This window comes from Eilatimonas milleporae (assembly GCF_003688555.1).
GTDB classification, from domain to species: Bacteria; Pseudomonadota; Alphaproteobacteria; order Sphingomonadales; family Kordiimonadaceae; genus Eilatimonas; species Eilatimonas milleporae.
In genome coordinates, this window is sequence record NZ_REFR01000012.1 from 57,672 (window position 1) to 115,342 (window position 57,671).

The 57,671-nt window shown below is 56.2% G+C and carries 45 protein-coding genes and 3 pseudogenes (2 of these 48 cut by a window edge); 26 read left to right on the top strand and 22 right to left on the bottom strand.

Annotated features, from left to right (window positions below; all coding sequences use genetic code 11):
- On the bottom strand, nucleotides 1–1,187 hold the 5' portion of the coding sequence (locus tag BXY39_RS11600; protein WP_121939061.1) for an NADH-quinone oxidoreductase subunit L. 427 nt of this gene lie to the left of the window's left edge; the window shows 1,187 of its 1,614 coding nt (coding positions 1–1,187); its start codon is at nucleotides 1,185–1,187; its stop codon lies off the left edge, out of view.
- A 100-nt stretch (nucleotides 1,188–1,287) separates the two neighbouring features.
- Here BXY39_RS11600 and BXY39_RS11605 point away from each other — a divergent pair, with 100 nt between their 5' ends.
- Both BXY39_RS11605 and BXY39_RS11610 read left to right on the top strand, forming a co-directional pair.
- Nucleotides 1,288–2,205 (top strand): LysR family transcriptional regulator, encoded by a 918-nt coding sequence (locus BXY39_RS11605; RefSeq protein WP_121939062.1) that lies wholly within the window; start codon nucleotides 1,288–1,290, stop codon nucleotides 2,203–2,205.
- A 137-nt stretch (nucleotides 2,206–2,342) separates the two neighbouring features.
- Nucleotides 2,343–3,929 carry an FAD-binding domain-containing protein gene (locus tag BXY39_RS11610; protein WP_211332217.1) on the top strand — a complete coding sequence of 529 codons (1,587 nt, stop codon included), beginning with the start codon at nucleotides 2,343–2,345 and terminating at the stop codon, nucleotides 3,927–3,929.
- 68 nt (nucleotides 3,930–3,997) lie between these two features.
- Here BXY39_RS11610 and BXY39_RS11615 read toward each other — a convergent pair whose 3' ends face one another.
- Entirely contained in the window at nucleotides 3,998–4,369 is a 372-nt protein-coding gene (locus BXY39_RS11615; protein WP_170163796.1) for a nuclear transport factor 2 family protein, read from the bottom strand.
- 130 nt (nucleotides 4,370–4,499) lie between these two features.
- Here BXY39_RS11615 and BXY39_RS11620 point away from each other — a divergent pair, with 130 nt between their 5' ends.
- A complete protein-coding gene (locus BXY39_RS11620; protein WP_245999169.1) occupies nucleotides 4,500–4,670 on the top strand; it encodes a DUF2256 domain-containing protein in 171 nt (56 codons plus the stop codon).
- A gap of 185 nt (nucleotides 4,671–4,855) precedes the next feature.
- On the top strand, nucleotides 4,856–5,956 hold the full coding sequence (gene pyrC, locus BXY39_RS11625; protein ID WP_245999102.1) for a dihydroorotase: 1,101 nt from the start codon (nucleotides 4,856–4,858) through the stop codon (nucleotides 5,954–5,956).
- A gap of 25 nt (nucleotides 5,957–5,981) precedes the next feature.
- Here the strand turns inward: pyrC and BXY39_RS11630 are convergent, their stop codons facing one another.
- Nucleotides 5,982–7,508 carry a cryptochrome/photolyase family protein gene (locus BXY39_RS11630; RefSeq protein WP_121939065.1) on the bottom strand — a complete coding sequence of 509 codons (1,527 nt, stop codon included), beginning with the start codon at nucleotides 7,506–7,508 and terminating at the stop codon, nucleotides 5,982–5,984.
- A gap of 189 nt (nucleotides 7,509–7,697) precedes the next feature.
- Here BXY39_RS11630 and BXY39_RS11635 point away from each other — a divergent pair, with 189 nt between their 5' ends.
- The 5 genes from BXY39_RS11635 (at nucleotide 7,698) to BXY39_RS19175 (ending at nucleotide 15,353) form a co-directional block, all read left to right on the top strand.
- Nucleotides 7,698–8,069: a hypothetical protein gene (locus BXY39_RS11635; protein WP_121939066.1), complete on the top strand. Its 372-nt coding sequence runs from the start codon at nucleotides 7,698–7,700 to the stop codon at nucleotides 8,067–8,069.
- 138 nt (nucleotides 8,070–8,207) lie between these two features.
- Nucleotides 8,208–10,346 carry a TonB-dependent receptor family protein gene (locus BXY39_RS11640; protein ID WP_211332218.1) on the top strand — a complete coding sequence of 713 codons (2,139 nt, stop codon included), beginning with the start codon at nucleotides 8,208–8,210 and terminating at the stop codon, nucleotides 10,344–10,346.
- 12 nt (nucleotides 10,347–10,358) lie between these two features.
- On the top strand, nucleotides 10,359–11,906 hold the full coding sequence (locus BXY39_RS11645) for a PepSY-associated TM helix domain-containing protein (RefSeq protein WP_121939068.1): 1,548 nt from the start codon (nucleotides 10,359–10,361) through the stop codon (nucleotides 11,904–11,906).
- 140 nt (nucleotides 11,907–12,046) lie between these two features.
- Nucleotides 12,047–13,837 carry a monovalent cation:proton antiporter-2 (CPA2) family protein gene (locus tag BXY39_RS11650; protein WP_170163797.1) on the top strand — a complete coding sequence of 597 codons (1,791 nt, stop codon included), beginning with the start codon at nucleotides 12,047–12,049 and terminating at the stop codon, nucleotides 13,835–13,837.
- A gap of 676 nt (nucleotides 13,838–14,513) precedes the next feature.
- On the top strand, nucleotides 14,514–15,353 hold the full coding sequence (locus BXY39_RS19175; protein WP_147453556.1) for a GIY-YIG nuclease family protein: 840 nt from the start codon (nucleotides 14,514–14,516) through the stop codon (nucleotides 15,351–15,353).
- A gap of 376 nt (nucleotides 15,354–15,729) precedes the next feature.
- Here the strand turns inward: BXY39_RS19175 and BXY39_RS11660 are convergent.
- A pseudogene (locus BXY39_RS11660) lies at nucleotides 15,730–16,774 on the bottom strand (IS481 family transposase).
- Nucleotides 16,775–16,837: 63 nt separating this feature from the next.
- Between BXY39_RS11660 and BXY39_RS11665 the strand changes: the two are divergent.
- From BXY39_RS11665 to BXY39_RS11680, 4 genes are all read left to right on the top strand, one after another.
- Nucleotides 16,838–17,740 carry a DMT family transporter gene (locus BXY39_RS11665; protein WP_121939070.1) on the top strand — a complete coding sequence of 301 codons (903 nt, stop codon included), beginning with the start codon at nucleotides 16,838–16,840 and terminating at the stop codon, nucleotides 17,738–17,740.
- A 121-nt stretch (nucleotides 17,741–17,861) separates the two neighbouring features.
- Nucleotides 17,862–18,731, top strand: a complete 870-nt coding sequence (locus tag BXY39_RS11670) for a TraB/GumN family protein (RefSeq protein ID WP_170163798.1) — start codon at nucleotides 17,862–17,864, stop codon at nucleotides 18,729–18,731.
- Nucleotides 18,732–18,983: 252 nt separating this feature from the next.
- Entirely contained in the window at nucleotides 18,984–19,394 is a 411-nt protein-coding gene (locus BXY39_RS11675) for a response regulator (protein WP_121939072.1), read from the top strand.
- Nucleotides 19,395–19,522: 128 nt separating this feature from the next.
- The gene (locus tag BXY39_RS11680; RefSeq protein ID WP_121939073.1) at nucleotides 19,523–22,057 is read left to right on the top strand and encodes a response regulator; all 2,535 of its coding nucleotides are present in this window, start codon (nucleotides 19,523–19,525) and stop codon (nucleotides 22,055–22,057) included.
- A gap of 54 nt (nucleotides 22,058–22,111) precedes the next feature.
- On the opposite strand, the gene BXY39_RS11685 is transcribed toward BXY39_RS11680, so the two are convergent.
- Nucleotides 22,112–23,152, bottom strand: a complete 1,041-nt coding sequence (locus BXY39_RS11685) for a T3SS effector HopA1 family protein (RefSeq protein ID WP_147453557.1) — start codon at nucleotides 23,150–23,152, stop codon at nucleotides 22,112–22,114.
- A 12-nt stretch (nucleotides 23,153–23,164) separates the two neighbouring features.
- Complete coding sequence (locus BXY39_RS11690) at nucleotides 23,165–24,100, bottom strand: phosphotransferase family protein (protein ID WP_170163799.1); 936 nt, start codon at nucleotides 24,098–24,100, stop codon at nucleotides 23,165–23,167.
- Between the two features lie 268 nt (nucleotides 24,101–24,368).
- Between BXY39_RS11690 and BXY39_RS11695 the strand changes: the two genes are divergently transcribed.
- Both BXY39_RS11695 and BXY39_RS11700 read left to right on the top strand, forming a co-directional pair.
- Nucleotides 24,369–27,818: a sensor histidine kinase gene (locus BXY39_RS11695; protein WP_170163800.1), complete on the top strand. Its 3,450-nt coding sequence runs from the start codon at nucleotides 24,369–24,371 to the stop codon at nucleotides 27,816–27,818.
- Between the two features lie 184 nt (nucleotides 27,819–28,002).
- Nucleotides 28,003–29,142, top strand: a complete 1,140-nt coding sequence (locus BXY39_RS11700) for a S8 family peptidase (RefSeq protein WP_121939077.1) — start codon at nucleotides 28,003–28,005, stop codon at nucleotides 29,140–29,142.
- A gap of 87 nt (nucleotides 29,143–29,229) precedes the next feature.
- Here BXY39_RS11700 and BXY39_RS11705 read toward each other — a convergent pair whose 3' ends face one another.
- The 8 genes from BXY39_RS11705 to BXY39_RS11740 all read right to left on the bottom strand — a co-directional run bounded on the left by BXY39_RS11705 (nucleotide 29,230) and on the right by BXY39_RS11740 (nucleotide 39,154).
- A complete protein-coding gene (locus tag BXY39_RS11705; protein ID WP_121939078.1) occupies nucleotides 29,230–29,511 on the bottom strand; it encodes a hypothetical protein in 282 nt (93 codons plus the stop codon).
- 95 nt (nucleotides 29,512–29,606) lie between these two features.
- Entirely contained in the window at nucleotides 29,607–31,562 is a 1,956-nt protein-coding gene (locus tag BXY39_RS11710) for a RiPP maturation radical SAM C-methyltransferase (RefSeq protein ID WP_121939079.1), read from the bottom strand.
- 214 nt (nucleotides 31,563–31,776) lie between these two features.
- On the bottom strand, nucleotides 31,777–32,646 hold the full coding sequence (locus BXY39_RS11715) for a beta-keto acid cleavage family enzyme (protein WP_121939080.1): 870 nt from the start codon (nucleotides 32,644–32,646) through the stop codon (nucleotides 31,777–31,779).
- Between the two features lie 24 nt (nucleotides 32,647–32,670).
- Entirely contained in the window at nucleotides 32,671–34,641 is a 1,971-nt protein-coding gene (locus tag BXY39_RS11720; RefSeq protein ID WP_121939081.1) for an acetyl/propionyl/methylcrotonyl-CoA carboxylase subunit alpha, read from the bottom strand.
- Nucleotides 34,638–35,441 carry an enoyl-CoA hydratase/isomerase family protein gene (locus BXY39_RS11725; RefSeq protein WP_121939082.1) on the bottom strand — a complete coding sequence of 268 codons (804 nt, stop codon included), beginning with the start codon at nucleotides 35,439–35,441 and terminating at the stop codon, nucleotides 34,638–34,640. Before BXY39_RS11725 ends, BXY39_RS11720 begins: the two co-directional genes overlap by 4 nt.
- Nucleotides 35,442–35,445: 4 nt before the next feature.
- The gene (locus tag BXY39_RS11730; RefSeq protein ID WP_121939083.1) at nucleotides 35,446–36,588 is read right to left on the bottom strand and encodes an acyl-CoA dehydrogenase family protein; all 1,143 of its coding nucleotides are present in this window, start codon (nucleotides 36,586–36,588) and stop codon (nucleotides 35,446–35,448) included.
- Between the two features lie 43 nt (nucleotides 36,589–36,631).
- Entirely contained in the window at nucleotides 36,632–38,245 is a 1,614-nt protein-coding gene (locus BXY39_RS11735; protein ID WP_121939084.1) for an acyl-CoA carboxylase subunit beta, read from the bottom strand.
- Nucleotides 38,246–38,248: 3 nt separating this feature from the next.
- Nucleotides 38,249–39,154 carry an SDR family oxidoreductase gene (locus BXY39_RS11740; protein ID WP_121939085.1) on the bottom strand — a complete coding sequence of 302 codons (906 nt, stop codon included), beginning with the start codon at nucleotides 39,152–39,154 and terminating at the stop codon, nucleotides 38,249–38,251.
- A 99-nt stretch (nucleotides 39,155–39,253) separates the two neighbouring features.
- Here BXY39_RS11740 and BXY39_RS11745 point away from each other — a divergent pair, with 99 nt between their 5' ends.
- From BXY39_RS11745 to BXY39_RS11770, 6 genes are all read left to right on the top strand, one after another.
- On the top strand, nucleotides 39,254–39,886 hold the full coding sequence (locus BXY39_RS11745; protein ID WP_121939086.1) for a TetR/AcrR family transcriptional regulator: 633 nt from the start codon (nucleotides 39,254–39,256) through the stop codon (nucleotides 39,884–39,886).
- A 100-nt stretch (nucleotides 39,887–39,986) separates the two neighbouring features.
- The gene (locus BXY39_RS11750) at nucleotides 39,987–40,595 is read left to right on the top strand and encodes a trimeric intracellular cation channel family protein (protein ID WP_211332220.1); all 609 of its coding nucleotides are present in this window, start codon (nucleotides 39,987–39,989) and stop codon (nucleotides 40,593–40,595) included.
- 143 nt (nucleotides 40,596–40,738) lie between these two features.
- Complete coding sequence (locus tag BXY39_RS11755; RefSeq protein WP_170163801.1) at nucleotides 40,739–41,248, top strand: PAS domain-containing protein; 510 nt, start codon at nucleotides 40,739–40,741, stop codon at nucleotides 41,246–41,248.
- An 11-nt stretch (nucleotides 41,249–41,259) separates the two neighbouring features.
- Nucleotides 41,260–41,964, top strand: coding sequence for a hypothetical protein (locus tag BXY39_RS11760; RefSeq protein ID WP_147453559.1), 705 nt, complete (start codon nucleotides 41,260–41,262; stop codon nucleotides 41,962–41,964).
- A gap of 129 nt (nucleotides 41,965–42,093) precedes the next feature.
- On the top strand, nucleotides 42,094–43,968 hold the full coding sequence (locus tag BXY39_RS11765) for a PHA/PHB synthase family protein (protein WP_170163802.1): 1,875 nt from the start codon (nucleotides 42,094–42,096) through the stop codon (nucleotides 43,966–43,968).
- Between the two features lie 101 nt (nucleotides 43,969–44,069).
- Nucleotides 44,070–44,552 carry a hypothetical protein gene (locus tag BXY39_RS11770; protein WP_281270013.1) on the top strand — a complete coding sequence of 161 codons (483 nt, stop codon included), beginning with the start codon at nucleotides 44,070–44,072 and terminating at the stop codon, nucleotides 44,550–44,552.
- Here the strand turns inward: BXY39_RS11770 and BXY39_RS11775 are convergent.
- The 4 genes from BXY39_RS11775 to wrbA all read right to left on the bottom strand — a co-directional run bounded on the left by BXY39_RS11775 (nucleotide 44,497) and on the right by wrbA (nucleotide 47,659).
- Nucleotides 44,497–45,405 (bottom strand): DMT family transporter, encoded by a 909-nt coding sequence (locus tag BXY39_RS11775; protein ID WP_342779456.1) that lies wholly within the window; start codon nucleotides 45,403–45,405, stop codon nucleotides 44,497–44,499. The two genes, BXY39_RS11770 and BXY39_RS11775, sit on opposite strands and share 56 nt — an antisense overlap.
- The gene (locus tag BXY39_RS11780; protein WP_121939093.1) at nucleotides 45,402–46,232 is read right to left on the bottom strand and encodes an alpha/beta fold hydrolase; all 831 of its coding nucleotides are present in this window, start codon (nucleotides 46,230–46,232) and stop codon (nucleotides 45,402–45,404) included. The genes BXY39_RS11775 and BXY39_RS11780 overlap by 4 nt, the downstream gene beginning before the upstream one ends.
- The gene (locus BXY39_RS11785) at nucleotides 46,232–46,837 is read right to left on the bottom strand and encodes a VOC family protein (RefSeq protein WP_121939094.1); all 606 of its coding nucleotides are present in this window, start codon (nucleotides 46,835–46,837) and stop codon (nucleotides 46,232–46,234) included. The genes BXY39_RS11780 and BXY39_RS11785 overlap by 1 nt, the downstream gene beginning before the upstream one ends.
- A 168-nt stretch (nucleotides 46,838–47,005) precedes the next feature.
- The gene (gene wrbA, locus BXY39_RS11790; protein ID WP_121939095.1) at nucleotides 47,006–47,659 is read right to left on the bottom strand and encodes an NAD(P)H:quinone oxidoreductase; all 654 of its coding nucleotides are present in this window, start codon (nucleotides 47,657–47,659) and stop codon (nucleotides 47,006–47,008) included.
- Nucleotides 47,660–47,993: 334 nt separating this feature from the next.
- On the opposite strand from wrbA, the gene BXY39_RS11795 reads away from it, so the two are divergent.
- Nucleotides 47,994–48,818: an IclR family transcriptional regulator domain-containing protein gene (locus tag BXY39_RS11795; RefSeq protein ID WP_121939096.1), complete on the top strand. Its 825-nt coding sequence runs from the start codon at nucleotides 47,994–47,996 to the stop codon at nucleotides 48,816–48,818.
- 93 nt (nucleotides 48,819–48,911) lie between these two features.
- Here the strand turns inward: BXY39_RS11795 and BXY39_RS11800 are convergent, their stop codons facing one another.
- Complete coding sequence (locus tag BXY39_RS11800) at nucleotides 48,912–49,703, bottom strand: citryl-CoA lyase (protein ID WP_121939097.1); 792 nt, start codon at nucleotides 49,701–49,703, stop codon at nucleotides 48,912–48,914.
- A 276-nt stretch (nucleotides 49,704–49,979) separates the two neighbouring features.
- Between BXY39_RS11800 and BXY39_RS11805 the strand changes: the two genes are divergently transcribed.
- The 4 genes and pseudogenes from BXY39_RS11805 to BXY39_RS11825 all read left to right on the top strand — a co-directional run bounded on the left by BXY39_RS11805 (nucleotide 49,980) and on the right by BXY39_RS11825 (nucleotide 55,334).
- Nucleotides 49,980–51,107, top strand: a complete 1,128-nt coding sequence (locus BXY39_RS11805) for a CaiB/BaiF CoA transferase family protein (protein ID WP_121939098.1) — start codon at nucleotides 49,980–49,982, stop codon at nucleotides 51,105–51,107.
- Nucleotides 51,108–51,196: 89 nt separating this feature from the next.
- A pseudogene (locus tag BXY39_RS20040) lies at nucleotides 51,197–51,848 on the top strand (transposase).
- A gap of 452 nt (nucleotides 51,849–52,300) precedes the next feature.
- Nucleotides 52,301–54,487 carry a TonB-dependent receptor gene (locus BXY39_RS11820; RefSeq protein ID WP_245999106.1) on the top strand — a complete coding sequence of 729 codons (2,187 nt, stop codon included), beginning with the start codon at nucleotides 52,301–52,303 and terminating at the stop codon, nucleotides 54,485–54,487.
- Nucleotides 54,488–54,586: 99 nt separating this feature from the next.
- Nucleotides 54,587–55,334: pseudogene (locus tag BXY39_RS11825) on the top strand (IS5 family transposase).
- Nucleotides 55,335–55,377: 43 nt separating this feature from the next.
- On the opposite strand, the gene fabI reads toward BXY39_RS11825, so the two are convergent.
- The 3 genes in view from fabI to BXY39_RS11840 are tightly spaced (each overlapping or abutting the next) and all read right to left on the bottom strand, a layout consistent with a single transcriptional unit that may run on beyond the window.
- Complete coding sequence (gene fabI, locus BXY39_RS11830; RefSeq protein ID WP_121939100.1) at nucleotides 55,378–56,148, bottom strand: enoyl-ACP reductase FabI; 771 nt, start codon at nucleotides 56,146–56,148, stop codon at nucleotides 55,378–55,380.
- A complete protein-coding gene (locus BXY39_RS11835; RefSeq protein WP_121939101.1) occupies nucleotides 56,145–57,173 on the bottom strand; it encodes an acetate/propionate family kinase in 1,029 nt (342 codons plus the stop codon). The genes fabI and BXY39_RS11835 overlap by 4 nt, the downstream gene beginning before the upstream one ends.
- Nucleotides 57,170–57,671 carry the 3' portion of a bifunctional enoyl-CoA hydratase/phosphate acetyltransferase gene (locus BXY39_RS11840; protein WP_121939102.1) on the bottom strand. It continues 911 nt past the right edge of the window, so 502 of the gene's 1,413 nt are visible here — the last part of the coding sequence; the start codon falls outside the window, past its right edge; its stop codon occupies nucleotides 57,170–57,172. Before BXY39_RS11840 ends, BXY39_RS11835 begins: the two co-directional genes overlap by 4 nt.

Genomic DNA, 57,671 nt, shown 5'->3' on the forward strand with positions numbered 1-57,671 from the left:
GTCAGCGCGACACCAAAAACCGTGGCGGTCACCCACGCCAGTCCTAGGGCCCCCGCCAGGATAAGGCTTTGACGTATGGGGTGCGGGGTTCCGGCGCGGTCCGGCACCCATGCCGCCCGCGCCAGATCAATCACACTGCCGGAAGAAAGAAATGCGTGCGCCTTGTAAAGCGAATGGGCGACAATGTGCAGTGCCGCCGCGGAAAAGGCCCCCAGGCCGCATTGCAGCATCATGAAGCCCATCTGCGCAATGGTCGACCAGGCCAGAGAGACCTTGACGCTGGTTTGCGTCAGCATCACGACCGAGCCGAACAGGGCTGTAAATCCGCCGACGATAGCCAGAAGCTCCAGCGCTCCGACAGACAGGGCCATCAGTTCGCCAAACCGCAGAATCAGGAAACCGCCCGCATTGATAATCCCCGCGTGCAGCAGGGCAGAAACCGGTGTCGGTGTTTCCATCACTTCCGTGAGCCATCCATGAAAGGGAAACTGTGCCGATTTCAGCAGTGCGGCGATCGCCAGCAGGGCCGCGATCCAGTGTATTTCGGACATGGTGTTGCCCGCTGACTTCATATCCCGCGCGGCGGCGAACATCGTCTCGAATTCCAGTCCGCCAAACACGCTGAACATCAGGCCCGCCGCGCCCAGCAGGCATGCATCACCAAGACGACTGGCTATGAATTTCTTGGCCGCCGCCAGCCGGGCAGCGGGCCGTGTTTTGTAAAAGACGAGAAGCTGATGCAGGGACAGGCTGGTGGCCACCCAGGCAAGTATGAACAGAGCCATATTGCCGGACAGGATCAATGTGAGAACACTGGCAAGCGTCAGGCACAGCCATTTCATGAAACGGCCCTGATCCGCGTCACCGTCCAGATAATTGCGGCTATAGGCAATGACAATCAGACCGACAAAGGCGACCAGCAGCCCCATAACGGCGGACAAGGCATCATAATAAAGGCTGATGGGTAAGGCATCCGATAATCCGGCCCCGGCAATCACAGGGCCGCCCCCCATGCCCATCAGCAAAATCGCGCTGCCGGCGGCAATGGTGAAAGCCCCTGTCCCGGCGGCCATTGCTATGCGGATCATCAGGCTCGGGTGCGCATTGGCATATCGGCCGGGTACAAGACCGACGGCGATAAGCACAAGCGGAGCGAAACCGATGAAGGCGGCGATTGTGGATGCCATAACTCTCTCCAACGCTGTTTGGTCGGAGGTTTAGCAAGTGCAAAATGTTCTGTATAATTCAAATATTGAAAATTATCGTTCTGTTCTGTAAAAGTGTTGGATGCTGCATCTCAATTACCATCATCTGCGCTATTTCTGGGCCATCGCGCATGAAGGCAACCTGACACAGGCCGCTGAACGGCTGAATGTCTCCCAGTCCGCGCTTTCGGTTCAGGTGAAAAAACTTGAGGATCAACTCGGACACAGCCTGTTTGAGCGTCAGGGGCGGGGGCTGCGCCTGACGGAGGCCGGGCGTATCACCCTTGATTATGCCGACACCATTTTTCAGGCCGGGGATGAACTGCTCAGCACATTGGCCGGTCAGTCGGATGCGGAGCGTCAGGTGCTGAGGGTGGGGGCGATCACCACATTATCGCGTAACTTTCAGCTTGTGCTGCTCAGGCCGCTGATCGTGAGACTGGATGTCGAGCTGATCATGCGGTCCGGCACCATGCGCGAGCTCCTCGCCCAGCTGGAAGCCCACGCGGTGGACATGGTGCTCTCCAACCGGCCCGTGCCCGGCGATGTCAAGACGCAGTGGCAGAGCCACCTGCTTCAGGAACAGCCCGTCAGTCTTGTCGGACCGCCGGGTATGGCCCCTTTTGTGGGGGCAGGGGAAACGAAGCGAGCCTTCCGCTTCCCACAGGACCTGGCCGATGTGGCTGTTTTGCTGCCCAGTCTAGAAAGCGATATCCGCGTTGCTTTTGACAGAGCGCTTGAACTGGCCAATGTCCGCCCGGCCATTCTGGCGGAGGTGGACGATATGGCCATGCTGCGGCTGCTTGCACGGGAAAGCGAGGCCGTCACATTGGTGCCACCCGTCGTCGTGCGTGATGAACTGGAAAGCGGCGTGCTGGTCGAATACTGCCAGATCCCCGAAATCACCGAGCGTTTTTACGCCATTACCCAGACCCGCCGTTTTCCCAACCCGCTGGTGAAAGATGTACTGTCCATGCCCACGGACGGGCACGAGGAATAGCCGCCGCATTCTGAAAGCCGATTTGAAGAAAAGACCGGGGACCGTTCCGCTGGAAAAGCGTTCGTGATCCTTGATGGCAGTGGCATCGTATCATTACCGAATTGGTAACTTGCTGTGCATTATAGGGTTTTGTCCCGGTGACGAAAACGGTTTGGTCCCCCTTGCAGATTGTCTGGTTTAAGCGCGACCTGCGTGTTTCGGACCACCGGCCCCTGGCCATGGCCGCCGCGCAGGGGCCTGTATTGCCCCTATTTGTCGTGGAACCGGCTTTGTGGCGGCAGGCGGATATGTCTGCCCGGCAGTGGGCTTTTGTCCGGGAATGTCTGGCGGAACTCAGCGACAGCTTAGCATGCCTTGGTCAACCTCTCATCATACGGACAGGGGATGTCGCGGATGTTTTGCAGGATTTGCATGAAAGTCACGGAGTCGCGGCCCTGTGGTCGCACGAGGAAACCGGCAATGCCTGGACATATATGCGGGACAAACGCATTGCCGGTTGGGCGCGCCTGAACGCCGTCCCTTGGTATGAAGTGCGCCAAACCGGTGTTATTCGCGGATTGAAAGACCGGAACGGATGGGCTGCGCGCTGGGATCGTTTTATGGCCGAGCGCGCGGCCTCGCCGCCCGCCGCGCTCAAACCCATTCCAGGTTTGGCGGCCGGATCAATCCCGTCGGTAGCGGATCTGGGCCTGCATCTTGATGTCTGTCCCGGCCGGCAAAGGGGTGGTCGCGCCACTGGTCTTGATTGGCTGAACGGCTTTTTGACCACACGCGGTGAACATTATCGGAAAGCCATGTCCAGTCCCTTGGCCGCATTTCAGGGATGCTCGCGTATATCGCCTTATCTGGCGTGGGGGGCCATGTCCATGCGGGAAGTGGCGTACGCCACGTGGGCCCGGCAAACGGCGCTCGCCGACATACCCCGCGGCACGGCCGGCGGATGGCGTGGCGCCATGCGCTCCTTTTCCGGCAGGCTGCACTGGCATTGCCATTTCATGCAGAAGCTGGAGGATGAACCGAGGCTGGAGTTTGAGAATTTACACCCGGCTTACGATGGGCTCCGGCCCGCACAACCGGAAAAAAACACGCTGACAGCATGGCGGGACGGTGAAACCGGTTTGCCCTTTGTCGATGCCTGTATGCGGGCGCTTACGGCAACGGGGTGGCTGAATTTTCGCATGCGCGCCATGCTGATGGCGGTGGCCAGCTATCATCTGTGGCTGGACTGGCGTGCACCGGGCGAGCATCTGGCCCGACTTTTTACCGATTATGAACCGGGCATTCATTGGCCGCAGGTGCAGATGCAGTCCGGCACGACCGGTATCAATACCGTGCGTATCTATAATCCCGTCAAACAGGGGTATGATCAGGACCCGGATGGGGTTTTTGTACGCCGATGGCTGCCTGAACTGGCCAATGTGCCCAACCGTTTTATCCATGAACCATGGAAATGGGACAGGGCCGGTAGCATTCTCGACAAGCATTATCCCATGCCTGTTGTGGACCATCTGTCGGCGGCAAGGGACGCACGGCAAAAAATCTGGGCTGTGCGGCGGGGCGATCAATTTCGTGATACGGCGGCGACAATCCAGACCCGGCATGGCAGCCGCAAACGCGGACTGCCCATGACGGGGCGCAAGTCATTTGGAAACCCGCGAAAACAGCAGCATTGCGGGCAACTTTCCCTGTCGTTCGAACCGGACAGCACACATGAAAATACGTAAGAAACCGGCTAGCCTTTGCTAAAGGGCGGCGCATAGGGGTAGGCCGCCGGCTGTTTATGGGCCCTTGCTCACTGTTCGGGGCACGGAGTTCCCTGATGATGGTATAACTGCCACGTCCCCCCATTGCACAGCCATACGGAACTGCGCTCACTGACCCTCACACCGTGGTCTGTTGCCGCAATGGCCCGGTAGGTGGCAAGCACGATATCGTTGCTCAGCCCCACGCACCGCAGGTTCTCCAGGATATAAGGCGGTTTGGGGGACCTTGAGGCGACATCATCGAGGATACCGGCGCGGTCAAACACGCGCCCCGACTGCCCCACTTCCCGAAAGTCGGGATGCAGCAGTTCATGAACCCTTGCGCTGTCGCCTGACATGACGGCTTCCGCCAGTGAGTGTTCAGCCTGTGCCACATATTGTTCATGATCGTTTAGGTGCATGTGGGGTACCATGAAAACCAAAGATAAAACCTTGCGGGAGGAATCGTTTTATACTCTTCCATAATCATTACGTCACTGAGAGTAACCGCATGCGTCCCATAATATCCGCGAAATAGGTCTGTCGATGAAAATGCGCAAGAAAGGAGAGCTGCCGACCAAAATTTGCCAGGTCTGCGAACGGCCCTTTACGTGGCGGAAAAAATGGGCGCGCGATTGGGAGCAGGTCAAATATTGCTCGGACAGATGCCGCCGCGCGTCAAAGGGTGGCGGTGGCGCAAATACCAGTATGCCTAAACGATAAGAGCCTTGTGATGGTTTTGGGGCATGTTTCGCCTGAAAGACAGATTTGTCTCCAAACCCCTTGCTGATTTTCATGCGCCGCTGCAATAAGCGCTGCGTTTTGACGGCAATTGGTGATAGGCATACGGCATGTCCGGCTTGGACGATACCGCCGGAAGGATGATCATCGAAAGTTGAGGAAGAGCGTTGGAAGATATCATCACGACATCCGCCCTGCCTGGGCAGTTTTCCGATAATACACTGACCCTGCGCCAACCGGACGACTGGCATGTTCACTTGCGCGATGGCGACATGCTGAAACTGGCTGCGGATTATACGGCACGGCAGTTCGCCAGAGCCATTGTCATGCCCAACCTTGTGCCCCCAATCACCACCGTTTCCGCTGCGGCCGCTTACCGTGGGCGTATTATGGCGGCCCTTTCCGAGGAACGCGCTTTTACACCGCTGATGACGGCGTATCTGACGGATGAGATCAATCCGGATGAGATTGAGGCCGGTTTTCTTGACGGTGTGTTCACGGCCTGCAAGCTTTATCCCGCCAATGCGACCACCAATTCCGCCGCCGGTGTGACGGATGTGCGCAGAATCTGGTCAACGCTGGAACGTATGCAAAAGATCGACATGCCGCTTTTGGTGCACGGCGAGGTGGTATCCCCTGACATCGATATTTTCGACCGGGAGGCGGTGTTTCTGGAAACGGTGCTCGGCCCGGTTCTGAAAGATTTTCCGGCGCTTCGGGTGGTGCTGGAGCACATCACCACGGAAGACTCCGTCCAGTTTGTTGAGGCGGCCGGCAGCAATCTGGCCGCCACGATCACCGCGCACCATTTGCGGATCGACCGCAATGCCATGTTTGACGGGGGGCTCCGGCCCCATGCCTATTGCCTGCCGGTTGCCAAGCGCCGCCATCACCGTGCGGCGCTGCGCAAGGCCGCTGTTTCCGGCAGTCCGAAATTTTTCCTCGGCACGGACTCGGCGCCGCATCCAAAGCATGAAAAGGAAAGTGCCTGTGGCTGTGCCGGGATTTTCAGTGCACCTGTCGCCCTGGAAAGCTATGCCCAGACCTTTGAAGAAGAAGGGGCGCTGGACAGGCTTGAAGGTTTCGCGTCCGAATTCGGCCCCCGCTTTTATCGCCTGCCGTTGAATGAGGGCAGCGTCACCCTGCACCGTGTGGCACAGGATGTGCCCGATCTGATGACGTGTGGCGACATCGATATCGTACCGTTTCACGCGGGCCAAAGTCTGGGGTGGCGGTTTGTGGAGGAGGGTTCGCAGGGCGAGACTTGAAAAAGGCCTTGTCCCCTATCCCCCTCTACAGGGTTTTCAGAAATTTTGCGGCGCTGTCGCGGTACGCTTTTTTCTTGTCCTCTGCCATGCGGTCCCACGTGCGGAACACCTGGCCAAGGCGCGGATTGCCGCGCAAAACATTTTCATTGCGGATCAGAAAATCCCAATACAAAGGGTTGAAGGGACAGGCATTTTCCCCGGTCTTTTTCTTCACGTCGTAGCGGCAGCCATCACAGTAATCGGACATTTTGTTGATATAGTTACCGCTGGCCGCATAGGGTTTGGAGCCAAGCAGACCGCCGTCGGCAAACTGGCTCATACCCAGTGTGTTGGGTAGCTCCACCCACTCATAGGCATCGGCATAGACGGCCAGATACCATTCATGAACCTGCGCCGGATCAATGCCCGCCAGCATCGCGAAATTGCCGGTCACCATCAGGCGCTGGATATGATGGGCATAGGCATCTGTTTTCGTCTGGTTGACGGCGGCCCGTATGCAGGCCATGTCGGTTTCCGCCGTCCAGTAGAAATCGGGCAGGGCGCGCCTGTGTCCGAAAAAGTTTTCGTCCACATAGCCAGGCATTTTCAGCCAGTAGATGCCACGCACATATTCCCGCCAGCCGATAATCTGACGGATGAAGCCTTCTGCCGCGTTCAGCGGTACGCCGCCGGTGTGGTAAGCCTCTTCCACCCGGCGGCAGACGGCAAGCGGGTCGAGAAGCCCGGCATTGATGTAATGCGACAGGACCGAATGATAGAGAAAACGTTCATCCCTTATCATGGCATCCTGATAGTCGCCGAAGGAAGGTAAGGCGTGTTTGATAAAATGGTTTAGCGCCGCTTCAGCGCCTTTTGCCGTTACAGCAAACCAGAAGGGCTCCAGATCGCCGAAATGGCCGCCGAAACGGTCTGCCACCAGTGTTAAAACCTCTTTGGTGATGGCATCCGGCTTTGTGCGGGGCGGACGCGGCATGAACAGATCGGCCTTTGCCGGTTTGCGGTTCTCGGCATCATAATTCCATTTGCCGCCTGCTGGTTTTTCTCCATCCATCAGCAGATCGGTTTTCCGCCGCATGTCGCGGTAGAAATACTCCATCCGCAATTGCTTGCGCCCCTCGGCCCAGTCTACAAATTCAGCGTGGGAACATATAAACCTGTCATCCTCCAGAATATGGACCGGTACGCCAAGCCCATCTTGCCAGCTTTCCATCATCCGTTTGACGCGCCATTCGCCTGGTTCCGTCACGATGATATGGCTGGTATTGTGCCGCTTGACAGCGTGTTTGACTTCACTGCTGAAGGAACCGCTGTTCCCCTCATCGTCCAGTCGCACATAGTCCACGGTCCAACCGTTCTGCCGCAGGGGTTCGGCAAAATGACGCATGGCGGAAAAAAGGAAGGCGATCTTCTTCTTGTGATGAGGGACATATGTGGCTTCTTCCATTATCTCGGCCATCAGGATCACATCCTGTGCCTTATCAGCGGCCTGAAGGGAGGAGAGCGACAGGCTTAACTGGTCGCCGAGAATGAGAATAAGCCTGCGGTTCGCCATTTGTGAAACCCGTGAGAAATTCAGTTTGAGACACCAAACCTGATACGCAGGATTGCGGCTGTTGAGTCACCTTTGCATCACCAGCCCGTGTGCGACGAATTCTCACTTGCGGATCGTGCCGCTGCGATTTAGCGTGCGCGTCAGATGACCCGGATAAGTCGACATAAGCGCCGGTGGCTGCAGAATGCCGTGATATGTGCGGCTTTTTGTGCCATCCTGCTGCGCGCCGCGATCCCTGCCGGGTGGATGCCCACCATTGCGCCCGACGGCATGATGCGTATCACGCTCTGCACCGGCATGGGCGTTGTGGATGCGTGGATTGATGAGACGGGCCGGGTGCACAGGTCCGACTCTGACGAGGGCGGGGAAAACCCGACTGTCGATCAGCCCTGTACCTTTTCCGCCTTGGCTGCGCCTGTCACCCTTTTATCGGTCATCGTGGCCGATACATTCAGTCCCCATGCCGTTGCCGAGCGGGTTTTCGTCTATCCCAATGTGGCCGTCGGCCTCGGCTTGGCTGCACCGCCTCCGCCGCAAATCGGCCCTCCCGCCGCGCTCTGAGCGCGGCAGTTCCCGAAACCGGAAACATGCCGTTCATCATGCCGCTACGCTCGTAGTAGCGGCCTGTTGTGCATGCAGCACTTTTGAGTGCTGTCTGCGCTTGTTCGTATAAAGGCATGTATTCCAATGAGTTTTATAGTGTGCGGTAAAACTGCCGCTGTTGCCCTGTGTGCCACCGCATCCATTGCGATCCTGACGGGGGTTGTTTCCGCCCAGGGTGTCGGGCAGCGGAAAGCGGTTGGCATTGAAGAGATTGTCGTCACCGCCAATGCCGGGTCGCTCACCGCTGTTACCGTTTCGCAGGCCCGTGACAGGCTGGAACGGGTGCCCGGTGGTATCGGCTTTGTGGAGGCGGATGTCTTCGCCGATGATTTCGCCCAAAGTATCGGTGATGCCCTGCAATTCACACCTGGTGTTTTCGCCGATACCTCCGCCCAGCGGGAGACGCGTATTTCCATTCGCGGGTCCGGTCTCAATTCGTCTTTCGAGCGACGGGGCCTGACCGTCTTGCGCGATGGTGTGCCGATCACGCGAGCAAGCGGCAGCACCGAATTTCAGGAAGTGGACCCCCTGTCCGTCCGCTATATTGAGGTGTTTAAAGGGGCGAACGGCTTACGCTACGGTGCGGCTTCTCTGGGCGGGGCCGTCAATCTTGTCACACCCACGGGCCGTACGGTGGAAAGCCCCTTTTCCGCTCGTATTGAAGGGGGCAGCTTTTCAACACTGCGGGCCAATGCCAGTTATGGCGGCACGTTTGAAGGCGGTGATGTCTATGTGGGCGTCACCGGTCTGCGTTCGAACGGGTTTCGCGAGCATAGCGATGTGCGCAGTGTTTACGGCTTTTCCAATCTCGGTCTCAAGCTGAGCGAGACCGTCGAGACGCGGTTTTACCTGACCGCGTTGAGCGACAATTTCGAGCTGGCCGGCAGCCTGTCTCTTGAAGATGCATTGGAAAACCGGGAACAGGCGGCCCGGCCCGTCACCGCGGGGCCGTTTTTTCCAGGGGGGCCCGTCACGGTGCTTGACCCCGGCCCTGTTGCGGATGATTGGGATCGCAATCTGGATGTGGTGCGTATTGCCAATCGCACCGTGGCCGCACTGGAGGCCGTCACGCTTGAAGGTGGTTTCTGGTATGCACGCCGTAATCTGGACCATGCCATCACCCGCTTTGCCGGCATCATCGTGCAGGAAGAAGATGAAGTTGGTCTGTATGGCCGCGTGACGGGGGACATGACTGTTGGCAGCCTGCCGGTTGACTGGACCATCGGATTTGAAGCCAATGAGTCCACCAATGAGGCCCAGCGCTTTGCAAATGATTCTGGCGCGCGCGGGGAGTTGCGAACCGAGAGCGATCAGGACGCTTCCAATATTCTGGCCTATGCGCAGGCCGAGCTTGGCCTGACGGACAGTCTGACAGCCGTGACCGGCCTGCAGTGGCTGCGGGCCGTCCGCGATAATGATGCCATCCTCAACGATGTGTCGGGCCGGGTGGTCTCCAGGCAACTGAACCCCCGTTTCGGTCTTCTGTATGACCTGAATGACAGCGCGCAGATTTTCGCCAACGTCAATCGCGGCTTTGAACCTGCGACGCTTTCGGATCTTACCGCAGGCGGTGCGCTCGACTTTACGCCGCTGGACGCGCAGCAGGCCTGGACAGTTGAGATCGGCACACGCGGGCAGGCGGATTTCATCGCCTGGGATGTCTCCCTGTACCGCAGTTGGGTGGACAATGAGCTACTGGACTTCGGTGCTCCGGGGTCGTTCGGGTTCGTTTCCTTCACCGACAATGCGGACAACACAATCCACCAGGGTGTGGAAGTGGGCATTGACCTTTTCATCGCTGACAAGACACTGTCCGAGGCAGGTTACAGCCTTGTCTGGCGCAATATCTATACGCTCAATGATTTCCGGTTTGAGGATGATCCCACTTTTGCCGACAACACGCTAGCCGGGGTGCCGCGTCATGTCTATATCTCGGAACTGAAGCTGGACGCGGATGACGGCTGGTATGTTTCCGCCAATCTGCGCTGGATACCGGACGGGCCGTATGTGGATTTCGCCAATACGACACAAGTACCGGGATATGAGCTGGTCGGTTTTACCGCCGGTGTGGACCTGACGGACACTCTGCGCCTGTTCGGGTCCGTCGAAAATATCTTCGACACCGATTTTATTTCCAACGTCACCACCAATGCCAATCAGGAACTGGAAAATGGCCGTGTATTCACGCCGGGGCAGGGCCGTGCCTTTTTCGCCGGTATCACGGCCAGTTTTTAGGGGAAGGGAACTATGGCAAACGCATTGAAACTGAAGCGATGGTCGTTGTCCAAGCATCAGACGCTTGGACTTGTCGGTGGCTTGGCTCTGGTGTTGTGGGGCCTGTCCGGTCTTCTGCATCCGTTGATGACAACCTTCGGACCGCAGCAGGCGGTGTTTTATCCGCCGCAACGCCCGCTGGACCTGACCGGCGCACGTCCCCTGCACGACACGCTGCGGGCGGCGGGTATCACCCGGGCCGCGGCGGTGAAGATTATCGTCTCGGACGGGGAAAATCTGTTGCAGGTGACGGAAAACGCCATGGAACCGCGCCGTTATTTCCGTTTATCGGATGGGATGGAACTGGCCGGGCATGATACGGCACATGCGGTTTTCCTGGCGCGGCACTATCTGGGTGTTGACGATCCGGTGCGGACGATCCGTTTCGTTAAGGAGTTTGACGATACCTACCCATGGGTCAACCGCCTGCTGCCGGTCTATCAGGTCACCTTCGAACGGCAGGATGACCTGTCCATTCATGTCTATACCGAGACAAACGCCTCTGCCGCCGTCACCAACCGCTTCAAGACCGTGGTGCAGACAGGCTTCCGCTGGTTTCACACATGGAGCTGGTTCCCCACCGGGGCGGAGTGGGCGCGCGTCCTGCTTGTTGCTCTATTCATCGGTGCACTGTTCGCGCTTGCCGTGACGGGTGTGATGATGCTTGTCCTCATCCGGCGCAAGGGGCGTGCGCCGGGCAGCCGGGGCTGGCATCGGATCGCCGGCTACGCGCTGGCTCTGCCCATGCTGATGTTCAGTGCGAGCGGCCTGTTTCATCTGATACAATATGCCGCCGACACGCCGGAAAAAGTGTTGACGCTGTCTCCGCCCCTTGACTTGGGAGGGGTACGGTTTCCCGTTCACCGGCAATGGACGGATCTGACCGCCGGCATGACTGTAAATGCACTCTCACTCGTGGAGACGGCGGACGGCGTGCATCTCTACCGTCTCGGGCTCGCACCTGACAGGCGCGGCGGCCCGACAGGTGCGGCGGAGATCCGCAATGCCCGTTTCGACGGTGTGGAGACCACCGGGCCGGCCTTGTATGTGAATGCGGCAACAGGTGCCGTCTGGCCTGACGGGGATAAAGAGCTTGCCATGCAACTGGGCGCGCGTTTCACCGGCGCGGGCCCGGACGCCATCAGGGCCATGTCCCTCGTCACCCGCTTTGGTCCGTCCTATGACTTCCGCAACAAGCGCCTGCCGGTGTGGCGGATTGATTATGGCGCGCCTGAGAACATGACCATCTTCGTCGATACAGCCACAGGCGTTCTGGCCGACCGGGTACTGGACACCCAGAAGCCGGAGCGTCTCAGTTTCAGCCTCATCCACAAATGGAACTTCCTGTTTCCGTTAGGCCGGACTGCACAAAACATCATCATATCGGCGGTCGTGGCGCTCAGCATTGTTCTGATGGCGGTGCTTGGCCTGCAAATGGATGTAAGTCGAAGGATACGCCGCAAGGCAAAGAAAGAGACGCCAGCCACCCCGGTTCCGCAGCAAAACCCTGCCGCCGAATAAGTGTAGGCAATGCGGTTCAAGTTTTCAGGGGGTATGACTTTCAGCTCTTTCAAAGAGATACCCCCGGACTTCTGTATTTGAAAAAGCGACGTGGACGGTTATGTCATCATCTACAGCATTATGTGATGGGAGCCGCCGCTTTGATTGAATTTGAACCCACGTCGCTTGAAATGCGCTTTTGGGAGGCACTGGCGCTCATCGTTGCGGCATGCCTGTTGGTACCCATGTTCCGGCGGCTCGGTCTTGGGACTGTTCTTGGCTATCTGGCTTCCGGCGTGGCGGTGGCCAGCTTTCTCACACTCAGCTTTTCCGATCATCCCGAGGACCTGCTGCACTTTGCCGAATTTGGTGTGGTACTTTTCCTGTTTATCATCGGGCTGGAGTTGAAACCCGCGCGCCTGTGGGAAATGCGCGGCGTTATTTTTGGTCTTGGGGCCTGTCAGGTAGCGCTGTGCGGATTTGTGCTCGCCGTTCCGCCGTTGCTCTTCGGCCTTGGCTGGCAGGCCAGCATGGTTATCGGTCTTGGCCTGGCGCTATCGTCCACCGCGCTTGTCATGCAACGGTTGGACGAACGCGGCGAGCGGGGCAGCAAACATGGTCAGGCTTCTTTCTCCATTCTGTTGTTTCAGGACCTAGCCATCGTACCGCTTTTGCTACTGGTGGAGCTCCTGGCCCCCGCCAGCGGCGAGATCGGTTTTAAGGAAAGCCTGATCAGCGTCGCCATTGGCATTGGTGCCATAGCCATACTGGTGATTGTCGGGCGCTATATGCTGGACCCGATCTTTCGCTTGTTGGCGCAGGCCCGTATGCCGGAAATCATGACGGCCAGTGCTCTTGGTGTGGTGATCGCCGCGGCCATGCTGATGGATCTGGCCGGCATGTCCTATGCCATGGGGGCGTTTATCGCCGGTGTGATGCTGGCGGAATCCTCCTACCGCCATGAGGTCGAGGCGAATATCGAACCTTTCCGTGGGCTCTTCCTGGGCCTGTTTTTCATGGCGGTCGGTATTTCGCTGGATCTTGGTGTCGTCGTTGAAAACTGGCTGATCATTCTGGCCGCCGTGCCGATATTGATGCTGTTGAAGGGGGTGGCCATCTATACTGTCTCCCGCCTGTTCCGAGGGGGCCACAATACCGCCGTGCTGACGTCGCTGGCCCTGCCGCAGCACGGCGAGTTTGGTTTCGTGCTGTTTTCGGCGGCATCGTCCGCAATGCTGTTCGACGCGCAGACGGCGTCAATCTTGGTGGCGGTTGTCACTTTTTCCATGGCGTTTTCTCCGCTGGTGGAACGCTTGGCGCCCTATCTGCTGCACAAAAAAACCGGCGATACCATTGACGAGGATTTTTCCGATGCGGGCGGCGATGTACTGGTGATCGGCTTTGGCCGGTTTGGCCAGGTGGTTTCCCAGGCACTGCTGTCGCAGGATTTGCGGGTGACGATCATTGACAATGATCCCATACGCGTACGCGAGGCGGGGCGTTTCGGCGTCCGCATTCATTTCGGCAATGGCACGCGCCGTGACGTCCTGCGTGCCTCAGGGGCCGCGCGCGCCAAGCTGATCATCGTCTGTATCGATGACCATGCCAGGACGGATGCCATTGTGCGCTTGGTGCAGGCCAAGTTTCCACAGGCGCGTCTGCTGGTGCGGGCGTATGATCGTATCCACGCTATCCAACTCATGGATATGGGGGTGCAGGACTATGTGCGCGAAACCTTTGAATCCGCGATCAGTCTTGCCGCCAAATCTCTCGGTGCCCTTGGCTATACCGAACAGGAATGCAGCGACATCATTGGCACGATCCGGGATATGGACCGGGAAAGACTGCATGAACAGGCATTGATGGTCCAGGGCGCCGACGGCCGGGCGGAAGCCATCAGGAAGATCATGCCTGAACCGCTGATAAAGCGCCTCAAACGTGCGATAACCTAGGCCCTGTTGTCAAAAGTTTTGATCCAAAGTCTCACCGCGGCAAAGTTTAAGAAACTTAGGCAGGACAGTGCGCGCTTTTTGTAACGGGTTATGGTGCGCCTTGAGTGTTTGAGAAAGCCAAACATGCGCTCCACGCGGTTGCGGTCTTTGTATCTTTGACAGTCGCATTGAGGTGGATTTTGCGGTTTGAGCATCTCGGAATGATTGGCCGTCTGCATTGCATCGGCAGGTCTTCATGCACGCTGCCATCATCATAACTTTTACTGGACAGCATCCCAAACGCCTTGTTCGGTCCAACGGCGGAAACGGACATAGACAGAATTTCATTTTCCATAGCGACTTAAATGTCGCGCCAAGGATAACCGGTGCGCAGCACCATACCATTTCAAAACGGGTGATTGCCACCTGTAGGGCGAGCATGGCGGCCGCATTATGGTGGAAGCAAAGCTACAAATATACTATTATGCATCCGATAAATCGGCACAGTCGATGACGGCTCCTTAAAAAAGCAACCTTGAAGCAAAAACCGGCCAAAATCGAAACCTTTTTTATTAATATAGCCTAGGAATATTGTTGCCAATTTTTCTTGGGAAAAGCTGCGTTTTCGGCGAGTTTAGTAAATAATATTTTCATGATCATATCATATGTTTTTCTATAAAAACAATTGGGGATGGTGATGGGCACTATGAGTGAATATAGAGGCAATAATAAGGGCTTATCGGATTTCCTAAGATATGAAAACCGTTTTTACGTTTATATTTTACGTCGGCCAGATGGACAAGAATTCTATGTGGGGAAAGGTAAAAAAGACCGTGTATTCTACCACGTGAGAGAAGCCCAGCATGAGACCCGATACTCATCCAATCCATATAAGACGAACATTATAAGGAGTATACTTAAATCTGGGGCACAAATTATCTATGAGATCGATAGTTTGTTTGAGGATGAGGTGTTGGCATACAAGCGCGAAACTCAATTGATCGAGAAATTGAAGCGGCTTCATGAAGGTGGGCTTCTTACCAATCTGGCACCGGGAGGGGGAAGCACTGCTGGGGCCGCTCCCCATTCTAAAGAAAAGCATCGCGCTAGCCTTGGAGGGGTACCCACCGATGACTCTGAACGGGCTATCCTAAACAGATTCCTTCTTTCACTTGGACAACCAAAAAGTATCTGTGTGAAGGTGGTCGGTAGGGTTACAAGGCCGAAGCCTACCCAGGCGTTTAAACACGTGACGCGCAAACCGACCAAAAGACAGGCGTTAGCTATCGTCGCGAGTGCAATTGCAAATGGAATAGAATTGTCAAGCGGATGTGAGGTCCCCAGGAGATTCACTCATAAGGGTGTGGATGCATTTGTTGAAAACGGAGTGAGCAGAGACATTGTAACCTCTGGACTTGCTAAGGTTTTACCTGCGGAAGGTCCCTTGTATGAAACCTTCATAATAGATACTGAAGGATTAGCAGACATCATCAGGCTTATCGGCGAAAAACAACTCAGGAGTTATGGCCTGATCTAGGCCTTGATTGACAAAAGTGGTTCTTTCTGAGGTGATTTTCTGAATCAAAGCTGTCTTTTGGAAGACAGCTTTGAGCGCACAAGGTTATCGCGGGAATCCGAAGGAAGTGGAATGTAAGATCATCGGGGTGTTTTTGTTGCCGGAGCGAGGTCAGCACGCATGATCGGTGCAGGGTAATCAGCATTATCTCAACGGCATGCTTTATTTGTGATGTGCACCGTTTGTCCTTGGCGTGGTATACATGAGTGCTAAAGTAAATAGAACTCGGTTATGTGCGGCTTTTGCCGCTGGGCCGAACAAGGTGCCTGAGAGGCTTTGCTGCAGACATTGGTGGATATCGGGCTGACCGACGACTGACACCATATGAGCTGTCCCGTTAAGCGTCTTGTCTAACGCATGACATGACGGTTTCGATGGGCCGTCGGCCCTGATTTCGGTAGCCCAGATGCGGGCGCTCGGTGTTGTGGTGGACAAGCCAGGCGTCGAGATCGGCCTGCAGCGCCTCGACCGTCTCGTAGAAGGTTTCACGCATCTTGATGCGGAAGAACTCGTCCAAGACGGTACTGTTGAAACGCTCGACGAAACCATTGGTTTTCGGTGATTTGACCTAGGTGCGGCGATGCTTGATGCCGTTGAGATCGAGGTAGAGCTAGTAGGGGTGGCGCTCGGTGCCGCAGAACTTGCGGCCATTGTCGGTCAGGACGCTTTCACCGGGAGATCGAGATTGCGGTAGAAGGGCAGCACGTCATTGTGCAGCACCGCGACGGCCGCCTCGGGCTGTTTGGAGACGTGCGGAAAGCCGAAGGCGTAGCTGCCGTAGGTATCGACCACGGCGTGCAGGTAGACCTTTCCGACGCCCTTGAGCGCGCCGACGAAGAAGATGTCCGCAGACAGCAGTTCTCCCGGAGCCTTTGATTCCATATGTCTTTCCTGGAAGCAGGGGTTCAGCTTCTCAAGGAAGGCGACTTGCTCGGCGGTGATCTCTATCGCCTTGTCGGCGGTGTGCCGCTCCAGCGCCAGCCAGCGGTCGATCTTCGTGCCCAGCCCGTGGTCGTGCAGGATCTTCTGGATCGTGATCGACGAAACCCGAATCCCTTCAAGCGCTAGCATCGCCTCGTGCCGGTTGCAGCCATACGTCGGGTGTTCAGAGCCAGCGCCTTGATCTTCTCCACCGTCTCAGGCGGGGTTGTCTGCGGGTGGCTCTTGTGGATCGGTGGCAGTTCCTTCAGCCCGTCAAAGCCTTGCGTCTGAAACCGGCGCTTCCGCTCATAGAAGCTGGTCCGGTCCATGCCCCTCTGCCGGCACGCCTCGGCAATGTTGCCAAGCTCCCTGGTCAACTCCAGCACGCTCAAACGCTGCTGCGCCACCTTGCTCGCCGCATCACGCGGCGCTGCCTTCTTTGCTGTCGATAATCGTCCCATGGGCACTTCCTCCTTCCCAATAATAGAACGGAAAGAAGCTTAAGTGGACAGACCAACAGATCCATGACCCTTGGCCAGTGGGGCATGCTGGCGATGCTGTCCATGATATGGGGAGGGTCTTTCTTCTTCATCGGTGTGGCCGTAGCGGACGTACCGCCTCTTACGATTGTGGCGACAAGGGTTCTCCTGGCCGCCATGGTGTTGTGGCTGATCATGGCGGCATTGCGTCAGCCGATGCCGCGCGATCCGTCCATATGGGGCGCTTTTTTCTGTATGGGGTTTTTGAACAATGTTTTGCCGTTCAGCCTGATTGTCTGGGGGCAGACATATATATCGTCCGGGTTGGCTTCCATCCTTAATGCCACAACGCCTTTGTTTACCATATTGGTCGCGGGCGCGGTGCTGGCAGACGAACGTATCACCCTTGGCAAGGCTGTCGGTGTTCTGCTGGGGCTTACCGGTGTGGTCGTAATCGTCGGCCCCGAGGCAATGGGCGGTATGGATGAAAATGTTCTGGCGCAATTGGCCGTATTGGCGGCGGGCGTGTCCTATGCGTTCGCGGGTGTTTACGGGCGCCGTTTCCGAACCATGGGCATGACACCCTTTGTCACGGCCACGGGGCAGGTGACGGCATCCAGTGTGTTGTTGTTGCCGTTCGCCCTGTTTGTGGACCGGCCCTGGGAGCAGGCCGTACCGGAAGGGCCTGTATGGGCTGCGTTGGCCGGTCTGGGTATTCTGTCCACCGCTTTTGCCTATATTCTATATTTCCGTCTTTTGGCGACAGCCGGGGCCACCAATCTCTTGCTGGTGACATTTCTGGTGCCTGTCAGTGCCGTTTTGCTGGGAATTCTGTTTTTGGGCGAGCATCTTGCTGCCGGCCATGTCGCCGGTATGGCTTTGATCGCGTCCGGGCTTTTGGTCATTGACGGTCGTTTGTTGCCCCGCCGACGGCCGTCGGAGCCATGATTCCGTTTTCCCCGAACGGTTATTGCTGCATTGACTTATTTCCGCACTGTGCCGATGCCTGTAATATGATGGTGTATGAATAGGCTGTATGATGGATCGATGCATGGCGGGGAGTAAAAGAATGAAAATACTGGTTGCCATAGGACTCTGGATCATGTGTGCCCACGCCGCTCTCGCGGGCGACGAGCGTCCGGCATTGTGGCGTGTGGCGGACGGGGATACGACCGTGCATGTCTTCGGGACGATCCATGTTCTCAAACCCGGCACTGCCTGGCTGACCCCGGACCTGCAGGCGGTTGTTGACGGCGCGGATACCCTGTATCTGGAACTGTCTCCTGTGGAGCAAAGCCCGCAGGTGATGCAGCCGCTTGTGCAGAAAATAGGCCTGCTGCCGGATGGTCAGACCATGCGGGACCATCTGCCGGCCGATATGTACGAGCAGCTGAAAACGGAACTGACCGCGCTCGGCCTGCCGGAGGCGGGTTTTTTGCGTTACAAACCGTGGCTTGGGGGACTGACCTATGCGGCACTGCGCTTTCTGAAGCTCGGTTACGAACCCCGGGCCGGTGTGGAGGCCGTTTTGGTCGACAGGGCACAGACGAAAGGTATCCCCGTCGAAGGCCTGGAAACAGCCGCATTTCAGTTGTCCCTGTTTGACGGTATGACCGATGGTGAGGCCTTGGCCCTGATCGGCCAATTGCTCGAAGATGCAGGGCAGCTGGGCATGCAGATGGATGCCATGACCGCAGCCTGGGTCCGCGGCGACATGGAAGCTCTGGATACGCTTCTGAACCGTCAGCTTGGGGCCTATCCGAGCCTGGCGGAAAAACTGCTGTACAGTCGAAACAGGAACTGGATGACGGAACTGGACGGTATTTTGGACAGGCCGGGTACATTCGTCCTTGCCGTTGGAGCCGGTCACCTGGCCGGGGACCGGTCGCTTCTGCACCTGGCTGTACAGAACGGATTGAACGTTACCCGCATACACTGAAGTCCGTCATGCGCGCGCACCGTGCGTCTGTATGGTGGGCCCCGCCGATGGATGCCCTATCCTCCAGTCTGCGCTGATACCCGTGATGCCTGGAAACCTTTCAGGCGCACAAGTGACTGGTCTGCTAAAAGTATAATAGGGCAATTCTCTAGCCCGACCCTTGCAATCTGGTTCAACCTATGAGCACATTTTGACGGACTTGCCGACATTGCGGGCAAGTGTCGGCGGACTGCGTTGTTTGAAGGTTGGCTTATGACCGTACAGATGGGGTTTGAGCCCTTTTCCATTCTGCTTGTCGATGATGAGGTGGTCGTGCGGGGTCTTGTAAAGGCCATGCTTGAAAAGCTGGGCTTTGCACAGGTTGATGAGGCCGCCGATGGGTCCGCAGCATTGCGAAAACTGGATCAGAACAGCTACAGCCTTATCCTGTGCGATGTACATATGGAACCGATCGGCGGAATCGACTTCCTGAAGGCCTTGCGTCAGGGGGCGAATGTCCGCTATTCGCCGTCCAAGTCGCGAACGCCTGTCATATTTCTGTCCGGCAGTGCCGATACGGATGATTTGTATAAAGCAAGACAATTGGGAGTTCAGAGCTATATTTTAAAACCTGTGGTTTTTGATGCTCTTAAAAAGCGTTTGTCCAAGGTTCTTAAAGTTTAGCAACGCAAAGGCGTATTCATGTGTAGTGGGGTTGACTGTCAAATATTTACAATATTGCTTTTATATTCCATACGACCTGATTAACTTGACCACAGTTGTGTGTTTTGACGCTTGGGTGCCAGAGGCCAATGGCTGACGCTTATAAGTTTGCGGATGATATCGATCTTGCCGCCACCGAAGGTGACAGTCTTGCAGAGGCAAGGCTGTGGAAGGTTCTGATTGTTGATGACGAACCCGAAGTGCACACGCTGACGAAACTCAACCTTCGCGATCTTGAGTTTCGGGGAGGGCGCCTGAAATTCCTCAGCGCCTACTCCGCGCGTGAGGCGCGGGACGTGATCGGCGGGCATGACGATATTGCGGTTATTCTGCTTGATGTCGTCATGGAGGAAGAAGATGCGGGCCTGAAGCTGGTGGACGAAATTCGTCAGGACCTCGGTGACCGGCGCGTCCGCATCGTTCTGCGCACCGGACAGCCCGGTCAGGCCCCTGAAACCGAGGCCATTCTGAAATACGACATTAATGATTATCGCTCGAAAACAGAGCTGACGCAGGAGCGGCTGGCCACATCGGTCATCGGTGCCCTGCGCAACTATGCCGACATTGTCGATCTGGAGAAGATGGAACATGAGCGCCGTCTCGCGGAAGAAAAGTCGGCGGCGCGTTCTTTGTTCCTCGCATCCGTCAGTCATGAAATCCGTACGCCCATGAGCGGTATTCTCGGGACACTGGACCTGCTGTCCGGCAGCGAGATCGGGACAGAGGAGCAGGAACTTATCGATACCTGCCGCGACAGCGCCCATTTTTTGCTGAGCATCATCGACGATATTCTCGATCTTTCCAAGATTGAGGCCGGCAAGCTGGCGATTGTGCCGGACACGGTCAATCTGGAAGACCTGATCCACGGTGCCCTTGACCCGATCGCGACCCGGGCCTGGTTGAAAGATATCGATTTACTGTGTGCAGTAGCCCCCAGTACGCCCAGACTGGTCAAGTGCGACCCCACACGCGTGCAGCAGATTCTGATCAATCTGGTGGGTAACGCCATCAAATTTACCCATCATGGTCACGTCATAGTCCGCGTTTTGCCGGAATACAGTGACGATACAAGCTGTACGGTCCGCTTTGAGGTGGAAGATACCGGTATCGGGCTGAGTGAAGAGGAACGCCAGCGCCTGTTCATGCCTTTTGAACAGGCCACCGCCAATACGGCCCGCAAATATGGCGGGACGGGCCTGGGGCTGGCCATCTGCCGGCGCCTGGTTGATATGATGGACGGCGAAATTGATGTCAGCAGCCGCAAGGGGGAAGGCGCGCGTTTCTGGCTCCGCCTTACTTTGCCGGTGGTGGAGCCCGCGGAAACATCGGAGCGCAGCCTGGCGGATGTTCGTGTGCTTCTGGTCGCGGATCAGGGCGGCACTGCGGCCCATGCCCGGAGTATTCTGCTGGATGAGGGGGCGGAAGTTCTGCAGGCCACCAGCCCGGACGAAGCCGTCATGCTGATCCGGCAGGAGCAACAGCGCGAGGCCGCTGTACATGCGGTCGTGGTGGATGAAGTGGTGCGCGGACAGCACTGTTTCCATACCATTCGCGCCATTCAGGAAAAGGCCGGTTTTAAGGATTTGCCGATTGCTGTCATGGTGCGGCGTTCAAGCCGGTCCCTGATAAACCGTATCCGCAAATACGGCATTGACCGTCTGGTGATGAAGGCCATCCGCCGTCAGATTCTGGTCAGGACGGTTGAATTGATGCTGAACCCGGATCGCTCCGGCGCTGAAGCCATGTCTGATGATAGCCGTTTCCATCAGACCGCGGGCGCTGCCGAGAATGACGTCTTTTTCCCCGAAGCCCGTATTCTGGTGGCCGAAGATACCCCGGCAAGCCAGATTGTCATCCGGCGCATGCTGGAACGTCTGGCAGCCAAGGTCAGCGTTGTTGAAAATGGCGAGCAGGCCCTGGATGCCGTGCTGATGAACCCCGGATATTACGATCTGGTTTTGGCCGATTGCCATATGCCGGAAATGGATGGCTACACATTTGTCCGTGAATTGCGTCGGGAAGAGCGCGCGAGTGGGACCCATATGCCCGTGGTCGGTTTGTCGGCCAGTGCGCTGCCGGAGGAAATCGCCCTGTCCAGGAATGCGGGCATGGATGATTATCTGACCAAGCCGACAACCATGAGGGCCCTTAAAGAGGCTCTTGAAAAATGGCTTCCGGAAACATGCCCGCGCGTATCAACCATGCAGCAGCCCGTTCTTTCCCTGGTCAAGGCGCAGGCGGCGGCAAAGGTCGGCAAAACCCCTTTGCAGGAAGAAGCCAGCCGTGCCGGCCTGGATCTGAACACTCTTCTTGAGACATTCGGCACCATTAATGACAAGGCCCAGGTCGTCATTGACTCTTTCCTGGATGATACGCCGCATTATCTTGATGATCTGCTCAAAGCCAGCCGTGAGGAAGACGCCGTTAAAACGCGTGAGGCCGCGCACCGTGTCGCCAGCAGCAGCACGGTGGTCGGTGGAACCGAACTGTTCCGCGCAGCCAAAGTGGTTGAAAAAGAAGCGCAGGCAGACGATTGGCAGAGTATCCGTGAAGATGTGGAACAGGTCTATGAACGGTTCGATCGTATCCGCCGTTTTTTCGACGCGCTCGGCACCTCTTCCTGACGTATAATCAAACGCTTTCTTCCATCCCGTTCTGACCAGGCCTTGCGGCGGACTTCATATCCCGGTCCTGCTAGGGGAGAGGTGGGGGTGCCGGAAACTGATACCCGCTTTGGCCCAGGCGTCTGCTACGGCGCGGTAACGCCCTGCGGGGGTTCGGTCTCCGGCCTTTCGTGCTCTCTCAAGCCCTTTTGCGATTTGGGTGCAGCGGTGTTTGCCGAAGCTAGTAACATCCGGTCCGCTGTTGCCTTCGCTGTCCTTATCGCCGGCAATGCCCTCTGCCCACGCAAGGCCGGGGCCCAGCCGCGCCGTGAACGCCGGGACGCTCTGCCGCATGGGCAGACCACTCTGTTCCAGTGTGGTAAGCAAAGTTTGCCGTAAAGGGCGCCAGACATCACGCGGCCAGTAGCTGACAATCGTATCGGGTCTGCCACAATGGCCCGGTGCATTGACCGCTTTCAGGGTCATCGCCATGTCGTGGCTGTCAGCCCAAAGGCACAGAAGGCGTACAAAGTCTGCGACTTGGCGGCTGTCACTGTTGATATACAGCCTGTCCATGGCGTCACCGTGCGGGCAGGGGCCGGCCGCTGCCCAAGCCATGAAAAAACCCGGTATGGCATAGGGACGATAGCGCGGCATATCAATGGCGACCGTTCCATCTTTTTGTGCCGTCGATGGAGCATCTGGTACGAGAAGATAGACGCCTTTTTTCTCCACCACCATTCCGTTTTCTTCAGGCGTTCTGTCCACAATCCGCCATCCCGGATCCCGGTAGCCGCTGCCCGGTACCGCCTGTCGCAGTGCATTTGAGAATGACGGGTTTTCCCTGTCGAAAACGGTCAGGATCGGTCCGGTTGGACCGGACGGGGGCGTGACAGCCTGTGGCGTACCCAGATAATAAACGCTGTAGATCACATTGGTCAGCCTGTTCAGGCGTGCGATATCCGGTGTGTCTGTGTCCACCGTATCCGTATCTTCGATCATGCCCAGATCCGCATGCTGCCACAGCCCTTCGTGTGTCAGGCTGAAATCACGGCAGAGTTTCCGGATCAGGACGTCTGTCACGTTCTTGGCCGTATCAGTGTCTGGACTGGTCAAGACCGTTCCCCTTTATTGGATGGTATTTGGGGCGGGCATCAGCGCATGTCGGGCGTCCGCCGGCTGGTTCGTTAACGTTTCCGCCATGGACAGAATAAGCCGGCCCTTGAGGCCGAGCACCCCTGTTTGCGACAAGCGGTTGAAGCCTTTTTGCAGCAGCGCGTATCCGGCAGTTCGCCAGGCGGTATCATCGCATGCGGGTGCCGTGGCGGTATTGGTCATGGACTGTTTGTATCCCGCCCATACGCTGGCGAGCCAATCGGCATAGCGCGGCCACGGGCGTTCGGCTGTGGCAAGCGCGGCGTCCAGACTGGTGTCATGGCCGGTATGCACACCGTTGGACCATGCGATCAGTGCTGCTGCAATGATATGCCCCAGATCCCATGCCGGGTCGCCCATCCCGCACCGGTCCCAGTCCACCAGATGGAGCGTTTCGCGGTCGGACGTCCCTGTCAGCAGGATATTGCCCGCATTCAGGTCCCCATGGACAAGGCATGTCTGCCGCAGGCTGCTTTGAAGAACCCGTATGCCGGGGGCACATTTTTGTGCCGCTGCGGCATAGAGATCGCGGTCCGTACCGGGCAGGAGGGCATAGTCCTGCGGATTCATGAGAGATAGCGGTTTGATATGCGTCTGTGCCGGTGAAACCGGCATCGTGTTTGTCCCGGTATCGGTATTGTCGGTGTGTGTGTGTGCCGCGTGGGTGGTTTTCTGGGCGGTTTGTATGCCAGCGATTGTTTCTCCCAGGCGTAGTCCCGTGTTCTGTTGGAAATCGCTGTCCTGATGCAGATAATCCCGCAGTGGGCGGGCGTCCGGAATGCCTTCGGAAAACTGCCAGCCATCGATGCTGCCCAGGAAAGCCGGGCGGCAGGCAAGGACTGCTGCATCCGTGTGTCCGGCTCTGATATGGTTTTCCAGCGCGCCTTCGCCGTAAGGGCCTGTTTTCAAAAGCTTCTTGGTGAAAATATATCTTCCGTTTGCCAGACGAATTAAAGCCGCTAAACTGCGCGACGGCCGGAGGTGAACTTCAACCGGAGATGATCCGTTCATAAGGGTCAACCGTTCAAGCCGGTCCGCCAAGGGGGCAATCGCGAGTGAGGGGGGGATCATTGACGTCATGATACGGTTCAAAGCGATTTTCCGACTCTAAGTGTCTGGCATGCTGCGTATGCTAAGGCGACATGGCCTATATTGTCTGGCACATGTGCCAGCCGTCATGGCCTATTCCTTGTTGACTGCCGTTTTTACCGCTGTCCTCGGTATGGCGGCTGCTCATCCTTTGCACGCCATTGAAACGGCTTCAATCCCGAATGAACCGGGCAGGGAGGGCGCTTCCGGTGCCGGTACTCTGGTGCTGCCGGATATCCGCTTTCAGCATTTCGGTGCGGAACAAGGCCTGACATCGCCGATTATCTCGCAGGCGGACCGTGATGCGAATGGTTTCTTGTGGCTTGCAACCTATCAGGGGCTGTTTCGCTTTGACGGTTATCGTTTCCGGCAGTTTATCCATGACCCCGGCAATCCGAATTCCCTGAGCGGCAACAGGCTGCGCAGCGTGCATGTTGACAGCCGGGGCCGTGTCTGGGCCGGAACCGAGTCCAGCGGGGTCAGCATGTATGATCCGCAGACTGGTCTTTATCGCCGTTTTGGCGATGACCCGCGCAATGCGGACACGTATTTAAACGGCCAGGTTCTGGATTTGCATGAAGTGCCCGGCGGCGGTCTTATGTTCGCGGTTTATGGCCACGGTATCGTCCATCTGAGTGCCGACCTTGAAACCGAAACACATTATCGTTTCGATCCGGAAAAGCCGGACGGTCTGGCCAGTAACCTTTGTGTCGATATCCAGATCGGTCCCCAGGACGGGGTTTGGGTCGGATGTATGAATGGCGGTATTCAGCGCTGGGTTCAGGGTACCGACCGGTTTGAACGCATATCGCAAATTGCCGGTTTTGAAACCGACTTGCCCCTTGCGCGTGCCGCTGTGATGAATTTTGACCGGGCTGGCCGCATGTGGATCGGCACCGACGGCATCGGCCTGCTTTTATGGGACCGGGACAAAAACACCCTGGACCATATCCGCCCTGACCAGCCGCCCTATAATTTACGCGCCAATTTCGTCACAAGTGTTTTCGAGGATATGGCAGGCCGTGTCTGGGTGTCATACAGGGATGCCGGAATTGACCTGATCGATCCGCACAGGCAAACCAGCCGCCATCTGGGCCATGATCCCGGCAATCTTCAAAGCCTGAGCCTTGATGGCGTTTTCGGTACCTTTCAGGATGATGAGGGTCTGATATGGGTGCCGACCTTTGGCGGCGGGTTAAACCTGCATGTCCCGGCGAATGACCTGGTCAGATCCTACACCAGTCGTGCCGGAAATCCGTCGGTCCTGTCATCCTATGATTTCATGCGTATTCTGGCGCAGCTTGATGATGGCCGTCTTCTGATCGCGGCACGGGACAAGATGCCGGCACTCTTCCGGGTGGTAAACGGTAACTTCATCCTTGACCGCGAATTGGATCTGACGCCCGGCAAGGATGGCGCCGTCTGGATTTTGACGGCCATGAAGGCCCGTGACGGCAGAATATGGCTGCCCACTATTGGCGGCGGTGTTTTTGTATTTGACCCCAAAACCGGTGACCTGAGCAAATTTGAAGGGGCCGACGGCGGCGGCAGCCCGGCGATCATGGAGGAGTCAAACGGCCTGATCTGGATCGGTGATTTCGTCCGTGGTGTTCTGCTTCTTGATCCCGAGACTGGCGGTGTCGAGGAATTCGCCAGTCGATACCCGAATGTGGACCTGACCAATATATTGCCGATCACCAAATTCCATGAAATGCCAAACGGAGATGTCTGGATCGGTTCCCGTCAGGGCCTGTACCGCCTGTCGGCGGACAGGCAGTCCCTGGTCCGTATCGGGACCGGGACCGGCGGTCAGGACCGTCTGGTGCGCGGTACTGTCGGAACGCTTCGCGATACAACGGGACGGCTTTGGATTGTCGGTGATCAGATCGCTTATACGGACGATCCTTTGGCGGAAAATCCTGCCTTTGTTTTTCCCTTCGATGGCGCTGTTTTCGACTCCACTTCGGCACGGTCTATTGTCGCCGATGGCCGTGGCCGCATATGGATTGCGACCGACCGGCATCTTATCGCCCACGATCCCGCGACCGAAACGACAAGGCTGTTCAATGCTGGCTGGGGTATCCCCACCGGGGTTCCCGATTATGGCGGACTGGCGGGTAATGACGGTCAGATTTATTTCACGGTGCCGCGCACTCTGTTTTCCGTATCCGAAGACCTGTTTGAAGAACCGCTCAGACTGTCCCCGCCTGTTCTGACGCATGTAACGGTTGATGACAGGCCCTTATATGGACTGTCATCCGCAGCACCGTCCGATATCGTGGTAGCGCCTGGAGAGCGCGGTTTTTCGGTGGAATTTGCCGCCATTGACATGGCCGGTGCCAATACGCTGCGATATGCCTACAAGCTGGAGGGGTATGACGAAGACTGGACGGAAAGCGATATCACCCGGCGATTTGCTTCCTATGCCGGTTTGCCGTCGGGGTCATACCGGCTGCTGATCCGGGCCAGCGACCGGGCCGGCGTTTTCAACGGTGCCGATATCTCCGTGCCCGTTATTGTTCAGCCGGCCTTTTATCAGCGCCTGTGGTTTCTCCTGCTGATGGTCATTGTCGTATGTCTGGCGCTTTATGGTTTGTATCGGTGGCGGACGGCATTGCTCCGCCAGCGACAGGCGTCCCTGGAAAGCGAAGTGGCCGACAGGACGGCCAAGATCGACCAGCAGCGCCAACTGTTGGAGCATCAGAATAAAGAAATGCAGGATACCATGTCGGCGCTTTGGCAAACCCAGGACAAACTTGTGCAGTCGGAAAAACTGGCGGCTCTTGGTGGTCTCGTGGCCGGCATTGCCCATGAGGTGAATACGCCGGTCGGTCTTGTCGTCAGCGGTGCCTCGCAGCTCCAGGGTGAAATCCACCATTTGCGCAAACTGTTCGAGACCAATCAGGTCAAGCGTGCGGATTTTGAACGTTTCCTCGGGCTCGGCGAGGAACTGAGCCTTTTGACCATGAACAACGCCGAAAGAGCCGCCGATCTGATCAAAAGTTTCAAAAGGGTATCCGCAGACCAGACCAGCCAGCAGCGCACCACCATAGACCTGACGACATATATCAAGGACGTTCTGACCAGCTTGAAACCCATGGTCCGGAAGACCCCGCATCAGGTCGTCATGGACGGTCCGGAAGGAATATCCCTGACGACCAATCCCGGTGCGCTCGGCCAGGTCATCACTAATCTGGTAACCAATGCCTTGACCCACGCTTTCCCGGACAATCGCCCCGGTACGGTCAGGGTGACCGTAGCCGACAGGGGGGATACGGTGCATTTGACCGTGGCCGATAACGGGCGCGGAATTCCCGCTGAAACAAGAGCCCGCATTTTTGAACCTTTCTTCACAACACGACGGGGGGAAGGCAGCACCGGACTGGGTCTGCATATAGTCCACAATTTTGTTGTCGGGGCGCTGAAGGGCACCATAGAAGTGGCCGACGTGGACACCGGCGGCACTCTTTTTGATATCAGCCTGCCGAAAACAGTCGGCAAGGATACCGGCAAGGATCCGGCCGGGCAGACTTCGTAAAGGACTGTCGATACCCGTTGCCGTGCCGTTCAGGCGAAGGTGTTCTCCCGGTTTGCCGGGCACACCGTCATGATCGAGGATATGTCAAGTGCCACACCCTTTTCCAAATGCCTTGCTTCATAAAAAAGCATCCGCTGTCTCCGCGCATGAGATACGTGTCACCGCCTGCTCTCAGGGTCGGCCTTTGTCCGACGCCTATCTTTTCGTCGATACCCGAATGCAGGATGGGACCGTTGTCAAACATATGCAGCCGGCCGACCGGAGCGGCTCGGCCGAATTTGCCTTTGATCCGTCTGTTGACACGCCTGTTTTTGCAGGGGCCGCGCCGGCTTCGGGACATTGGTATGCCGCCGATGACCGTATTGGCGCCAGGATTGATCTTGACTGTCCTCCCCTGGTCATGGACGGGCCTCTCGGATGGTGGCACAGGGCACTCGGCATTGATGTTTATGATCAGGATTTGGGGGCCGGGATAAATGTCGGACTGATCGACAGCGGTGTCGGGCCCCAGCCCTGTTTGAGCCATGTGCGGGATTTGGGCGCCTTGATAAACGGCAAGCTGGTGCCGGATGGGCGGGACATCTTTGTGCACGGTACAATGATGGCGGGGTTAATCGCTGCCCGCCCTGTGGAAAAGGGGAATTATGCAGGGCTTGCACCCGGTGCCGATGTGATGTCGATCCGTGTATATGACAAAGCCATGGCCGGCGCGCAGCCAACGGATGTGGCCGAAGCCATCACGCTCATGGCGAACGTTGAAAAGGCCGATTTGATCAATCTCAGCCTCAGTGATGTTGCGCCTTCCGAGGTTCAGCAGCGCGTGATCCGTCAGGCCAGGTCCGTAGGCACTTTGTGTATCGCTGCGGCCGGTGATGATCCGGGACCGGTGCAATATCCTGCCCAATATGCTGAAACGGTTGCGGTTAGTGCGCTCGGCTGTGATGTGCCGGGGCCGAGCGAAGGCACATTGCAAGCGACACGCCCGGCGGATACCGGCAAAATCGGACAGCAGGGCTGGTTTTTGTCGACCATGACGAGCTACGGTCCCGCGCTGACGTGTGCAGCACCTGGCGCCGCCGTCATTGCGACGGTCCCATCCTCGTCCGGGGTGCCTTTGTATGCATCCGTCATCGGCAGTTCGCCGGCAACCGCTCTTGTGACCGGGCTGTTGGCGGCGTATCTGTCCCGCGATGCGGAATATAACGGTCTGCCGCGCGATCACAGGCGTGCGGACTATGCCGAGAAAGCTTTGCGGACTCTCTGCCGATCCGTGGGACTGGCGGCTGATTATGAGGGCCAAGGTTTGCCTGCGCTCAGTGACTGATACCTTAATTCTTTAATGCGGTATGTATTACATTAAAGGGCGATGCCATTCGGCATCGCCCTTTGCAGAAGGAAGGTATGAAGGCTCTCAGAATAACCCGGAATCAAGAATATCCTTGTCCTCGGGGACATCGTTAATGCCGGCTTTTTCCTTCAGGTAGGTTTCCAGTTCGGCTTTTTTGCCCGGGTCTGAGAAGATATTGGAAATATCCGGAGCATGCGTATCGATTGTCTCCCTGGCTTTGGAAGCGCGTGTGTGGAAAATCTCTTTCTCTTTTTCGTTGAGAGAGTTGTAAAAGCTCGCCACTTTTTTGTAGTAGCCATCAATGTCTTCATTGTCCTGTGGTAGGGACTGATACAATTCTTCCATCGGGTCTCTCCTTTGGCCTCTTCAACTTGATCGTGAATGCTTCTTGGTTATTTGATGCAGGTTACAATATTAATAACATGCACTTTCCAGCCTGATTAAATTGGTACGATCGCTTCGTTATTGATACGTCTTGCTGCCGCGCGTGCCGCCAACTGTGAGGCGATTTCTTCGTCCTTTTGCAGGATTGCCAGCGCGATCACCTGTCGCCCTTCGCTCAGGATCAGTCCCGTCCGATGCCATTTCTGGAGAAGATCGTCCATGCCGCCATCTCTGGTGATCGTCTCCAGTGCCCAGGGGGCCGCGCCGCGCAACAGGCCGGCCAGCTTTGTTTCATGCTGCTTTTCTCCCAGCAGGGTATAAAGCCGGGCTTCGGCGGGGGTAAGGCTGTAGCGCCGTTCTTCTCCGAAACGTGTATCTTTGACGATCAGGCTCCCGTCTTCCTGTGGAAAGGCGTCAAGAACCGCACCATTGCGATACGCGGCCTGCCAGGTTTTACAGGCCTGTTTCAGGGCGCCGGTATAATCCTGAATTTGGTCTTTCAGTTCCCAGTCGGCATCGAAAATATAGGCGAAATCGTCCAGATGGTCCTGATCGACGGGCAGGATGCGATTGTAAAAGGGGTGAATGCTCAGGGCGCTGATGCCGTATTTTTCCGGTGTTTTTTCATGTGGACTGAAGCGGGTGATCATCACATCGCGTATGGTGAAAGGGGCCTCCAGATGGTGCAGCAGCGGCAATTTTTCCGCAGCACCGTCATAAAAAGAAGGTTTTTCACCAGGAAATCCCATCAGATAGTTCCAGTATACGATGATATCGAATTCCTTCGCCCATTTCAGCGTCTGTACATTTTGAAGGGCGTGTGACCCCTTGTGCATATATTTCAGCGAACCGGCTTGCAGGCTTTCTATACCCGGTTGGATCACTTTGCCGCCCGCTTCGGCAAAGGCCTTGATTTCGTCCCGCGACAGGTTCGACTTGACCTCGTAAAACATGGTCCAGTCATGCCCGCGTTCCTGGATGATGGGGAAAAATTCGTCAAAAAAGGCTTTGGGCGCAATCAGATCGACAGCGTAGAAACGTGTATAGTCGTGACGCTCCGCCAGATGTTCCAGTTCTCCCAGAACGAAATCCATCTGGCTCGGTCGGTATTTCATGATTTCATGCAAGCCGCAAAAACTGCATTGGCTGCGTTCTCCCCACCAGCAGCCGCGACTGCTTTCATATGGCAGAAAAAGCGTGATCTTGTTCTGAAGGTCGAAGTGTTCGAGCTTCTCGAAAAAGGGGTCGTAATTGATAAAGGGGCGGCTTCCGGTGTTTTGGTACAGGGCGCCGCCTTCTTCCTCGATAACGGTGCCGTCTGCTGTCCGGTGGCTGACGCCCTTTAAGCCGTCCAGCCGTTCTCCGTGCCGGATGCGCCGGATCAGTTCGGGAAACACCATTTCCCCTTCCACGCGGACAACAGCGTCCACATAAGGGCAGAATTTCAAAATCGCCGTTCCGGCAGACCCGGCACACTGACTGCCGCCAAAGACAACGGTCAGATTGGGATAACGCTGTTTGAGACGACGGGCCAGGGCAAGTGACGCCCCCAGTTGTTGTGTCGACAGGGAAAGACCGACAATGTCATAACGCGACCAATCAATATTCTTTTCAACACTGTCAAGAAAGGAAATGGCGGCGGACTGGAGCCCTTCAATAATTTCCGCCTCATAGTCCAGCCGTGGCAAGTCAAGTTTTGGCCGAACGGACTCAAAATCGTCCAACCAGTTGCCTGATTCCTCACCGAAATAGATGCGGGTGAACAGCCATTCCAATGTGAATTCATTGTCATGGACCAGCCGCGAATACAGGCTTGGCGTTATGTGGTGGCAGAAATCTATGAACAGCTCATGCCGTTCGGTTTGCAGGCCATGTTGCCGGGCAATGGCATCCAGTGTCGCAAGCTGAAGCGAGGGCGCATTGGCGGATGCCCAGGGCATGCTGACAAGTCCGATCGGTATATCCTTGTGGGGAATGGAAAAGATGTCTTCCTGACCGGACACGTTGAGCATATTGGACCTTTCGTTACGATAGCGAAAGAACAGTCGGTTTCACTATAAAAACAATTTTACCAGTTATGCTAGCTTAGCTTGTGTTGCACCTTAGTGACATTGATTGTTTAAGGATTGCTTAAGCGTTATGAAAAGAGCGTGATTTAACCGCGCCTGCCCGGCTGTCGCAGGCGCGGTTACAGAACGTCTTTGCCGGTTTTCTGTTAATCCGGTCTCAATGCCACGCTTGGCCCGCCAGAAGGGTGCGGGTGTCCTGCGGGCTTGCGATCTCGCGTCCGGCTTGCCGTGCGCAGTCCGCCAGCGCCTTGATCATTTGTCCGTTGCTTGTCGCCTTGCTGCCATCCGGCAGATAGAAGCAGTCTTCAAGACCTGTGCGCAGGTTTCCGCCAAGCTCGGCCACCTTCCGGTGTACCGGCCAGACATCCTGCCGGCCGATCAGCGTTGCCGACCATGGGCTGCCTTCTGCCTTGTATTTCAACAGCAGGGGCAACAGGTCTCCATCGCAGGGCATACCGGATGCGACGCCCATGACAAAGTTATAGTCCGCATGGGCGACCATACCGTTGTGCAGATACAGACCCACACTGCGCACAATCCCGAAGTCGAAACACTCGAGCTCCGGCACGATATTATTGCGTTTCATAACCGCGAGGATTTCATTGATCTTTTCCACGGGATTCTGGAACATCATGGGCGGCCAGGCCCAGCGCCCGTCTTTGCGGGTTTTCAGGTAATTCAATGTTCCGGCATTGCATGCCGCCATCTCCGGTTTGCACGCATCCAGGTAGGCCAGAACCTCTGCTTGCTCGACGCCCGGTACGCCGGTCGTCATGTTGATGACGACATCGGGGCAGGCGTCGCGAATGGCTTCGTTGATTTCATTGGCAACGACCGGGTCCCAACTCGGCAAATGGCCCTTGCCGTCTTCCTGCCGCCGATAGTGGCAGTGCATGACGGTTGCCCCTTCGTCGTAGGCGGCCTTGGCTTCTGCCGCCATTTGCTCCGGCGTTACCGGTACAGGGTGTTGGCGGGGGTCGGTCAAAACACCGGTCAGGGCGCAGGTCAGAATGGCTTTATCGTTCATGGTGGGATACTTTCTTCACGGTTTTTATTCGGAAGGCGTGCTGATCGTGGCCAGCTCCTGGCGGTTTTTCACCTGATCGCCGGGACCGACAGCCAGACCGGCCAAAGTACCGTCCCGGTCGGCCTGAATGCGGTGCTCCATTTTCATCGCTTCGATAATCAGGATCAGGTCCCCTGTTTTAACGCTGTCGCCATCCTTGCGTTCCACCGTGACAACAAGACCGTCCATCGGTGCAGTCAGAAGGCCCGTGCCTTTCCGATCCTGGCGGTCGGGCGCGGCATGGGTGACGATACGGGCGGCGATATGGCGGATACCGGTATCGGCAAACAGCATGTCACCGTCCCGTGAGGCGAAAATATGCAGGTTTTCCGCACCATGCGTGATGCGGAACGCAGTCTCGCTCAAGGTGGCGACATCCATGATCATATCTTCCGCACCGGTATTCAGCGTCATCTGCCATCCACTGGGTGAGCGCACGCAGACCAACGAAACGGGTATATGTTCGCCGTCTATATCAATCAGATGAAAATCCGGGCAGTTGGCGATGGTCCGCCATCCGGCAAGATGCTGGTGGGGAAAGGTCGCCAGTGACATCACCTGTGCCAATGCTGCGGCATAAAAAGCGTCCCTTGCGGATGACGTGGCGGTAACTGTCCCGGTGCTGTCAGTGTCCAGCGTGCGGACGTTGTGTTTCGCTGCGGCGAATGTCCCACCAGCGAGAATGTTGTACAGATAGCCTTTGTTCGTCACGAGACCGACGACCGCGCTTTCGGCGATTTGGCGGAGCAGTCTCTGCCTGGCTTCGGTCCGGGTTGTTCCCCATGCGATGAGCTTGGCGATCATCGGGTCGTAAAAGGGGCTGATGTCGTCACCGCTGCGGACGCCGCTGTCCGTGCGTCTATGAGGGCCGCAGGCCGTCGTCCATAAAGCCAGCCGTCCGGTTTGCGGTAGAAAACCGTTTGCCGCATCCTCGGCATACAGCCGGGCTTCGATGGCATGGCCAGAAAAACGGATATCATCCTGGGTAAGCGGCAGGGGGTCTCCTGCCGCGACGGACAGTTGCAGAGCGACAAGATCAAGTCCCGTGACCATTTCCGTGACCGGGTGCTCCACCTGCAGGCGGGTGTTCATTTCCAGGAAATAAAAATCGTTCTCCGGACCGACCAGAAATTCCACCGTGCCTGCGCCTGTATAACCTGATGCACGCGCAAGTATGACGGCCGCCTCGCACAGTTTGCCGCGTGTTGTTTCATCAATGGTGGGGCAGGGCGCTTCCTCGATCACTTTCTGGTGTCGGCGTTGGGCACTGCAATCCCGCTCGCCCAGATGCAGGACTGTTCCATGCGTATCGGCGATGATCTGCACTTCAACATGACGGGCCGGTTCGACCAGTTTTTCCAGGATCAGGTCGCTCGCGCCAAAAGCCATGCCGGATTCGCGCTCAGCCTCCGTGATCGCGCCTGCGATATCGGCAAGATCATTCACACGCCGCAGGCCGCGCCCGCCGCCGCCTGCCGTGGCTTTGACCATCAACGGTGTGCCGATACTTTCGGCTTCCCGTATCAGACGTGCCGGCGTCATATCTTCGCCGTCATATCCCGGAACGACGGGAATGCCTTCTTTCGCGGCCATAAGACGGGCCGTGCGTTTATCGCCCATGGCGTCGATGACATCGGGATCGGGGCCGATGAAGATCAGACCGGCCTCTTTAACGGCACGGGCGAAATCGGCATTTTCCGATAAAAACCCATACCCGGGATGGATCGCATCCGCCCCTGCTTTCCTGGCGGCGTCAAGGATGCGCCGGCTGTCCAGATAAGACTGTGCGGCGGGCGCAGGGCCGATATGTTGGGCCATGTCGGCGGCGGCCACGTGGGCACTGTGCCGGTCGGCGTCGGAATATACCGCGACTGTCTCGATGCCCTGATCGCGCGCTGTGCGGGCGATGCGGCAGGCGATTTCCCCCCTGTTGGCGATGAGCAGGCGCCGGATCACGCCCTATCTCCATTTTCCGCCCAGGAGGGAAGGCGTTTTTCCACAAAGGCAGCCGTGCCCTCAGCGCCTTCGGGGCTTGTAATCGCTTCTGCGAAATCCGCGGCCGCCTGGTTCAACAGATCCGGCCCAAAGGTGCCCGGACTGTCCAGCACCAGTGTTTTGGTTTTCTGTTGTGCATTGGGCGCTGCGCGGCGGGCTGCCGCCAGGATGGTGTCAAGCCTGGCCTCCAGTGCGGACGCATCCGTTTCCACATGATGGATAAGGCCGATCCGATACGCTTCCCCCGCATCAATCGCGATGCCCGTCAAAGCCAGATAGCGCGCCTGTGCCAGACCGATGCGCTGTACCACAAAGGGTGCGATCTGGGCGGGGATAAGGCCGATGGCGACTTCCGGCATCGCAAAACGGCAGTTTTCCGTTGCAAGGGCCACATCGCTGACGCAGGCAAGGCCAAAGCCGCCGCCCATCGCCGCTCCTTCCAGGACGGTGACGAGCAGTTTGGGAAAGCGATTGGCTTCCTCGATCAGCGTCCCGAAGCGACGGTTGACGGCGGCGATGGCGGTTTTGTCACCGGCCGTGGCGGCCATATCGGAAATGTCGCCCCCCGCACAGAAAGTACCTCCGGCCCCGCGCAGAACAATAGCCCGGACAGAGACATCTTCGGCGCTATCTTTCAGGATATTTTGCAGTGCCGTGACCATGGGGCCGTTCATGGCGTTGCGCGCTTTGGGACGATTGAGCGTGACCATCAGGACACCGTCCCGCATTTCGCTTAAAACGATGCTGTCTTGCTCTGTCATGAATTTATCCCATGCCCATCATACGGGACAGGATGCGCAGCATGGTTTCGTCTGATCCGCCGCCGATGGAGCCGAGGCGAAAGTCGCGGTACAGACGCGAGACGATATTATCCCACATAAAGCCCATGCCACCCCAATATTGCAGGCAGGCGTCCGATACCTCGCGACCCAACCGTCCGGCTTTCAGCTTCGCCATTGTCGCCAGCATGGTAACATCCTCGCCCGCCACATATGTTTCCGTCGCCTGATAAAGCAGGGCACGCAGGGCCTCGACCTCGGTCTGAAGTTCGGCAAGCCGGTATTGCACCACCTGATTGTCAAGAACGGTCCCACCGAAGATTTTGCGGTCCCGGCAATAGGTAATGGTCTCCTGAATGCACATTTCCAGACCCTTGACCGTCTGCATGGCGGCTGCCAGGCGTTCTTCCTGGAATTGCCACATCTGCATGGAAAAGCCGCCGCCTTCCGCGCCGATCAGATGCCGCTGGGGCACGCGCACATCGTCCAGAAAGATCTGTGCCGTATCCGAGCAGCGCATGCCCAGTTTGTTCAGGCGTTCGGAAAAGGAAATACCGGGCGTATCCGTCGGTATGACAATCAGCGACTTGTTCTTGTGCGGATGGTCCCCCTCCGTATTGGCGAGCAGGCACAGGAAATCGGCCTGTGTGGAATTGGTGATCCACATCTTGGTACCGTTGATGACATAGTCACCGCCGTCCTTGATGGCGCGCGTCTTGATCGCGGCCACATCCGAGCCCGCATGCGGTTCGCTGACGGCGATGGAACAGATCATGTCGCCTGCGATCGCCGGTGCGAGAAATTCACGCCGCAGCGCGTCGGAGCCGTACCGCGCCAGTGCCGGGGTTGCCATATTGGTCTGTACCCCGATGGCCATGGGCACACCGCCCGCGCGGACAGCGCCCAGTTCCTCGCAAAACACCATCTCATAGGAATAATCAAGGCCAAGACCGCCATACTCCGCTGGCTTGGAAATACCGAGCAGACCAAGGTCACCCATCTTTTTGAACAATTCCCTGCCGGGAAAGATGCCATCCTCCTCCCAGTCGTCGATATGGGGATTGATTTCCTCTTCGATGAAACGGCTGACCGTACGGCGCAGTTCCTGATGTTCGTCGGTGAAACGCATGGGGGCTCTCCTGAAAAAAGTCGTGTTTTCCGCGTGCAGACCTCTAAAAGCGGGCAATCCCGAATGTGTTGGGCCTAAGCGTCCGTGCCTCCGCCTCGGCGCACAGGTCCAGCACCGTGATCAGAACACGCCGCGTGTCGCGCGGGTCGATAATGCCGTCGTCCCACAGGCGCGCGCTGCCATAGAGCGCCGTGGACCGCGTATCCATTTGCTCTGCCGTCATTTTCTCAAGTGCGGCGAGATTTTCGCTGTCCGGTTCCATCCCCATGCGCCGGGCCTTTTCCTCGCCGACGATGCGCAGAACCATCCCGGCCTGCGCACCGCCCATCACGGCTGTACGCACATTGGGCCATGAAAAGACGAAGCGCGGATCGACACCGCGTCCGCACATGGCGTAATTGCCCGCGCCATAGCTGCCGCCGATATGAACGGAGATGCGTGGCACGCGGGCGGTCGTGACCGCCTGGATGAGTTTGGATCCGTGTTTGACAATGCCGCCGGCCTCCGCCTCGCGCCCCACCATGAAGCCGGTGGTGTTGTGCAGAAAAAGAAGCGCGACACCCGCCTGATCGCATAGCTGTACGAATTGCGCCGCTTTTGTCGCACCGTTCGGGGTGATGGGGCCATTATTGCCGATAATGCCCACGGCATGGCCCGCGATGCGCGCATGACCACATACCGTGCCGCTGTCATAGTCCGGTTTAAAGTCCAGAAAGTCGGAGCCGTCCGCCAGCCTGGCGATGACATCCCGCACATCATAGGGTGTTTTCAGATCCGCCGGGACAATACCGATCAGGTCATCCGTGTCATAAAGCGGGGCGTTGAAATCGGCGGGTGCCGTATCGTCCACACGGTCCCATGGCAGGGCCGTCATGACATCGCGCGCCATGCGGATGGCGTCCGCATCGTCCTCGGCCAGATATTCCGCTATGCCCGTTACCTCGGCGTGGAGCGTCGCGCCGCCAAGTTCCTCTTCGCCCGCGATCTCTCCGGTCGCGGCTTTAAGCAGGGGCGGCCCGGCCAGAAACACGCGGGATTTGCCCCTTACCATGATCACATAATCGCTCAATCCCGGTTGATAGGCCCCGCCTGCCGTGGAACTGCCGTGCACCACGGTGATTTGCGGAATCCCGGCGGCGGACAGCCGTGCCTGATTGGCGAAGCTGCGTGCGCCTTCGACAAACATATCCGAAACATGTTCCAGATTGGCGCCACCGCTTTCCATGAGAGAGACGACCGGCAGTTTGTTTTCCATGGCGATGGCCTGAAGGCGCAGGCATTTCTGCAAACCGGATGGGCTGACCGTACCGCCCTTGACCGCGCTGTTATTGGCGATGACAAGCGCGCGTATACCGCTGACATAACCAATTCCGGCGATATAGCCACCGCCTGCGAGTGTGCCGTCCTTGTCATCATACATACGGTACCCGGCCAGCGCGGACAGCTCCAGAAACGGGCTGCCTGGGTCCAAAAGACGCGCCAGACGTTCCTTCGGCAAAAGTTTGCCGCGTTTGTCGAAGAGAGGCCGGGCCTTTTCCGCCGCCGCCATTTTTTTGGCCTCAATGTCCGCAATAGCATCCATGTGTGCCTGCATTGCGGCTGCATTCTCGGCAAAACCCTGCGTACCGGGTGCGATATGGGAGGTCAGAACCGGCACGGACTAGCCCTCGCTCTCGGACAGGACTTTGGGTGTGATCGCACGGTGAAAGCCTTGATAGCTCTCGCTGTTGGTGGCCTTTAGCATGGGCCAGAGCGGGGAATGGAGGCTGCCGGCGCCGTCCACCCGCAGGCTGGCACCGGAAATGAAGTTTGCGCCTTCCGACAACAGGAAGATGACGGCACTGCTGATTTCCGCCTCTGTGGCGAGCCGGCGCAGCGGTACATACTGGTTCAGTTTGGGGATCAGCGCTTTCACCGCCGGATTGTCATAGGTGTCAAGACCGGAGGAAGCGACCCAACCGGGCGCGACGGAATTGATGCGGATGCCATATTGCCCCCACTCCACCGCCGCTGTTTTTGTGAAATTGTCGCATGCCGCCCGCGATGCCCCTGAATGGCCCATGGTGGGCATCCCGTTCCAGAAATCAGCGGTGATATTGACGATGGCGCCACCGGTTTTCTTCATCGAACGGGTGACAAGCTCCCGCGAAACGGTAAAGGCTCCCACCACATTGGTGCGCATGACCGTCTCAAAGCCCTTGGTGCTGATGGCCTCCAGCGGGGCGGGAAACTGACCGCCCGCACAATTGACAAGGCCGGTGACGGGCATGTCGTTCAGGACGATGGCGGTCATGGCCTCTTTCACGGCCTCTTCGTCGCGGATATCGAAGGCATGGCTTTCCACCATGCCGCCATCCTCGACAATTTCGGCCTTGACCGTATCCAGCTTGTCCTGTTTTCGGCCGGTGATGATGACATGTGCGCCCAGGGCGGCCAGCTCGTGCGCAATGCAGCGCCCAATGCCGCTGCCGCCGCCGGTGACAAGGACTTTCCTGCCTTTGAAAAGGGTCTTCCGGAAAACGGAATGATACCTGTTTCCGTTTGCGTCTGACTGTGGATCGCTCATGCTGTTCCTGCCTCCCCAAACAGCGGCTACATGTAAGGAACGCTACCCAAGCAAGCGCTTGGTTGTCAACATGAGCCGGACTTCGTACTATCGGTTTTTATGGGCAAGACACATTTTTTCTCGGAACTCCCGGACGAACAGATCAGCGCCGCACGCGCGCGGATTCTTGAAGCGGCGCTGGCCCTTTTCCACGAAAAGGGTTTCGCCCGCACGACCGTACGCGACATCGCCGCGCAGGCAGGTATCTTATCCGGCAGTCTGTTCCATCACTTCGCCACCAAACAGGAAATTCTGTTTGAAGTCATGCGCCTGACAACCAAGGCGCTGGGCCGTCGTGCCGTGGCCGCCGTACGGGGTATCGCAGCCCCCGAGGATCAATTAAAGGCACTTGTGTTGTGCGAACTGGACGCTATCCACGGCGAAGGTATCCATGCCTCGCGGGTTTTGGTGGACGAATGGCGGGATCTTGAACCTGAATACCGCGAACACATTCTGACGGAACGCGAGGTATATGAGGAAGTCTGGCGTCAGGTGCTGCAGGGCTGCGCGGTCAGGGGGCTTCTAAAGGGCAGGCCCCCCATTGTGCGTCAGCTGTTGCACGGCGCCCTGGCCTGGACACGCACGTGGTTTTTGCCGGGCGAACCTTTGTCCCTGGTTGAACTGACGGATGAGGTTTGCGCCTTGGCCCTCCGCGGTGAAATCGAAAACCTGTCTGTGAAGGCCCTCACCTGACCGCACAGGCGGACATCTCGCCCTGCTTTCGGTGTTTGAAGGGTTGAACCGCAGGGCAGGGCATTTTATGGCAGAACGGTTTCCCACGCGGATATGCGGTGTGACCTTGGATTTAATCGCCTTATTCGATCTGTTCGGTGTTTTTGTTTTTGCCATCAGTGGTGCGCTGGCGGCGGTTCGCAAGGACATGGATATTTTCGGTGTGACGATGATCGCCCTGTTTCCAGCGGTGGGCGGCGGAACGTTGCGGGATATCATTCTTGACGTACCTGTTTTCTGGGTGGTGGACACGACGCCTGTCTGGGTGACATTTGCAGCCGCCGTTATCAGCTTCTTCCTTTCTCCCCTGTTGGAAAGCCGGTTGCGGGTTTTGATCTGGGCGGACGCCTTTGGCCTCGCGCTTTTTGCCGTACTGGGGGCGGGCAAGGCCCTGGATGCAACAGGCAGTGTGCTGATCGCGGTGATGATGGGTGTCGCCACCGGTGTTGTCGGCGGCATGATCCGCGATGTCGTCTGTAATGATCTGCCCCTTGTCCTGCGCAGGGAGATCTACGCAACCGCCGCCTTTGCCGGCGCGGGCACTTTCTGTCTGCTGCGCGGCTTGAATGTCCAGGAAGATATTTCCTTGTGGGTAAGCGTCGCGGGTGCTTTCGCCGTCCGTGCGGCCGGTATTCTGTTGGGGTTGTCCCTGCCGCGTCCACCTCGATAAGGGGGCAGTGTCACCTGCGCCAAACGCGGATATGTCATGACAAGCGACATGCTGAGATAAAATTGGTCTGATTGCGTCAATTTCCTAAATCCGGCTGTTTATTTTAAGGCTTTTTTTATCGCTTGGATTCTATGGAATCAGTCATGGATGATACTCGGACTATAATGGATGACGCCTTCCGTGACATGGTCACGGATTTCAGTTCCGATGATGTGCACTGGGATGGCGGTAAACGCCTTCTGGCATGGTGGCTGGAGCATGCCGAAGCAAAGGGACTGCCGTCGCGGTCGGACTTTTCCCCTGCCTATATGCGACATTATTTACCGACGCTGATCATGCACGATGTCGATAAACGGCAAATTCGGCCGGATTATCGTATCAGGCTCTGTGGGATGGGGTTTCGCGATTACATGGGGTTTGATCCCACCGGCAAGCCGCTTGACGATATCCCCGGAACAGCGATGATGCGTTTGCGCTATGACTGGTTGTGCAGGAACAGGAAGCCATATATGTGCGTGCGCCTTCCCCTGGATTGGGGGCAAAATCAACGCATCTGTTATTCCACCCTGGTCTTGCCCCTTGGCGAGGATGACCGCGTCACCATCATCATGGCATCGGTGTATTTTCATCACTGCATAGACGGTCAATGCTGAATTATATCAGGATGGCAGGGATTGCGTTTGTCGGTTTCGCACTGGCATCTGCGGCTATCGCCGAAGGAGGGGCGGGGAAAGCACCGGTCCATTTCTTCACCCATGGCGACACGCGTCTTGCGAAGTTGGAGCCCGGCGGTGAATTGCGGGGCAAAGCCGTGGGCCTGATCGGCTGTATGATGACGGCTGTCGGTGTGCCGTATGATCTGGAGATCGCTCCCATGTCCCGTTCCAGCAGGATTACCGACAGCGATTCCCACAATGTCTGGGTGCCGGCCGCGCACGATGGTGACGACAGCCGACTGGCCCGTATGATTGGCCCGTTCGATACCATTCCGGTCTATTGGTATTTCCGCGATGGCGAGATGTATGACCCGTCCTCTAAGACCTTCAGGACTGAGGCACTCGTGACGGCCTATCAAGGGTCCCATCTTGAAGCGTATCTGCTCGAAAATGGCTATCGGTTCAGACAGGGCAGCGCGCATCACGCTCAACTGCTTTATTTTCTGCTCAATCACGATGTCGATGCCATATTGTCGGTGGATTTTACCCATATGCTGTCGTCCCGACAGCGCGCGGAAGCTTTGGACCGGGTGAATATTCTGCATTGGGGCAGCCGTGACGTCAGCATGTTGGCCTCCGAAGGGCTTTACCGCGACCGCCCCGGATTGGTGGACGACATGCGGGTGGCCCTGGCCGGTTGTTCAGCCGGCTGAAATATGAAATCTTCATGAAAATTTGCTGATCGGGTCAAACCTTAGATTTAGATCAAATCATTTTTCGTCCGGCTTTGTTTCCTTGGCGTCCGAAGGGCGTTTGCGGCAATGCAACAAAGGAAGCATGGCATGAATGTGTATGAACCGGTTGACGTTGGATCCGGCAGCTTGTCCGGAGCGAAGTCTGACAAATGGTATGAAGGCGGCGGGTCTGATACCGATCATGCCAAAGTTCAGAAAAAGACCCCGCTGGCACCGGCTTGCACAGATATGAAGGGCGCCGGGACCGGCGATCTCGATCTGGAGATTTTCGACAGGCTGATCCGCGCATGGCTGAGCAAACCGGCAGGCGGCTTGTCGCCGCTATCCATCGCGGCTGCGGGTGTGGACTGGGGCGCGCACATGGCCGTCAGCCCGGGCAAAATGATGGAATTGGCTGTCAAAGGTGCCGATATGGCACTGGATTTGGCCGCGTTCAATGCCAGGGCCATGGGGTGCTTGTGTACGCCTTCGCAAAGCAGTGTGCGGGATCGGCGGTTTTCCGAACCCGGCTGGCAGTGCTGGCCTTACAGCCTGATGGCGGAAACCAGTATCAAGGCACAGGAATGGTGGTCCAGCGCCACGCGCGATGTCCGGGGGGCCAGCCCGCATCATCTGGATATGGTGCACTTTTTTGCACGCCAGTGGCTGGACATGATTTCACCGTCCAATTTTATTCCGACCAACCCGGTTCTGACACGCAAGACCGTCGAAACCGGCGGTGCCAACCTGATCAATGGGTGGTCGCACTGGATGGCCGATGTGATGGATTATGCGACCGGCAAGCCGCCCGCACCGAAAAACGGTTTTATCGTCGGCAAAACCATGGCGACCACGCCGGGCAAGGTGGTCTACCGCAACAATCTGATCGAACTGATCCAGTATGAACCTGTCACCGACACGGTGAAGAAAGAGCCCATTCTGATCGTGCCGGCCTGGATCATGAAATACTATATTCTCGATTTGTCGCCGGACAATTCTCTCGTTGATTACCTGCGGCGGCAGGGACACACGGTCTTTATCCTGTCCTGGCATAACCCGACAGCCGAAGACCGCGATATCGGCATGGCCGATTATCGTCAGCACGGTGTCATGGCGGCAATCGATGCGGTGTCGGAGATCACCGGCGGCGAGAAAATTCATGCGACCGGATACTGTATCGGCGGAACCCTCCTGTCCATTGCCGCCGCGGCCATGTCCCGTGACGGCGATGACAGGCTTGCCAGTCTCAGCCTCTTTACCACCCAGCTTGATTTTGAAGAGGCCGGCGAACTGCTCTATTTCATCGACCACAGCCAATTGTCCCGGCTGGAGGATCTGATGTGGGCGCAGGGCTATCTGAAGGCGGAACAGTTGTCCGGTGCCTTCAATTTGCTGCGGTCCAAGGATCTTCTATGGTCGCGCCTGACGCAAGAATATCTCAAGGGCGAGCGTATGCCCATCAATGACTTGATGGCCTGGAACACCGATGCAACGCGTATGCCTTATCGTATGCACAGCGAATATCTCCACTGGCTCTATCTCGATAACGATCTGGCGCGGGCCCGCTATATGGTGAATGGGCGTCCCATTGCCATCTCCGACATCAAGGCGCCGGTCTTCAGCGTCGGGACCGTGAAGGACCATATCGCGCCGTGGCGTTCCGTATACAAAATGCATCTTTACGCCGATACCGAGATCACTTTCGTGCTGACCAGCGGCGGTCATAATGCCGGTATCGTCAGCGAGCCGGGACACCCCAGACGCACCTATCAGGTGGCAACAAAGCAGGATGCTGAAATCTACATTCCACCCGAAGACTGGCAGGCGAATGTTCCGGTCAAAAACGGATCGTGGTGGCCGGAATGGGTTGCCTGGCTGGATAAAAAATCCAGCGGTGAGAGAGTTCCGGCACGCAAGCCCGGCACCGCCAAAAACCACAAGGCAATCGCGGATGCACCCGGCACATATGTCTTTGAACGCTGATCCCGCCTGACTGGCAGGAACATCGCATGACAAAACAGGAAACGGGCCCTGTATGGGCCCGTTTTCGCTCACCTCCGTTGATCAGGTGGAAATGAACCACAATCAGACCAAATCCAGAACACGTTTATTGGGTACAGACCCTAGAACGTGAATGTACCATCTTCGTCACGCATATCGCGATGCGTGACTTGCCGGATATCGTTTTAAAGGTGGATATTCTCGTGGTAGCCACACGCCACGCCCACCCCGCACGCGGGGAGTGGGTCAAGCTTGGCGCTATAGCGATTGATGTTGGGATTAACCGCATCGGCGAAGGTGACGAACGAACGCTCGTGGGCGATGTGGCGATTGTCGAAATGGGCCATGTTGGCGCTATAACACCGGCACTTGGCGGTGTGGGGCTCATGACTATCGTATGCCTTCTAAAGAATACGCTGCGCGCGGCCTATCGTCCGCGTTTCGGGCAGGTCGAACCCATCTCCACAGTTTTGGTATTTGAGGCACAAGATGGGCGCTATGTGACTGCGCTTATGCGCTGGTTTTTTGGTGTTCGCGCCAAGCAACCAAGAGCGCTGCGCCTATGATGAGCGGCGCGCCGACCCACGTTGCCGGTGTCGGAAGCTGCTCAAAGACTATCCACCCAAACAGCGTGGCCCAGATTAAGCCGGAATAATCCATAATGATGACCGTTGATACCGGCGCAAACCGAAGAGACGCTGTGAGCACCAGTTGGCCGAAAAGGCCAAGCAAAGCGAGGCCAAAAAGAATACACCAATCGCCAACATCATGAGGCGTTGCAACAAAGGGCAGCACCAGTGCAAACACGGGCGCTGTAAAAACGCTAAAATAGAAAACGATTAGGAACGGTTCCTCTGATATGCTTAAATTCCTGATTTGAATTGAAATCAGCGCGATCATGAAAGCGCCGGCCAGCGCGACACTCGCGCCACTGAGAGAAATGCCGCCTGCGCCCGGCTTTGCGATGGCAAGAACGCCAACAAACCCGATGAGGACGGCGCCCCATCGCCAGTACCCAACGTTCTCTTTCAGAATGACTGCCGACAAGATGACAGCCCAAAAAACCGTCGTGAAATTAAGTGCTGTGGCTTCGGCAAGGGGAAGCAGCGTAACAGCGGCGAAGTTCAAACTCATACCGACCATCCCGTACATCGCACGCCGGGCATGGGCACCCAGCCTTTTGGTGCGTAGGCGGGGCCATTGGCCTTTGAGGAGCAGCCATATGAGAACGAAAGGAATCGTTGGCAGCTGGCGCCAAAAAAGGGATTCAACTATGTGGATTTCGCGCTCGCCAGCGAGTTTGATCAACACATACATGCCCGACATGACCGCGATAGCCAACAGCCTTAGAGCGATGGCTAGGAAGGGACGGTGAACTATCTTATCGACGGGGCCCCCACCGTTTTGAGCGTTTTTTATATCGAAGACCCTGCAGAGAGTTGCGTCTTCGCAAAAGAAGCAAGTTCTGCGTTAAAGCGATCCGGCGACGTCAAAAACATAGCGTGGGCGTCATCGGGATAGAGAGACGCTTTTGCATTTGGCATGTGTTGCTCAAGACGGGTTGCAAGCACGGGCAAGCTTAAGCCATCGCGCTCTCCGTGCGAGATGAGTGTTGGAACGTCTACTTTAGCAAGTTGGTCATCATAATCGATTGTGCGTTCCCGCAAGATTTGGCGAACTTGCCTAGAGGTTGCAGATACCGATTTTTCAAGCGCTGCGCGCAGCTTTGGATCGGTATCGCCGTCGAGGCCCGCTTCAATATATTCCACTTCCGCAGCGGATCGGATCGCAGTGTCGTGACTATACATCCGTTCCATTGTCTCATGGCCCGGCCCAATCGCTTCTGGAATAGAGAGTGTCCCTGCCGCTACAAAGTTGATGCCCGCTAGACGCGTGGTTCCGCAATGGCGAATATAGTCATTAATGATGCGGCCACCATAGGACCAAGCAACGGCAACTGCCCTATCCGCGCCGACGTAATCCAAAACGCTTGTGATATCACCAGCCCACCTGGCACCGTCCGTGTAAGCGCTGTCGCCTTCAGGTTTATCGGATTCGCCGTGGCCTCTGTTGTCGAAACATACGAGACGAAAACTGTTGATTAGAGTTGGATCTGTCACTTGCCGAATCCATAGCTCTCGGCTCATACAGAAGCCATGGATTAAAAGGATGACGGGAGCATCCGTGGGTCCATACACATCTATCGCCAGCCGAACGCCGTCGGCAGAAGATACAAAACTCGACATTACTTTGAGGTGGCTACAGTTTTGAGATAGTCGGTTTTGACCTTTTGCCAATGATCCATATCCGCGTTGATGTCGCGCTCTTTGTCGGCAAAATAGCGTTCTGTTTCCGGAACATTGGTGGTGATCTCAACGCACAAACCATTGGGGTCATGGAAATAGATGGAGCGGCAGTACCCATGGTCGGCAACGATTAATTCAAGCCCTGCGGCTTCAACCTTCTCTTTAAAGCGATCAACTGTGGCTTGATCCTTTACGCGGATAGCAATGTGATGTGCCCAGAAATCGTAGTTCTTATAGGTCTCGCCTGTGCGTTCAAAATGAGCAGGGAAATCGAAGAACGCAAGCCATGAGCCATCTGCAAGCTCAAAATACAGATGGACATATGGCGTTGGCTCTTTTGTATACGGGTCTTCCATTTCGACGACGGCTGCAACGAGCGGTAACTCGAGCAACTCCTCGTAAAATTTGCGCGTTGTTGCTGCGTCGCGGCAACGCCAAACATGATGATGCAGCTTTTGCAGCGGCGTTTGTTCCCGCCGCGCGTTGAGCTGTACGCGTAGGTCTTCAATGGGAGTTTCTGACGGCTTCCAAAAGGCCAGTGTCATGAGGAGCACCTTTTTCGTTAATCGACAAGTTTTTCGATATTCGGATTTTAGTCAACTCTCAAGATGTGTCAAGAAAGAACACACCAAACGTTCTCATCCATGATTGCATCTGTTGCCTTGAGAAAGCATGCGCTGACGCATGAACCATTTCTGTCGGTGTAAGGAGCTCTATTGGACGGTCTTGGAGCGTACTGTTTGACCGGCGACCATAGACAAAGCCAGGTCGGCGACGTGTCGACCCTGCCACTTGGCTATAGCAAGCTCGTTCGCAGTTGGTAGGCGTGATCCATCGGCAGCGGACACTGTTGACGCACCATAGGGCGTGCCGCCGGATACTTCATCCAAGTTTGTCAATCGCTTCTCGCTATATGGGACGGTGGCGATGGTCATGCCAAAGTGCATGAGATTTATGAGTATCCCAAGCAGGGTTGTCTCCTGTCCCCCGTGTTGACTGCCAGTGCTAGTAAAAGCAGCTCCGATTTTTCCCACCAGCGCGTTAGACGCCCAAATTGCTCCGGTCTTGTCGAAAAAACTTGCCATCGGGCCGGCCATGCGGCCATAGCGCGTCGGAGACCCGACAATTATAGCGTCATAGGCGGGCAGGGTGGCCATTTCGATCACAGGCACTACTCCAGCCTTGGTGCGATTGTGGTCGCTGGTGTCAGGCACGCGGCGCACGTCGACCTGCGCACCCATCTCACCTACACCTTCTGCAACACCCTCTGCCAATGTTGCAGTATGTCCATAGCAACTATAATAAAGCACGAGTACCTTCGCTGTACTGTCATGATATTGATCGCTGTCGTTCTGTGTTTGTGCCACGAACTGTCTCCATTTTGTTGTGTTGGCTGATTTTTTGCGTGCAACTCTGCTTGCGTTGTCATGACTGCTTGTTGGCGGTCCACAACATCAATCAATGAAAATTATTTTGAAAATTGATTTCGCTTCATTAGAGTATTGGCCTTGAGCTTTCTGGAAGGTCTCCGCTGTTTTCATCTGGTTTCACGTTGCTAAGTGGCCGATTTTAGCTGCAGTCTCCGTCAACTGAGCCCGGTGGGTCAGGCCGGATCAGTGCATTTCATCATGATGAAAGACAGCATTTCTTTTTAAATCGAAGAAAATTTCACTATACGAAATTATTGAGGAGTACAAGGGCATGGCAAAGAAGGCGGTCATGGAAACAAGTCAACCAGAACCGCGCCGGGAGAGCATGGGCGGTCTGGAAAGAGGGCTTCGCGTCCTGCTGGCCTTTGATGGCGACGCGCCGTTTATGTCTTTGACTGATGTAGCGCAGAAAACCGGGCTTGCACCTGCGGTGGCCCGGCGATGTTTGCTTACGCTCCAAGATTTAGGGTTTGTCCATAATGACGATCGTCTGTTCCACTTAACGCCGCGGGTTTTGGAATTAGGGGCTGCTTTTTTGTCCTCTGCAAGTGTCGAAACACTCGTCGGTGATGCTTTACAGGCCTTTGCAGAGGAGACTAATGATTCGTCCTCTCTGACCGTTCTTCACGGTGATGATATTGTCTATTTAGCCCATGCTTCGGTTCGCAAACTCATGCGCCTTGAGGCACATGTTGGTAGCCGGTTCCCCGCTCACCCGACCTCGACAGGGCGTGTACTGTTTGCAGCTTTGTCAAATGACGATTTGGACTCTCGGCTTGCAAATATGAGCATTCAGGCGCTTACAGAAAAAACGGTGACGGACCGAAAGGAGCTTAGAGCCATAATGGAGCGGGCTCGCATTGACCAATATGCAGCTGTGGAAGATGAGCTTGCTTACGGCGTGGTGGCCCTGGGCGTGCCTGTTCGCAATCGGGACGGAAAAGTCATTGCTGCAATAAACAGCTCTGCGCATTCTAGCCAAATTAGCAAAGACCGACTTGTTGCGGAACGGTTAGATGATCTGCGCAAAATTGCTGACGAGATTGCAGAGCGACTCACTGCTTTTCCTGCACTTGAAAAAATGACCGAGATTTAATTCAGCAGCTTTTCGCTGAATCATCGTTTTTGAAGGCAAGCCTAAAAGGCGAAGGCCGACTTTCACGTATTGATTCCCGAAAGACCAATGTGTTTACAAGGTACCTTCGCCGTCATAGTCGATGGCTTTAGCCGCTTGCCCGGACATGATGAACCCTATGGAGCGCCTGCTTTCCTCTTGGAGATGACCAATCAACCCAGCAGTGCGTGCCAAGATTGATATCCCTTTAAGAGCTTCTCGCGGAAATCCGACATCTAACATGACCGCTGGAATGGCGCCACTGACATTGATCGGGAGAGGGCGGCCCAACACAGCCGGGATATGATCTTCAACAGCTTTGAGCGCTGTAATGTGTTTGTTTTCAATGCCATCTTCTTTCGCCATTGCAAGCAATAAATTAGCTCGCGGATCACCGCCAGAATGTTGTGGGTGGCCAAAACCAGGTATAGCTGCTTTCACCTTTCGTAGATCGACAACCGCTTTTTCTGCGACAGCATCTATGCTTTGCCCAGTCGTCTCAGCTTCAATCACAATGTCGCTGATGAAAAGCCCAGCCCGTTCGGAACTGCCAAGCACAACGGAACCGCAGCCCAAAAGTCCTGCCGCCACGGCACCTTGAAAGGCTTCTGGCGCTGCGGCATACGTCATACGTGAGGCAATAACGCTTGGAACGAGGCCGTGCTCAGCAATGGCCGCAAGTGTTGCGTTAGCATACCTCTTTTGGATTTCGGTCGGCTCTTCACCGGTGACGAGAAGCCAAAAATAACTCGTGAAGTCTATCTTTCCAATGATGTCTTCACAAAGATCGCGACCTCGCACCATGATCGTCTCGGCATTTGACGTCGATATAGCCGTAAAATTTTGCTCTTGCTTGCCAATACGCACTATTTTGCTTTTCCCTCTGCTCGCTGCTGTGCAGCATATTTCAAACTGGATCGTTGCGAACGGTCTTTGAGTTAGAGAAGCAAAAGCTCAGACCATCAATTCGCAAAACGAACTTGTTTTCGATATTAGAAGTTTCTATAGGCTTGTCAAACAGGATCGCTGAGAGATCGGTGGTCTTAAGCTGGGCGTTCTTTCGTGATGGCATTCATCGGTCTCGCTAAGGCCTTCGATGCCGGGGCGAATGGCGAGTGCGGTTACCCTTGGTAGGAGTGCAGTATGACGAAGATCTTGGAAAATGTGACCGTCTTGGAGATGGGGACGTTCATCACTGGTCCTGCTGCAGGTATGCTGTTGGCTGATCTTGGAGCGAATGTAATTAAGATCGAACAGCCAGGATCTGGCGACCCATTTCGATCATTCAAGGGCGGTCTATACAGCCCGCATTTCCAAACTTACAATCGAAACAAACGGTCGGTAACGCTGAATACAAAGCAGCCTGAAGACTTAGCCGCATTTGAAGAACTCATTAGTTCCGCGGACGTCTTTATTCAGAATTTTAGGCCAGGCGTCGCCCAAAGGCTGAATGTCGGTCCAGAGCGTCTCCGCGCACTCAATGACAGACTTGTTTATTGCTCTATTTCGGGTTTCGGGTCAGATGGCCCTGATCAAAAGCGCCCAGCTTTTGACAGCGTAGCCCAGGCATCAAGTGGTTTTTTAAGGCTGCTTGTTAATCCGGAACATCCGCGCGTTGTGGGTCCTGCTATCGGGGATGCTGTGTCTGGTTTTTATGCTGCTTTGGGTATTCTTGCTGCACTTACAGAGCGTACCAACACAGGTAAAGGGTGCTTGGTGGAAACATCCATGTTTGAGGCCATGTGCCACTTCAACTTAGATGATTTCACGCACTATTTCTCTGCCGACCAGGTAATGGGTCCCTACAGCCGTCCGCATGTATCGCAATCCTATGTTTTTGAGTGTTGTGATGGCGGGTGGATTGCCTTGCACATGTCGTCACCTCCGAAGTTTTGGGACAACTTAGCAATCGCAGTAGAGCAACCTGGCATGTTAAATCGTCCGGAATTTAAGGACCGGTTCGCTCGCATTGAACATTATGACGACGTCGTGTCGTTTCTAGCGCCCATATTTAGAAAGCGTCCCCGCGCGTATTGGACGGATAGACTGACAGACCTTGAAGTGCCCAATTCCGCGCTGAATACGCCGCAGGATGTTATTGATAGCCCGCAGGGTAAGCACCTTCAGCTTTTGGTCGAAACATCACATCCAGAAATGGGCACATTTCGAACAATTAGGCCGCCACTATCCTTCGATGGCCAGCGCAGGCTGGACGTTTTAGCCCCGCCAACATTAGGTGAACACAATAAAGAGATTTTGAAGCGAGACTAGAGCATTTTCCAACCTGATCGAGTCATTTTGGGTCCTATGTTGCGAGATTTGTGATTCATGATGATGGCTGGTGAGGGATGCCAGCGGCCATGGTCCAAGCCTTTTCCAATGATCTTCGAGCCTGGGTGATCGGGGCCGTTACTGAGCGACAATCGTGCTGTTCGGTTGCATGGATTTTCGGCGTTTCTCCGGCCACGGCGATCCGCTGGGTGGCCCAGTGACGCAAGACGGGCCTCATTGAGCCGGCTCGTCAAGGCGGCGACAATCGCTCGCACCGGTTGGAAGCCTATGGCGGTGAGATCATCGCACTGATCGAAGAGACGCAACACATTACCTTGGGCGAGATCGCCGCCCATCTGGAGAAGAACCATGGCGTGAAGGTGGTCAAGAACCGCATCTGGCGTCTGTTGGACCGGCGCGGCTGGACCTATAAAACCGCCCACGCCGCTGAACGGCAACGCGCCGATGTCCTGCGGCCTTCCTGGCTTATGTAGCGCACAGGTACTTGCCCCGACGCTGATGCCCGGTGACATCGTCATCACGGACAATCTGCCCGCCCACAAACCCGTCACCATTCGCCACGTCATAGAAGCCACGGGCGCGAAACTGCGTTTCCTGCCGCCATACAGCCCCGATTTCAATCCTATTGAGATCGCCTTCTCCAAGATAAAGGCGTTCCTCAAAAAGGCAGCAGTCTGCACCAAAGAGGATCTCTGGGAGGCCATCGCCCAAGCCATCTAAACCTTCACACTAGACCAATGCGTAAACTACTTCGCCGCAGCCTGATATGACTTCGAGTTATCGGAAAATGCTCTAACGCTGAGCCCCAGAAACCCGCCGCCTATTCTGGGCGTTTTCTGACTGGTTGCGACTTCGGTCTCATCGCATATGTTCATTTGTCCTTCGAAAAACTTCGGCTTAACCGGGCTCTTAAGTTGGCAACCGAGGAACCAAAAGATCTTGGTCATTGCGCCTCTCTTGGTTGGTCTTGACGTCAGTGGCACATTCGCACTTTTTGCCGGCTTTTATTGTGCCGGCCCAAATCATCTCGTAAAAAATATCAATAAATTCGTTATTCGAACTTGACTTCGATTTTCGAAACAATAAGCTCGGACGCTGACGCAGCATGATGGGTTGGTTCCGACGCAGATGTGTTGCGTGTTGCGCAGCAGGGATTAAAGGGGGGGATCCAAATGACCTGTCAGCTTCACTTACGGCGTATATTGATGGCTTCGTCCGTCATTGCTGCCGGGCTATCGAGCAACCACGCATTCGGTCAAACAGCTGACAATCCCGGATTTGTCGTGGAAGAAATCTTTGTGACAGCGCGGAAGCGGGCTGAGAGCCTGCAAGATATTCCGGCAGCGGTTGCGGCCTATTCAGAGACAACGATCCAATCCGCCGGCATCGAGCGCCCGTCAGACTTCATCAATCTTACGTCTAATGTTCAACTGGTTGAAACGCAAAACGCTGGCAACGCTTTTGTTGTCGTTCGCGGCATCTCACAGGCCCGAAACTCTGAACCCTCAGTGGCCGTCATCATAGACGGTGTTCAACAAGTCAATTCAGCGCAATTCAATCAAGAGCTGTTTGACATTCAGCAGATCGAAGTTCTGAAAGGCCCGCAAGGCGGACTGTATGGTCGCAATGCTATTGGCGGCGCCATCGTGATTAAGACCAAGCAACCTAGTGATGTATTGGAGGGACGGGTCCAGGCAGGGGTCGACAACGGCTTCGGCTATACCTTGCGTGGTGCGTTGAGTGGTGGACTGACGGATAACCTATTCTTTCGAGTATCCGGCTCACGCGTTGATACAAACGGATACATCCCTAACACCTTTTTGGGTGAGGACGCCGATCCATACGAAGATACGTCCTTCCGAGGGCGGTTGGTTTGGCAGGCTTCGGACAATCTGGAGATTGACTTAAGGGCATATGTTGGTCTGCTGCGGACCCAGTCCCTGTACTTCAACATCACGAATGACGTGAACGACACGAGTCTTCCTGTGCGGGTCAACAACAGAGGACAAAATGATCGGGATCTCTGGGGTACGTCGTTAAAGGTAACGTACGAAACAGACTATGGTACCCTGACGTCCGTCACAGCCTATGATTCCCTTGAGGAGATCTCCACCGGAGACGCCTTCGATTTTCTTCCCATCGAAGACTCTTTCTTTTTCGACCTCTTTGGTGTGGACTTTAACCAAAGCCAATTCACGGATGTCACTGCATGGAGCGAAGACATTCGGTGGACTTCGCCCGCAGACCGCAAGTTTCGGTATATCGTAGGCGCCTATTTTGTTGGCACCGATCGGTTCATTTCCACTGGGAACATGGTCGATTTGGGCAACGGGGTTTTTCCTGTCTTCCGTGAGCCCAGCACCAACCCGCTAAACCCGCAATCGACATTTTTGGCTGATGATCAAAATCAATTTGCATGGGCCGTATTCGCGAATACTTCTTATAGCATTCTGGATAACCTCGAAATTGATTTATCCCTGCGGTACGACAGAGATACACGGGAGAATACGACGCTGACACCGCCGGAGTTCTTGCCGAATATCCCAGGTTTCCCAGAAGCTGTGACCGGTGATGTACGTAAGCGTTCGTTTGACGATTGGCAGCCCAAAATTACCCTGACGTGGCAACCGACCCCGGATCTGACGCTATACGGAAGTTATGCCCGCGGTTTTCGTTCTGGCGGATTTAACCAAACCGGTGTCGGATCGGTTGCGGTCGCCAATGGGATCGTAGGCGTCAGTGATTTCTTTGAAGCGGAAACTGCCGACACGTTTGAGCTAGGTGCAAAGGCGGCGCTGTTTGATGGTCGTGTCCAGGCAAACATGGCAGCGTTCACGATCAATTCTCAAAACTCTTATTTCTTTGTTTTTCTAGCTGCTAACTCAACGCAGAATCTGGGAATTGTTCCTGAGGCGCGCATCCAGGGCTTTGAGTTTGATGCGACAGCTGCCCTGACCGACTATCTCCGACTCAATGTCGGATTTGGTTTCACGGACAGCGAAATCGAAGAGTTCGCCGACGCAAGCCGTATTGGCAATCAAGTCCCCCTTGTATCTCGCACCACGCTGAACGTGGGTTTGCAATACAACCAACCCATCGGCAGCACGGATTTGGAGGTTATCTTTCGCGCGGATTATCGGCGGACTGGCAAAACGTGGTGGGACGTCGAGAACTCAACCGTCCGCAATCCAGTGAGCTTGGTGGATCTGCGCGGTGGCCTTACGGGACCGAATTGGCGCGTTGAGGGATTTACGAAGAACGCTTTTGACGAGCGATATAATGCTGAATTCTCTCCTGGAGGTTTTGTCTTCAAAGGCCGCCCACGTGTGTATGGTGTTGACGTCACCTTTGACTTCTAGCCGGCTTTTTTCGTCCCCTTTAGGCTCATGACCTATTAATTTTTGGCCTTGTTAGAGAGGGTTGATCTATGCTTCCAGGTGTTGGAAGGAGTATTTACCATGAGCGAGCTGTATTATCTGAGTGCGGAACGGATTGAGCGTATGCGTCCTTATTTTCCACTGGGGCATGGTGCCCCGTGTTGATGACCGGCGGATGATCGGTGGGATCATGCATGTGTTGAAGCGAGGCTTGCAATGGCGGGATGCGCCGCAGGCGTATGGCTGCCACTAGACGCTCTATAACCGGTTCAAGCGCTGGAGTGAGATGGGCGTTTTTGACCGGATATTCATGGAGCTTTCCTCACGGTGCATTGCTGAACAATTACAGATAGATGCCACGCACCTCAAGGCCCACCGGACGGCAGCCGGTCTGGCAAAAAAGGGGATGTTCCCCGCGACATTGGCCGGACAAAAGGTGGATTGAACTCAAAGCTGTGCGGTCTGCGATGGTAAGGAGCGACCTCGCTCGTTGTGCCTGACGCCAGATAATGCCACCGCCTTCAAGGGAACAGCCATGCTCGCTCCCCACCTACCACAGGCCCCCGAGCTGTTGGTCGACAAAGGCTATGATGCCGACTGGTTTAGGGGGCACCTGAAAGAGCGAGGCATCCAACCTTGTATTCCATCGAAGAGAAACCGGTTGAAGCAAATCGACTATGACAAGAGCCTGTATCGCCAGCGGTACAAGGTCGAGAATATGTTCGGTAAACTCAAGGACTGGCGTAGAATCGCAACATGATATTACCGGTGGTCCCATACTTTTATGGCAGCAATCAAAATCGCGGCCATCGTCATTGGGTGGATTTAACGAGTTCTGAGCCTAGAATGGGTGACTGTGATCTGGGGCGGTATCAGTCAACCACCTCATACCCGCAGTCCACATAATGGACGCCGCCGGTGATGGCTCTGGCACGGTCGCTGGCCAGAAACGCCGCCAGATTGCCGACATCCTCCAGGTCGATCAGATGCCGGAGCGGAGATTTGCCTTCAGCGACGCTCAATAGATTGTCCAGGTCCGACAGGCCGGACGCGGCGCGTGTGGCAATAGGCCCCGGGGACAGCGCATTCACCCGTATCTTGGCAGGACCAAGCTCTACCGCCAGATAAGCGACCGAGCTTTCCAGAGCCGCCTTTACCGGACCCATCATATTATAATTTGAGACCACTTTCTGCGCGCCGTAATAACTCATGGTCAAAATGCTGCCGCCATCCCGCATCAACGGTTCCGCCCCTTTCGCCAGGCGCATCAGGGAATGGCAGGAAATGTCCATGGCCTGTGTGAAGCCCCCGACCGAGCTGTCAACGACACGTCCGTGCAGGTCCGCCTTGGGGGCGAAGGCAATGGAATGGATCAGAAAGTCCAGCCGGCCCCATTCCTTCTCGATCTTTTGGAAAAGGCTCTGCATCTGTTCTTCACTGCGCACATCCAGTGGCATGAAAATGGGGGCTTCCACACGCTCGGCCAATGGCTGTACGAAGGGTTTCGCCTTTTCATTCAGGTAGCTTACGGCCAGTGTTGCACCGGCGTCGCGCATGATGCGGGCACAGCCCCATGCGATGCTCTGCTCATTCGCAATACCGACAATCAGCCCTTTCTTGCCCTCAAGCAGTGTGTGCGTCATGCGTCCTCCAATATGTCAAAGGCATGAAGGGCCAGCATGCTTTCCTCATCCGTTTCAACGGTGTGGATGACGGGGGTGGCCCAATGCAGATAGTCCGCAATGGTCTTGCGCACCGTGTCACTGTTTTCACCGATTCCGGCCGTGAAAATAATGCTGTCCAGGCCGCCAAGGACCGGGATCAGCCCTGCCATCTCACCGGCGGCGCGATAACAGAAAAGGTCTACGGCCAGTTTGGCGTGCGGATCGTCGCTCTCTGTCAGAACCCGCATATCGTTCGACAGGCCGGATACGCCTTTCAGTCCGCTTTCCTTCGACAACAGGCGGTCTATGGCATCTGCATCCATATTGTGTTCACGCATCAGATAGATGAGAACGCCGGGATCCACACTGCCGGAACGTGTTCCCATCATCAGTCCGTCCAGGGCGGTAAACCCCATTGTGGTGGCGACGCTTTTACAGTTGCTGATAGCGCAGGCACTGGCACCGCTGCCCAGATGGGCCACGATGACGCGTGCCTTTTCCAGTCCAAGACCGGGCAGGCGCCGGGCAATCGATGCGTATGACAGACCGTGAAAACCGTACCGTCGCACGCCTTCCTGATAAAACCGTTCGGGCAGGGCGAAACGACGGGCGAGAGGGTCTTGCGTGGCGTGGAAGGCCGTATCGAAACAGGCCACATGCGTGGCATCCGCCAGACTGTCGCCAAGCGCCTGTATGCCGGCCAGTTCCGACGGCAAGTGCAATGGCGCCAGCGGGATCAGGCGATCCAGGTCCCGGATGACATCGTCGGTGATGATGACGGGTGCGCTGTAATGTATCCCGCCATGAACGACACGGTGACTGACGGCCCGGACCCTCAGGTCCTTATGATCGCGCAACAAGGTCATCACCGGTGAAAAATCCGGTGCCTTCAGGTCAAAGGGCGCGTTGCCGGATGTCAGTTTCCTGCCTTCCGGCCCATAGGCGAAAAGGCCGTATTTCAGGCTGGATGACCCAACATTGACGGTCAGGATCGCATCGCTCACAGGTCCACCCCATGCTCGGAACTCAAGGGGTTCTTTTTACGGACATAGAGCAGGGCAAGCGCGGCGGACATTTTGCGGGTGATGCCTTTGCCGGCGGCACGGCTTGTCAGGATGATGGGCACACGGGCGCCCAGCACCACGCCGGCGGCTTCCGCGCCGGACATGTAGCGCATCTGTTTATACAGCATGTTGCCGGATTCCAGGTCCGGCACAATGATGATATCCGCATCGCCGGCCACATCGGACCGGATTCCTTTGGCTTCGGCGGCTTCTTTTGAGATCGCGTTGTCGAAACCGAGCGGCCCGTCCAGTATCCCACCGGTGATTTGTCCGCGTTCGGCCATCTTGCAGAGAGCCGTGGCATCCAGCGTTGAGGGAACCTGTGCATTGACGGTTTCTATCGCGGACACAATGGCGACTTTTGGTGTACCGAAGCCGCATGTGGTGAACAGGTCTATGGCATTCTGAACGATGTCGACCTTGTGTTCCAGTGTCGGC

Coding starts and splice junctions, on each gene's coding strand:
- BXY39_RS11745 (WP_121939086.1), top strand. CDS start 39,254: ATGGGCAAGACACATTTTTTCTCGGAACTCCCGGACGAACAGATCAGC.
- BXY39_RS11760 (WP_147453559.1), top strand. CDS start 41,260: ATGGCAGGGATTGCGTTTGTCGGTTTCGCACTGGCATCTGCGGCTATC.
- BXY39_RS11645 (WP_121939068.1), top strand. CDS start 10,359: ATGGCAAACGCATTGAAACTGAAGCGATGGTCGTTGTCCAAGCATCAG.
- BXY39_RS11795 (WP_121939096.1), top strand. CDS start 47,994: ATGGCAAAGAAGGCGGTCATGGAAACAAGTCAACCAGAACCGCGCCGG.
- BXY39_RS11715 (WP_121939080.1), bottom strand. CDS start 32,646: ATGAACGATAAAGCCATTCTGACCTGCGCCCTGACCGGTGTTTTGACC.
- BXY39_RS11620 (WP_245999169.1), top strand. CDS start 4,500: ATGCGCAAGAAAGGAGAGCTGCCGACCAAAATTTGCCAGGTCTGCGAA.
- BXY39_RS11820 (WP_245999106.1), top strand. CDS start 52,301: ATGACCTGTCAGCTTCACTTACGGCGTATATTGATGGCTTCGTCCGTC.
- BXY39_RS11730 (WP_121939083.1), bottom strand. CDS start 36,588: ATGCGTTTCACCGACGAACATCAGGAACTGCGCCGTACGGTCAGCCGT.
- BXY39_RS11725 (WP_121939082.1), bottom strand. CDS start 35,441: ATGACAGAGCAAGACAGCATCGTTTTAAGCGAAATGCGGGACGGTGTC.
- BXY39_RS11705 (WP_121939078.1), bottom strand. CDS start 29,511: ATGGAAGAATTGTATCAGTCCCTACCACAGGACAATGAAGACATTGAT.
- BXY39_RS11785 (WP_121939094.1), bottom strand. CDS start 46,837: ATGACACTGGCCTTTTGGAAGCCGTCAGAAACTCCCATTGAAGACCTA.
- BXY39_RS11765 (WP_170163802.1), top strand. CDS start 42,094: ATGAATGTGTATGAACCGGTTGACGTTGGATCCGGCAGCTTGTCCGGA.
- BXY39_RS11755 (WP_170163801.1), top strand. CDS start 40,739: ATGGATGATACTCGGACTATAATGGATGACGCCTTCCGTGACATGGTC.
- BXY39_RS11805 (WP_121939098.1), top strand. CDS start 49,980: ATGACGAAGATCTTGGAAAATGTGACCGTCTTGGAGATGGGGACGTTC.
- BXY39_RS11680 (WP_121939073.1), top strand. CDS start 19,523: ATGGCTGACGCTTATAAGTTTGCGGATGATATCGATCTTGCCGCCACC.
- BXY39_RS11670 (WP_170163798.1), top strand. CDS start 17,862: ATGAAAATACTGGTTGCCATAGGACTCTGGATCATGTGTGCCCACGCC.
- BXY39_RS11710 (WP_121939079.1), bottom strand. CDS start 31,562: ATGCTCAACGTGTCCGGTCAGGAAGACATCTTTTCCATTCCCCACAAG.
- BXY39_RS11675 (WP_121939072.1), top strand. CDS start 18,984: ATGACCGTACAGATGGGGTTTGAGCCCTTTTCCATTCTGCTTGTCGAT.
- BXY39_RS11740 (WP_121939085.1), bottom strand. CDS start 39,154: ATGAGCGATCCACAGTCAGACGCAAACGGAAACAGGTATCATTCCGTT.
- BXY39_RS11630 (WP_121939065.1), bottom strand. CDS start 7,508: ATGGCGAACCGCAGGCTTATTCTCATTCTCGGCGACCAGTTAAGCCTG.
- BXY39_RS11695 (WP_170163800.1), top strand. CDS start 24,369: ATGGCCTATTCCTTGTTGACTGCCGTTTTTACCGCTGTCCTCGGTATG.
- BXY39_RS19175 (WP_147453556.1), top strand. CDS start 14,514: ATGGGCACTATGAGTGAATATAGAGGCAATAATAAGGGCTTATCGGAT.
- BXY39_RS11615 (WP_170163796.1), bottom strand. CDS start 4,369: ATGCACCTAAACGATCATGAACAATATGTGGCACAGGCTGAACACTCA.
- BXY39_RS11665 (WP_121939070.1), top strand. CDS start 16,838: ATGACCCTTGGCCAGTGGGGCATGCTGGCGATGCTGTCCATGATATGG.
- fabI (WP_121939100.1), bottom strand. CDS start 56,148: ATGACGCACACACTGCTTGAGGGCAAGAAAGGGCTGATTGTCGGTATT.
- BXY39_RS11780 (WP_121939093.1), bottom strand. CDS start 46,232: ATGTCGAGTTTTGTATCTTCTGCCGACGGCGTTCGGCTGGCGATAGAT.
- BXY39_RS11605 (WP_121939062.1), top strand. CDS start 1,288: ATGCTGCATCTCAATTACCATCATCTGCGCTATTTCTGGGCCATCGCG.